A 54,907-nucleotide genomic window follows, 5' to 3' on the forward strand; every position below is an offset into this window, starting at 1 on the left:
ATCACGGAGCGGTTGATGTCATCGGCGATCGTTCCGTCGATCTCGACCCCGCGATTCATCGGGCCGGGGTGCATCACGATGGCGTCCTCTGCGGCAAGGGACAGCTTGGCCTGGTCCAACCCGTAACGGTGGTAGTACTCGCGTTCCGACGGGATGAAGCCGCCGTCCATCCGTTCCTTCTGAAGGCGCAGCATCATCACCACATCGGCCCCCTTGAGGCCTTCCTGCATGTCCTCGTAGACCTCGCAGCCCAGTTCGGCAAAGGCAGAGGGCACCAGGGTAGGGGGGCCGATCAGCTTGACCCGGTTCTCCATCTTGTGCAGCAGCAGCAGGTTCGACCGTGCCACGCGGCTATGGGCGATATCCCCGCAGATCGCGATGTTGAGCCGGTGCAGCCGCCCCTTGGCGCGGCGGATGGTCAGCGCATCCAGCAGTGCTTGCGTGGGGTGCTCGTGCCGCCCGTCGCCGGCATTCAGCACGGCGCAGTTGACCTTCTGACTCAGCAGGTCCACAGCGCCGGAATGGGGGTGCCGCACGACCAGCAGGTCAGGGTGCATGGCGTTCAGTGTCAACGCCGTGTCGATCAGCGTCTCACCTTTTTTGATGGAAGAGGCCTGCATGGCCATGTTCATCACATGCGCGCCAAGGCGCTGGCCCGCGATCTCGAAACTGGACTGCGTGCGGGTCGAGTTCTCGAAGAACATGTTGATCTGGGTCAGGCCCCTTAGAACGTCGGTGTTCTTGTTGTCTGACCGGTTGAGGGCAACGTAATCCTCCGCCAGGTCCAGGATGGCGGTGATTTCATCGGGGGCCAGGGGCTCGATGCCCAGCAGGTGGTTCTGGCGAAAGCTCATGGCCTCATCTCCGCTTGTCGGTCTGGCCCGCTTATAGGCGGGTCCGGTGCCCGTCAGCAAGCTCTGGCCATCGAGAAGAATCGGCCATCGAGCACCGGCCATCAAGCACCGCTTCCGCCCGCCCGCCGGGGGCGTTACGGTGTCGCTCATGGAGCAGGACATGGAATCGGCACTGGATTGGGACCTGGCGCGCAGCATGCTGGAATGGCAGCTGGAGATGGGCGCCTCTGAAGCGATCGGCGATGGTCCGGTCAACCGGTTCGAGCTTGCGCCCGAACCGGCCCGCAAACCCGCGGCTCAGGCGACCCCCGACGAGGTCCGTGAGCGGGTGGAGGTCAACGCGGTCGAGGAAGCGCGGATCGCAGCTGAGGGCGCCGACAGCCTTGAGGCATTGCGCGCCGCCCTTTCCGCCTATGACCATTGCGAATTGCGCAACGGGGCCCGCAACCTGGTGTTCTCTGACGGTCAACCGGGCGCGCGCCTGATGATCCTGGGCGAGGCGCCGGGCCGGGACGAGGACCGCCAGGGCAAGCCCTTCGTCGGTCGAGCCGGCCAGCTGCTGGACAAGATGCTGGCCGCAATCGGCCTGTCGCGCGGCGCGGAAAAGCCCGAAGAGGGCGTCTACATCACCAATGTACTTCCCTGGCGGCCCCCGCAAAACCGCGATCCAAAACCTGAAGAGATCGCCATGATGCTGCCTTTCGTGCAGAAGCACGTGGCGCTTGCCAAGCCTGACGTCCTTTTGCTGATGGGGAATATCTCTTGCCAGGCGGCGCTCAATAAGCGCGGTATCCTGCGGCTGCGCGGCCACTGGGCAGAGGCGTTCGGACTGCCGGCGATGCCGATGACCCACCCGGCCTACCTTCTGCGCCAGCCCCAGGCCAAGCGAGAGGCCTGGGCGGATCTACTGGCGGTGCGCGCTAAGCTGGAAGGCAAGGGCTGATGCCTGTCGAGGCGCTTGTCCTGCTGACCTTCATCCCCGCCGCGCTGGCTTTGAACCTGACCCCGGGCGCGGACATGATGTTCTGCGCCGGGCAGGGGCTGCGTGCGGGGCCTGCGGCGGCTTGGCGGGCAAGTGCCGGCGTGGCAGTCGGCGGCCTGTTGCATGCGCTGATCGCCGGGTTGGGCGTGGGCGCGCTGGTGTCCAGCCATCCCATTGCCTTCGAGGTCATCCGCTGGCTGGGGGCTGGCTACCTGTTGTGGATGGCCGTGCAGATCCTGCGCTCTGACGGGCCGGGCCGGGCTGATCTGAAGCCCGCGAAGCCTTTCCGCGACGGGTTGCTGGTCAACCTCTCGAACCCCAAGGTGATCCTTTTCATCCTGGCCTTCGTGCCGCAGTTCGTGGACCCGGCCCATGCCGTTCTGCCACAGTTCCTGGTCTTCGGGGCGGTGCTGGCTGCCGGCGGGCTGGTGATCAACGGGCTGGCCGGCGCGCTGGCGGGTCAGCTTCAGGCGCGGTTCGCGGCCCGGGGCAAGGCCGGACGCTGGCTCAACCGGATCTCTGCAGGGATCTTCGGCGCGCTCGCCCTGCGCCTCATTCTCATTGACCGGAGCTAGGCCATGACGGAAAGAGACTTCATTCCAGTACGGATCGCCATCCTGACCGTCAGCGACACGCGCGGACCAGAAGATGACCGCTCCGGCGACACGCTTGCCGCGCGGGTCGAAGGGGCGGGCCATGTCCTGGCGGATCGGAAGATCCTGCGAGATGATCGCGCCGACATCGCCGCACAGCTGCGGGCCTGGGTCGCGGATCCGGGCGTTGATGTGGTGATCTCGACCGGGGGGACCGGGCTGACGGGGCGCGACGTGACCGTGGAGGCGCATCGCGACGTCTACGAGAAGGAAATCGACGCCTTCGCCACGATGTTCACGATGGTCTCGATGCAGAAAATCGGCACCTCAGCGGTGCAAAGTCGGGCAACAGGCGGCGTGGCGGGCGGAACCTACCTGTTCGCGCTGCCCGGAAGCACGGGGGCTTGCAAGGACGGTTGGGACGAAATCCTGTCAAAACAGCTCGATTATCGGCATATGCCCTGCAATTTCGTGGAAATCATGCCGCGGCTGGATGAACACCTGCGTCGTAAGTAACCGTTCAACCATAACGAATTTGTGGCTTGGCAGACTGCGGGGCGGTACAGAGAATGGGCGGGTGAACCGCGCCGCCATCTGTCTCCTTCATTGGATAAGCCACGCATGCGATTTCTGGTTCGAAGCCTGTCTGGATTGTTCCTGCTCTCACTCACCCTGGGGTTGCTGGCCTATGCCGGCTACCTGATCAACGGGGCGGTGCAGGACCGGTTGTCGCAAGAGCCTTTCATCCCCCAAGCGCGCGAACGGACCTTTGCCGTGAATGTCGTGACGGCAGAGCCCCAGACCCTGCGCCCGGTGCTGACGGTCTTCGGGGAAATTCGCAGTCAGCGCACGCTGGATATCCGTGCCTCTGCCTCTGGCACGGTGGTTGAGCTGGCGCCGGAGTTCCGGGAGGGCGGGCAGGTCAGACAGGGGCAGGTCCTGTTGCGGATCAACCCGACCCAGGCACAGGCCGCGCTTGACCGGGCAGAGGCGGATCTGGCGGATGCGCGGTCAGAAGTCCGCGATGCAGAACGCGGCTTGGGCATTGCCCAGGATACGCTGGTGGCGGCGAGGGATCAGGAAGACCTGCGCACCCGCGCCCTGGATCGACAGAACCAGCTTGTGGAGCGCGGACTTGGCTCTCCGGTCGCGGTGGAAACGGCAGAGCTTGCCTCGGCCGCGGCGCGGCAGTCGGTTCTGTCCTCTCGCAGTGCGCTGGCCCAGGCAGAGGCGCGCATCGACAGCGCTGCCACCGCCTTGTCCCGCGCGCAGATCGCGCAGAGGGAAGCGCAACGGGATCTGGATGACACGGTTATCCGCGCGGGCTTCGATGGCACCCTGTCCGGCGTGACCCTGGTTCAGGGCCGGCTTCTGGCCGCGAACGAGGTGCTGGCGCAGCTGGTCGATCCGGAGGCGCTGGAAGTGGCCTTTCGGGTCTCCACCACGCAATACGCGCGCCTGCTGGATGAGACCGGGCGCCTGATGGGCCTGCCGGTGGAAGTCGCGCTTGAGACCCTCGGCGCGGCCTTGACCGCCGAAGGGCAGATCAGCCGCGACAGTGCGGCCGTGGGCGAAGGGCAGACCGGGCGACTTATCCTGGCGACGCTTGAAAAGGCCCGCGGGTTGAAACCAGGGGATTTTGTCACCGTCCGGATTGAGGAAGAGCCCGTCGAACAGGTCGTGCGGCTGCCGGCAACCGCCCTTGATGCGGCCGGAACGGTGCTCGTGGTCGGAGAGGATCAGCGGCTTGAGGTTCAGCCGGTCACGCTTGAGCGCAGGCAGGGCGATACGATCCTTGTTCGTGCCCCGGAGCTGCACGGGCTTGACGTAGTGGCACAACGCACCCCGCTGCTGGGGGCGGGCATCCTTGTGCGGCCCAATCGCCCCGGAACGGCGGAGGCAGAGACGACAGAGCCTGCGCTGGTGGAACTCTCCGCAGAGCAGCGCCAGCGCCTCATGGCCTTCGTGGAGGCAAACAGCGTTCTGCCCGCAGAGGTGAAGACCCGCATGCTCGGGCAGCTCGAACAGGCCAAGGTGCCGGCGGAAATGGTCCAGAGGCTTGAAAGCCGGATGGGGGGCTAGGCCATGCGCAGGGTTCCCGGCCCGGCGACGGGTGTCTTGAGCTACTTCACCCGCCACCGGACCGCCGCGAACCTGCTACTTGTGCTCATGCTGGCTGCGGGTTTGGCCGCCCTGCCGCGCATGCGGGCGCAGCAGTTCCCGGATGTGATCGTGGATGATATCCGCGTGAGCGTGGGCTGGCAGGGCGCGGGGGCCGAAGACGTCGACCGCGCCATCGTGCAGGTGCTTGAACCCGCGCTTCTTGCCGTTGAGGGCGTCGCGGAGTCAGAGGCGGATTCAACAGAGGGCCGCGCCCGCATCGACCTTGAGTTCGAGCCGGGCTGGGACATGGCGCGCGCGGCGGATGACGTGCAGGCTGCCGTGGATTCGGTCACCAACCTGCCGGAAGAGGCCGACCTGCCGGAGGTCACCCGCAGCGCCTGGCGTGACCGGGTGACGGATGTGATCGTCACGGGGCCGGTGGGAATGGACCAGCTGGCCCGCTTCGCCGATGAATTCGTGGCCCGGCTGTTTGCTGAAGGGGTCACACGGACGACGATAAGGGGCCTTGCCGCCCCGCGCACGGTGATCGAGGTTCCCTCCCTTGCCCTGATGACCCACGACCTGACACTGGCTGAGATCTCCGATGCCATTGCGGCAGAGGTGGACGGGGATCCCGCCGGCGATGTTACCGGGGCGAATGCGCGTGTCAGGACCGGGACGGAAAAGCGCTCCGCCGATCAGATTGCGGGGATCGTCCTGCGGTCCGAACCCGGCGGCAACACCCTGACCGTAGGGGACGTGGCGCGCATTCGGGTCGAGGGCGTGGACCGGCTTCGGACCTATTTCGTGGGCGATGATCCGGCGATCTCTGTCCGGGTGGACCGTTCGGACAAGGGCGATGCCATCGCGATCCAGCGCCAGGTTGAAGAGGTCGCGGCCCAGATGCAGGCGACCCTGCCAGAGGGCACGCGCCTGGATCTGATCCGAACCCGCGCGGACAGGATCGCCGGGCGGATCGAGATCCTGCTGGACAACGGCGCAACCGGGCTGCTGCTTGTGCTCTGCCTGCTGTTCCTGTTCCTGAATGCCCGCACGGCGATCTGGGTGGCCGCTGGCATTCCCGTCGCCATGCTGACAGCCATTGCCCTGATGTACGCAGGCGGCCTGACGCTGAACCTGATCTCTCTTTTCGCGCTGATTATCACGCTTGGTATCGTGGTCGACGACGCCATCGTCGTAGCCGAATATGCCGATGCCCGTGTCCGCGACCATGGCGAACCACCCGTGATGGCCGCAGAGAACGCCGCGCGGCGCATGGCCATGCCGGTCTTTTCCGCGACGGTGACCACAGTCATTGCCTTTTTCGGGCTGACCGTGATCGAAGGCCGGTTCGGAGAGATGATCGCCGATATCCCCTTTACCGTCATTACGGTCCTGCTGGCCTCCTTGGTGGAATGCTTCCTGATCTTGCCCAACCACATGAGCCACGCGCTGGCCGGGGGCGGGGAGGAGCGCTGGTATGATGTCCCCTCACGGACCTTCAACCGCGGCTTCGAATGGGCCCGCGAGCGGCTCTTCCGGCCCTTCATGGCGGGCATCATCCGGGCCCGTTACCCGGTCCTGGCCCTTGTCGTCGTGCTTCTTGCATCGCAAGTGGCGCTGTTCATCCGTGGCGATCTGCAGTGGCGCTTCTTCAACGCGCCGGAACGGGGATCGGTCACCGGGAACTTCATGATGGCCCCCGGGGCAGGGCGCGAAGACAGCCTTGCCATGATGCGCGAGATCCAGCGCGCGACCGAAGCCGTGGCACAGGATTACGAGGATCGCTATGGGGTCAGTCCCGTGGCCTATGTCCTGGCAGAGATCGGCGGGAATTCCGGGGCCTATCTCTCCGGGTCCGACAGCAAGGATCCCGATCAGCTGGGCGCCGTGACAATCGAGCTGATCGATGCCGACCTGCGCCCCTATTCTAGCTTTGCCTATGTGGCGGATCTGCAGGAGGCCGTTCAGAACCACCCCTTGGCAGAAGTGGTTTCCTTCCGGGGCTGGCGATCGGGACCGGGGGGGGATTCGCTGGACGTGCAGTTCTACGGCGGGTCGGCGGACACGCTGAAGGCCGCCTCCGAGATGCTGAAGACGGAGCTTCTGCGCTACCCCGAGGTGTCCGCGGTCGAGGACAACCTGTCCTATGACAAGCAGGAGTTCATCCTGGACCTCACGCCGCAGGGGCAGGCGCTTGGTTTCACCATAGATGACCTTGGGCGCGTGCTGCGCCACCGGCTGAACGGGATCGAGGCCGCGACCTATCCCGAGGGCCCGCGCAGCGCCGAAATCCGGGTCAGCCTGCCGGAAGACGAGCTGACGGCGGACTTCCTGGAACGGACGATGTTGCGCAGCCCCGCCGGCCAGTACGTGCCACTCGCCGATATCGTGCGGGTGACGCAACGCAGCGGGTTCTCCACGGTGCGGCGGGAAAACGGGCTGCGGGGGATCTCCGTCACAGGCGATATCTCCGAAGATGACCCGACCCGCGCGCAGGAGATCATGTCGGCGCTGGAAGAGGAGATCCTTCCCAATATCGTCGCGCAGCTCCAGATCGAATACCGCCTGTCCGGACTTGCAGAGCAGGAAAGCAGCTTCCTGTCCGATGCGCTGCAGGGCCTGATCTTCGTTCTGACTGGGATCTACCTGGTGCTGGCCTGGGTCTTCTCCAGCTGGACACGGCCGCTGGTGGTGATGGCGATCATTCCCTTCGGCCTGGTGGGCACCTTCTACGGACATGCGATCTGGGACGTGCCCCTGTCCATGTTCACGGTGGTGGGGCTGCTGGGCATGACTGGGATCATCATCAACGATTCCATCGTGTTGGTGACAACCATCGACGAATACGCGCAAGAGCGCGGGCTCTTTCCCTCCATCATCGATGGGGCGGAAGACCGGCTGCGCCCTGTCGTGCTGACCACCCTGACCACGGTTCTGGGTCTTGCGCCGCTGCTTTACGAAAGATCTAGCCAGGCGCAGTTCCTCAAGCCAACGGTCATCACGCTGGTCTACGGGCTGGGCTTCGGCATGGTGCTTGTGCTTTTCGTGGTGCCGGCGCTGGTGGCCATGCAGCACGACCTGATGCGGATGCGTCAGGCGCTGTCCCGTGCGCTGCGGTCCCGGCGGGCCTCGGGTCTCCGGGTGTTGAACTGGGCGGGCGTGGCGCTGATGGCGGTGTGGTTCGCGGCAACGCTTGGGCCCGCGCTCTGGCAGGGCCAGGTCTGGGCCCCGCTGGCCGGAGTGGTGCCGCTTCTGGCCGGGGTTGCCCCCCTGACGGCCGCTCTCTTGCTGTTCCTGGGGGGAATGCTGGGGCTTGTCGCGCTGCTGTTCCTGGTCGGCCTGGCACTGCAGATGCGACAGCGACCCGCAAGGGGCTAGGCCGCTCTCAGCCTGCCTCGCAGCCCGTGATCTCTACCGCGTGATCGCTGCCAAGGACTGTGATCCGGATCCGGGACCGGTCCAACATCATCGGTCCGCCCAGCACGGTGGTCCGCGCCACAAGCGTTTCGCCCTCGCGATGGGCAAGGGCGTCGGACAGCACCATGCCCGGCTGGCCCGTTTCGAAAACGGCGGTTTCCATGCGGCCGGCAGGGGGCATCGTCAGGCGTGCCTCGATCCCCAGGCCCTGGGCGTTGGGTTCGAAGCGGCAGGTGGCGCGGCTCACCCGGGCCTCTTTCGCGGTGAAGGGGCGCCCGGCAAGGGCCGCCACGATCGCCGGGTCACGGCGGGTGGCATCCGGCTCGAGATCCGCGGCGATCTCAAGGCTTAACGGAACGCAGACCGTTTCGCAGATCCCCAGCTCTATGCGCCCGTTCAGCATCACGTCTTCGGAGCGGTCGTCCGGGGTGACCCTCAGCGGCAGAACCACGCGGTGCTTGTACCCGATGGAGCGCAGGCCGCTCAACTCGAAGACCTCGGGGTTGGGCCAGATCACCTCCACGGCGTCGATGTTGCCGGAGCGGCTCCAGTCGAAGGTGGGGGGGATGCCGGCGCTGCCGGGTTGGCGCCAATAGGTCTTCCAGCCATCCGCAAGGGTCAGCTCGAGACCGGCCATATGCGTTCCGTCCGGCGCCCGCCAACCGGGCAGCATCCGCGCGGAAATGTAATCGGCATAGGGGTTGGCCACCGCGGGAAGAGCCGCGAAAAGGCACATTGCGGCCGCAGCCAGGGATTGCATCCGGAAAGTCATGGCATAGCAATGCCCGGGTACACCTGAAAATCCAATTCACAAAGCGGCGAGAGTTGCGGGATTTTTCCCTCTTTGCATTCGATCTGCATCTGAACGGTTGATAAAGGCGTGGGGCAGGCTCACATTCTAGGGAGCCGATGAAAATGGCGGGACGACAGGAGACACATTTTGACGACATCCTTCGACCTGACGGGAAAGATCCTCATGGCCATGCCGGGCATGCCCGATCCGCGTTTTTCCAACTCCGTGATCCTGCTCTGTGCCCATTCCGAGGAAGGGGCGATGGGGCTGATGATCAACAAGCTGGCCGAGAACGTCTCAAAGGAGGATCTCTTTGATCAGTTGGGGCTGACCGGGCAGGCTGACGCGCTGGAAAGCGCGGTCCACACGGGTGGGCCGGTGGAGATGGAGCGCGGCTTTGTCCTGCATACGGCGGATTACGAATCCGCCATCTCCAGCCTCTCCGTCGGGGACGGGCTCAAGATGACCGCGACGCTTGATATCCTGGAGGACATCGCCTCTGGCGACGGGCCGGAGCACGCGATGCTTGCGCTTGGTTACTGCGGCTGGGGGGCAGGTCAGCTGGAAGGAGAGATCGCCGACAATGGCTGGTTGGTGGGCGATGCCGAAACCAACCTGATCTTCGGTCAGGATGACGCGCAGAAATGGTCCAAGGCGCTGGCCGCGCAGGGGCTGGATCCGGTGCTGCTGTCAGACGTGGCCGGGCGCGCCTGAGCCGTCTCAGTCCCGTGGAGCGGCCGCGCGACGCAGCCGGTCATTGATGGCGCGGCCAAGGCCTGTATCCGGGATCGGAGCGACCGCAATCGCCTTGGCATTCATCCGGTCCAGTTCATGCATCGCGCGGAACAGGTTCGCTGCGGCCTCTGTCAGATCGCCGGAGGGCGACAGGTTCAGATCCCCGCCGGAGGGGCCGAAGCCCAGGAAGGTTTCACCGGGGGCAGGGGTCTTGGCCTCAAGCCGCATGGTGCCCTTGGGCGCATAATGTGACAGCATCTGACCCGGTGCCTCGATCCCCTTGTCAGTTCCGGATGACAGGGTGATCCCTGTCCGCTCACGCACATCTTCCGCGGTGATGCTGCCGGGCCGCAAAAGCCGCACGGTGCCATCGGGGTCGACCGCCAGGATCGTCGACTCAAGGCCGACGGTGCAGGGACCGCCATCCAGAATCGCCGCGATCCGCCCGCCCAGCCCGGTCATCACGTGTTCTGCCAGCGTCGGAGAGATCCGGCCGGAAGGGTTGGCTGAGGGCGCGGCCAGCGGTCCGCCTTGCCGCGCGATCAGTGCACGCGCCAGTGGGTGGGCCGGCATCCGGATCGCCAGGGTCGGCAGCCCGGCGGTGACCAGGCCAGAGACCGCAGCCCCCGCTTTCAGGGGCAGGACAAGCGTCAGGGGACCGGGCCAGAAGGCATCGGCAAGTTGGCGGGCCTGGGGCGGAAGCTCTACCAGCTGGCCGGCCATTTCCAGGTCAGCCACATGGGCGATCAGCGGATTGAAGGAGGGACGCCCCTTGGCGGCATAGATCTCTGCCACGGCGCGGTCATTGCAGGCATCGCCCGCCAGCCCGTAGACGGTTTCCGTGGGCATGGCGACAAGCGCACCGGAGCGCAGAAGCGCCGCGGCCTCGTCCAATGCGGCATCTGAACCGTCAAGCTTTCGGGTTTGCCACATGGTCGTCCTCTGGTCGCGCGGGCCGTGACGCGGCGTTTGGGTTGATGAAAAGGGTCTCCGGGGTACGGTATTACTCCGTTGGGCCAGCCATATCGCGCGGCTCGCGTCTTGCCAAGCCGGGCAGGGGCTGCCCCCGCCAGGCCAGGCTGCTGAGGAGGAAAGACCATGCCCTTTCGTGCGCCTGTCGCCGAGTTCCGCTTCCTGTTCGACCATGTCGTCGGCTTTAACCAGGTTGCCGCATCCGAGCGTTTCGCCGAGGCCTCTCCGGATACGGTAGAGGCGATCCTGACGGAGATCGCCCGCCTGACGGAAGACGTCTGGGCCCCCCTGCAGCGCAATGGCGATGTCGATCCGGCCATGCTGGAGAACGGCTCTGTCCGGACCTCGAAGGGGTTCGCCCAAGGGTTCCAGGCGCTGGCTGAAGGTGGCTGGATGGGCCTTTCCGCGCCAGAGAGTTACGGCGGGATGGACCTGCCCATGACCCTGACGAGCGCGATGAACGACATGCTCTCCTCCGCCTGCCTGTCCCTGGCGCTCAACCCGCTTCTGACCCAGGGCCAGATGGAAGCGCTGGAGCACCATGCCTCTGACGACCTGAAGGACCTCTACCTGCCAAAGCTCATCTCCGGCGAATGGACCGGTACGATGAACCTGACCGAACCACAGGCGGGGTCTGACGTTGGCGCGCTGCGCACAAAGGCAGAGCCGCTTGACGACGGGACCTATGCTGTCAGCGGGCAGAAGATCTACATCTCCTGGGGGGATCACGATTTCGGCGGCAATGTCTGCCACCTTGTGCTTGCGCGGCTGCCCGATGCCGCGCCGGGGACACGCGGCATCAGCCTGTTCATGGTGCCGAAGTACCTGCCCAACGAGGATGGCTCCCTTGGAGAGGCCAACAGCCTGCGGGTGGTCAGCCTTGAGCACAAGATGGGCCTGCATGGCTCTCCCACGGCGGTGATGGAGTACGACGGCGCGAAAGGCTGGATCGTCGGGGAGCCTCACAAGGGCATGGCCGCGATGTTCACGATGATGAACAACGCCCGTCTTGGCGTGGGCATCCAAGGGATCGGCGTGGCCGAGGGGGCCTACCAGCATGCCTTGGCCTTTGCGCAGGACCGCCAGCAGGGCCGGACCCCGCTGAGCGGCAAGCCGGGCGGCACCGGAGCGATCGTGGATCATGCCGATGTGCGCCGGATGCTGGCGACGATGCGGGCCGATGTCTTTGCCGCCCGGGCTATCGCGCTGAGCTGCGCCGTGGCGCTCGACATGGGCAAGGCCACGCAAGAGGCGGCATGGCAGGCGCGCGCGGCCTTCCTGACGCCCATCGCAAAGGCCTTCGGAACCGAAGTCGGGATGCGCGTGTCCGAAACCGGCATGCAGGTACACGGCGGCATGGGCTATATCGAGGAAACAGGCGCCAGCCAGTTCTACCGCGACGTCCGGGTCACCGCGATCTACGAAGGCACCAATGGCATCCAGGCCATGGACCTGGTGGGGCGCAAGCTGGCCGACGGGGGCGAAGCCGCCTTTGCCATCATCGAAGAGATGCAGGGCCTGGTCGAAGCCGCACGTGGCCACCATGATTCCCTGGCAGAACCGCTCTGGCAGGCGGTGGAAACCCTGCGCGAGGCCACCGAATGGATGGTGGCGCAGGAGGAGATGAACCGGCGCTTTGCAGGCTCCGTTCCCTTCCTGATGGGCTTTGCCCGTGTCTTCGGCGGCTATGCCCACCTCAAGGCCGCCATGGCAGAGGGCGGCGAGGGGCCGCGCTCGCGGCTGGCCGCCTTCTACATCGCCCGGCTCCTGCCGGAACATGTGGGCTTGCTGGCCCATGCGGTGGCGGGCGATGAGGACCTTTATGCCCTGAGTGTCGAGGATCTGACCGCGTGACACACTTGGCCCCCATCCGCTTTCCCTGGGAAGTGCCGCCGGAACATGGCAGCGCAGTTGAGGTTGCGGAGGGGGTCCTGTGGTTCCGCCTGCCGCTGCCCATGGCGCTGGATCACGTGAATATCTACGCGCTGGACGACGGCGACAGCTGGACCCTGGTGGATACGGGGCTTGATACGCCTGAAAGCCGTGAGATCCTGCAAGGGCTGCTGGCCGGTCCGCTGGCGGGCAAGCCCCTGCGCCGCGTGCTACTGACCCATCACCACCCGGATCATTGCGGGCTGGCAGGGTGGTTGCAGGAGACCCGGGACGCTGAACTGGTGACCTCTCGGACCGCCTGGCTGATGGCGCGGATGCTGCTGCTGGACGAACAGGAGCGCCCCGCCCCCGCAGCGCTGACCTTCTGGCGCAGGGCCGGGATGGACCCGGCGATCCTGGCAGAGCGTGAGGCAGAGCGCCCGTTCAACTTCATCGATGCGGTGCACCCGATCCCGGTGGGATATACCCGCCTGCAAGAGGGTGACACTTTCTGCGCCGCGGGGCGCACCTGGGACGTGCGTGTCGGCCATGGCCATGCGCCGGAACACCTGACCTTCTGGTCGCGCGAGGATCCCCTGGTGCTTGGCGGTGATCAGCTTCTGCCCTCCATCAGTCCCAACATCGGGGTCCATCCCACAGAACCCGAGGCTGACCCCCTGGGCGAATGGATGGAAAGCACGGAGCGGCTGGCGGCCTTCGCACAGGACGATCAGCTTGTGCTGTGCGGTCACAACATGCCCTTCACCGGCTTGCCCATCCGGTTGCATCAGATGGCGGAAAACCATGTCTCTGCGCTCGCGCGGCTCACCGATCACCTGGCAGAACCGAAGCGGGCGGTGGAGTGTTTCCCGGTCCTGTTCAGGCGCCGCATCAACAAGGGCACCTACGGGCTTGCCCTTGTCGAAGCCGTTGCGCACCTCAATTACCTCTACAAGCGCGGGCAGGTGACCCGTATCCTGGGAAAGGATGGCGCCTGGCTTTGGCGCGCGCAAACGGAGGAATAAGATGGACAACAAGGTGGAAACCAGCGCGGAACATGCGGAAAACGCGGTTCTGCCCTGCCGTCACGAGGTCCGCACGGATTGCGACACGCCCGAGCCGCCCAAGCCCGAGCAGGTGATAGACCGCCCGGTGTCGACCAAGAGCGCCGCGGCCTGGGCCTATGAGCGCCTGATCCTCTATATCCAGGACTTCGAGGAAAAGTTGGACCCGGAACAGGAAGCCGTCATGGGGTTCGCCGGTGGCGGCGCTGGCGTGCTTCGGATCGAGGGCATGGGATACTTTGATCCCGATATCGTCACCTTCACCGGAACGGATACCGAGGGGCGCAAGACCCAGCTGATCCAGCACGTCAGCCAGCTCTCCGTGATGCTGCGTGCCATGCCCAAGGCCTCTCCGGCGGAAGCGCCCCGGCGCATCGGATTCCGGCTGCGCACGGATCTGGAACGCAGTCAGGTGTAATCTGTCTGCAGTTGCGCGTAAGCGGGTGACAGGGCGGGGGGAATCCGGTAATTGCGGGTCAGGAAAACGGTTGTTGAAGGACTGACAGCATGGCCGAGCACAAGCATGGCGAAATGGACACCTCCACCCACGAGAAGACCTTTGAAGGTTTCATTCGTGCAGCGATGATTGTTGCCGGGCTGTCGATCTTCGTGCTGATCTTCCTCGCGCTCTTCAACAGCTGATCCGGGCGCGTCGCGGACCTGGAACGGAGCTGTCCATGAAATCCATGTTCCTTGCCCTTGCCGCACTTCTGGTGCTGGCAAGTTGTGGTGTTGGGCGGTCCGGTGCGCCGGAAACGCCGGCCGATGCCGTCACCCGTGGTCCCTGGCGCGACAATGAAGCGCCGTCCCTGACGCTGGTCACGGTGCGCAACAATCGCTCCGGATCAGGCGGGCATACGGCGCTGAAGATCGTCGCGGATGAGACGGTGATCTTCGATCCCGCGGGCTCTTTCCACCATCCGTCCATCCGGCGCACGGGGGACGTGCTGAGCGGCATCGATCCCGGCTTCTGGGACGCGTACAAGAGCATGCACGCACGCGCGACCTACAACGTGCTGACCCAGAGGGTCGAGGTTGCGCCAGAGGTGGCAGCGAAAGCGCTGGCCCTGGCCCGGGCGCGTGGGCAGGTATCCTCTGCCTATTGTGCGAATTCCACCTCCGAGATCCTGAGCCAGCTGCCCGGTTTCGAAGAGATCAACGTCACCTTCTTCCCGGTGAACCTGTCCGACCAGTTCGCGCGGATCACCGGCGTCAAGGGCGAAGTCCTTTACGAGGATTACACGCCGCCGGGGGCCGAGATGGCAGAGGCCGGCTAGGCCTCAGCCCGTAATCCAGAGAACCAGGTAGAGGGTCGCGGCGCCGCCAAGGATCGCCATGATCGTGTTGCGCAGGAAGATCCCCAGGCCCAGGGTCACGACCGCGGCCAGGAAACGCGCAAGGTCAAAAACACCATCGGTGCCGGCGGGCCAGGCGACCATGGGGGCGACCAGTGCCGGAAGCACGGCCACGGCCGTGTAGCGCAGGTGACGCAGCAGCCACTCCGGCATCGGACGGCTGCCGATGATACCCAGGAAGACGAAGCGCAGCAGGAAACTGCCCAGGCCCAGCCCGATGATCACGGCCCAGAGATCCACGCGGTCGATCATTTGCGTTTCTCCATCAGCAGTTCCAGCCGTGCTCCCACCATCATCGCCGCGATGGCCGCGATCAGCAGGCCCCCGTTGTAGGGCACCCAGGCAAAGCTGAGTGCCAGCGCGACAGAGGTCGCGGCGGCGGCCATATGCGCCACGGTCCGCATCATCGGCCCGACCATGGCGATGAAGGTGATCGGCGCGGCGAAGTCGAGGGCCAGTTCAGGCGGAATGGCAGAGCCGAGCAGCGCCCCGACGATGGTGGCGATGTACCAGGGAATGCAGATTGGCACCGCGACACCGGCGAAATAGCCCAGCTTCTGCGCCAGGGTCCACTGGGGGTGATCCTCGTAAGCGGTGACGGAGCAGGCGTAACTCTGATCGACAAGGAAATAGGCCACGAGCGCCCGTTTCCAGAGCGGCGCCTCGCCCAAGTAGGGCGTCAGGGAGGCGGAATACATCGCCATGCGCAGGTTCACCGCCAGGGCCGAAGCAAGGGCGATGAAGACCGGCGCCCCGTCCTGCAGCAGGGAAAGAGAGGCAAATTGCGCCGCCCCCGCGATGACGGCCACGGAATAGAAGAGCGCCTCGAACACGTTCAGCCCGGCTTCGGTTGCCAGGACGCCGAAAAGCAGCGCGAAGGGCACCACGACCAGAAGGAAGGGTGCAGCGTCGCGCACACCAAGCCAGAAGGTCGGTTTGTCTCTGGTGGCGGAAGGGGGCTGTGCATAGATTGCCATGAGGCGCGTCTAGCCGGGGCGGGGCGAGGACACAATCGTGTGAAACGCACAACCGTCCTTGTGACCCTGCAAGATCGCCGCAGGAATGCGCAGGAAGTGGAGTGGAACTGTGGAAATACCGGGTGTCATCCTGGCGGGCGGTCTGTCGCGCCGCATGGGCGGAGTGGACAAGGCGCTCATGACATTTGGCAGGGGCACCTTGATCGGGCAGGTGGTCGACCGCTTCGAGCCGCAGGTCAGCCGCCTTGCCATCAACGCCAATGCGGGCACGGCGGGCTACTCGGCCCTTGGTCTGCCCGTGATTGCGGACAGCCTGCCGGATCACCCCGGGCCCCTTGCAGGCGTCCTGGCAGCGATGGACTGGGCGGCAGAGCAGGGCGCGGCCCAGGTGGTCACAGCCGCAGCGGACACGCCCTTCCTGCCGGGCGACCTGGTGCCCCAGCTTCTTCTTGCTGCGGAGCTTGGCGGCAAGGACAGGGCCGTGGCGGCGAGTGTCGATGCAAGGGGAGAGCTGCGCGATCATCCCACCTTCGGGCTCTGGCCCGTCGCCCGGCGGGAAGAGCTGCGCCGGGCACTTCAGGCAGGCTTGCGGCGCATGCGCGATTGGGCGGATGCCGAGCGGACCGCGCGGGCTGTCTTTCCGTCCGAGCTGGGGGATCCCTTCTTCAACATCAACCGGCCGGAAGACCTGGCCCAGGCGCAGGCGATGCTGAAGAGCTGATCAGCGCAGCCCGGTTTCGTCCAGCAGGTTGCGGCGCTTGGCCTCGTAGTAATAGCCGCGGGCGTACCACCTGACGGCGGTATCAAGGCTGCCATCCGAGACCATCCAGGCCCCACGCAGGTATTTGACGGCGTACTTGAGGTTGGTTTCCGCATCCAGAAGATCCGGGTTCTCACCCTGGAAGCCCATGGAGCGCGCGGTCGCCGGAAGGATCTGCATCAGGCCGTAATAGGGGCCGTTGCGGGCGCGGGGGCGGTGGGTGCTTTCCCGGATCACGACCTTCTGGATCAGTTTCACGGGAACATCGTAGAGCGCGGCGTATTTCTCGATCAGCCTGCGCAGCTGCGGGGTCTCATTGGGGTAGAGCGGAGCACTGTCGACGAAAGCCATCGCTGGACGGGTGGACATGCGCGTGACCTCCTGACTGCCGGCACAGGCCGTGATCGGGAGGCAAAGAAGCAGTACCAAGAGCCGGGTCCAACGCATTGGGTATCTCCAAGGCCGTTTCGCTTCTTTCGCATTAGGCGAAAAACCTTGATCGGGAAACAACGGCGTTCCCGCATCGGCAAAAGCCGGCCGGTTTGGCGGTTCAGGCAAGCTGTGTTGGGCAGATCCACCAATTCGGCTGCGCGTCAGAGAGGCGTTTTGCCGCCATTTCAGCCGCCGGGAGATCGGGGAAGAGCGCAAAGCAGCTGGCCCCGGATCCCGACATGCGTGCAAGCAGGCAGCCCGGTTGTGCCGCCAGGGCTGAGAGGACCCCGGCAATGGCCGGCGCGGCCCGGAGCGCCGGGGCCTCAAGGTCATTGCGTTGCCGGTCAAGCCAGCCGGCCATGTCCTGAGCCGTGGAAAGACCTTCGGGCAGTTCTTCCAGCGGGGGATTGTCGCGCCGCTCAAGGCTGCGGAAGACCTCTGGCGTGGTCAGGGGCAGGCGCGGATTGACCAGGACGGCGGGCAGGGCAGGCAGGCCGGGCTGTGGCGTGATCTGCTCACCCACGCCCTGCATCCGGGCGGCCTTGCCGAACAGGCAGACAGGCAGATCCGCGCCGATGCTTTCGGGATGCGCAAGGGGCGGCTTGCCGGTCAGTTGGGCGATGCCGCGCAGCACAGCGGCTGCATCGGATGTGCCACCGCCAAGGCCCGCGGCATTGGGCAGGTGCTTTTCCAGCGTGATGCGCACCGGCACCCCGGCCGCGCGGGCCGCCTTGATGCAGAGGTTGCGATCATCCTCCGGCACGCCTTCGGCCAGGGGGCCGGTCACGCGGATGGCGTAATCCTCCGCCAGGGAAAGCTCCAGCTGGTCGCCCCGGTCGGCAAAGACCACCAGGCTGTCCAGCAGGTGGTATCCATCGGCCCGGCGCCCCGTCACATGTAACGCGAGGTTCACCTTGGCAGGGGCGAGAAGCCGCAATTCCTGCATCTGTCTTTCCTTGGGCCTTCTGGCTTTTGTCGTCTGGCCCCGGATCATCAGGGCCGGTGTCGGTCAGGGATTGCCAGAGGCAACCTGGCCGATCTCCGTCTCTTCTTCTGCAAGCACGGCGTCAAGCCCGACCTTGAGCTTGCGGCGGATCCGTTCGGCCTCTTCCTCTTCGGGGTCGAAGGACAGGGCACGGTGCCACTGGAACTGCGCCTCCAGTTTGCGCCCGACGCTCCAGTAGACATCGCCCAGGTGGTCATTGACCACGGCATCCACCGGCATCAGCTCTGCGGCGCGTTCCAACTGGGGCACGGCTTCCTCCGTCCGGCCCAGCTGGTAGAGGACCCAGCCGAGGCTGTCGACGATGTAGCCGGCGTTGGGGTTGATCTCTACCGCGCGTTCGATCATCTCCAGCGCCTCGTCCAGGTCCTTGTCCATTTCGACCAGCGAATAGCCGAAGTAGTTCAGGACGTTGGGCTGGTCGGGATTGAGCTCAAGCGCGGCGCGGAAATCGGCCTCTGCCTGGGGCCAGTCGTTCAGCCGCTCACGGGACATGCCACGGGTATAGAGCAGGATCCAGTTGCTGGGGTCATCGTCCCGGCGCAGCTCAAGGGCGCGGGTGTAGGCCTCCACCGCCTTGCGGTGATTGCCGACCTGGCGCTGCATGTCACCCAAGACGCGCTGCACTTCGGGAAGATCCGGGTAGGTCGCGGCGAGGGAGTTCATCACTTCCAGCGCGGCTTCATTCCGGTCGGATTGGAACAGCGTGTCGGCGCGCCCCAGCTCTGCCATGTAGAAATTGGGATCCTCACGCGAGACGGAGCGATAGGCGGCGGTTGCCAACTCCGGCTGGCCCAGGCTCTCAAGCAGTTCGCCCGACAGAAGCTGGGCATCCACGTGGTCTGGGCGCAGCGCAGCGGCCAGGCGGGCGAAAAGCAGCGTGTACTGGTAGCTGGCCTCGCTTTGCAGGGCGGCCGCGATGGAAAAGAAGACCTCTGCCGCGCCGTCCTGGATGGAGGTCACATGGGTATTTTCCAGCGTCTCCCCGGCTTCCAGCCGCGCCTTGATCTGTCGCAGCTCCGGGTTCAGGTTCTCACCGAACAGCGTGCCCAGAAGGGTCAGTGCCTCTTCGTTGCGGTCAAGCTGGGACAAGGCCTCGATCCGGGCGAGGGCGCCGCGGCGGGTCATTTCAAGCTGGCCGTCACCGGGGGCGGCATAGATGGCCTCTGCTGCGGCAAAGTCACCGACGTAGGAAAGGGCCAGCGCCTTGTGATAGCGGGCGAAATAGGACAGCCCATCTTCTGCCGCGACCTTGTCGAAGGCGGCAAGGGCGGCGTCCATGTTGCCCTTGCCCAGGTGGATCCAGGCGGCCAGAAGCCCATCGGCAAGCGGGCCGGCGCCTTCGCGGGCCTCGATCCGGGTCAGCAGGTCGTCGTAGCGCGCGTTCTTCAGGTCATCCACCACGATCGCCATCCGCGCGATCTGGCTTTCGGATCCAAAGCCTTCCAGCCGGCGCGCGGCGGGCACGGCATCCTGCACTTGCCCGGCAGAGATCTCTGTCTGGATCAGCCCTTCCAGCACGCGGGGATCATCCGGCAGTTCCTTGACCGCGCGGCGGTAATAATAGGCGGCGTTGTCGTAATCGTCCGTAATCCAGGCCTGGCGCGCGGCCAGGTAATCCCCGGCGGCAGTTTGCGCCAGCGCGGGAAGCGGCAGGGCGGCGGCCAGGGCAAGGACGGAGATCTTCAGAAGGTTCATGCCGGTATCCAGACTGCTTTTCCCGAAAGCCTACGGAACCGACCTTTCGAAAGCAATGAAGCCGGCGACCGCGTGCCCGAAGGCACTCGGAATATCACCGAGAAGTGTTTACATATTGGGATAGTTCGGGCCATCGCCCCCCTGCGGGGTCGTCCAGGTGATGTTCTGGGCCGGATCCTTGATGTCGCAGGTCTTGCAGTGCACGCAGTTCTGGAAGTTGATCTGGAACTTCGTATCCACACCTTCCCCTACGAACTCGTAAACGCCGGCCGGGCAGTAACGGGCCGAGGGCCCGGCGTATTCGCGCAGGTCCACCTCTACCGGCACGTCCGGGTCTTTCAGCTTGAGGTGGCAGGGCTGGCTTTCCTCGTGATTGGTCATCGCGAAGGAGACGTTCGTCAGCCGGTCGAAGCTGAGCTTGCCATCGGGCTTGGGGTAGTCGATGGGCGTGTGCTTGTGTGCGGGCTCCGTGGCCTCGGCATCATTCTTGCCGTGCTTGAGCGTCCCCAGCAGCGAGAAGCCGAAGGTGTTGGTCCACATGTCCATCCCGCCAAGCGCCAGGGAGGCCGTGAGCCCGTACTTGGACCAGAGCGGCTTGACGTTGCGGACCTTCTTGAGGTCCTTGCCGATGGCGCCTCCGCGCACCTCTTCTTCATAGGCATGCAGCTCATCGCCCGACCGGCCCGCCTGCAGCGCGTCATAGGCCGCTTCCGCCGCCGCCTTGCCTGAGAGCATGGCGTTGTGGTTGCCCTTGATGCGCGGCACGTTGACCATGCCGACCGAGCAGCCCAGCAGCGCCACGCCCGGTGCCACCATCTGGGGCATGGATTGGTAGCCGCCCTCCGAAATGGCGCGCGCACCATAGGCCACGCGCTTGCCGCCTTCCAGAAGCTCCGCGACCATCGGGTGATGCTTGAAGCGCTGGAATTCCATGTAGGGGAAAAGGTGCGGGTTCTTGTAGTTCAGGTGCACCACGAAGCCCACGTAGACCTGGTTGTTGTCTAGGTGGTAGATGAAGCTGCCTCCGCCGGCGTTCCCGCCAAGAGGCCAGCCCATGGTGTGGGTCACGGTACCTTCGCGGTGCTTGGCCGGGTCGATTTCCCAGATTTCCTTCATGCCCAGGCCGTATTTTTGCGGCTGCTTGCCGTCAGACAGGCCGTAGCGCTCGATCACCTCCTTGGAGAGGCTTCCGCGCACGCCTTCGCCCAGGAAGACATACTTGCCGTGCAGCTCCATGCCGGGTTCGTAGCCGGGGCCGGGGGTGCCATCGGGGTTCTTGCCGAATTCGCCCGCGACCACGCCCTTGATCGCGCCCTTCTCGCCATAGACCAGCTCAGAGCAGGCCATGCCGGGGAAAACCTCGACGCCCAGTTCCTCGGCCTGTTCGGCCATCCAGCGGCAGACATTGCCCATGGAGACGATGTAGTTGCCGTGGTTGTTCATCAGCGGCGGCATCGGGAAGTTGGGAATCCGCACTTCGCCGGCTTCGCCGAGGATATAGAAGTTGTCATGCTTGACCGGCACGTTGAGCGGCGCGCCCTTTTCCTTCCAGTCGGGGATCAGCGCATCCAGGCCGGACGGGTCCAGAACCGCGCCCGACAGGATATGCGCGCCCACTTCGGAGCCCTTCTCCAGCACGACCACTTCGAGGTCGGGATCAAGCTGCTTGAGGCGGATCGCCGCAGAAAGACCGGCCGGCCCGGCCCCTACGATGACCACATCGTATTCCATGGTTTCGCGTTGGATGTCGGACATTCTGGCTTCTCCGCTGGGGGTGACGGGTAATATTCTTGCGTTCGGATACCGTTCTACTGGTCCTTGGGTCAATTGCAACGGAACGTCAGCGCCCTTTTGTGCTGCTGGCGCGACCGGATGTCTCAGGGGCAGTCAGATCGGCAGATGAATTGCCCAGCAAGTAGCGCGGTCCGGGCCCAAGTCCCGCCGCGCGGTCCTGCGGATTGTACAAGGCGCAGCGCTCAAGAGACAGGCATCCGCAGCCGATGCAGCCGTCCAGGTCATCGCGCAGTTTCTCCAGCTGGGCGATCCGGCGGTTGAGATCCGTGCGGTAGTTCTCTGCCATCTGGCGCCAGTCGGCGGCACTGGGGGTGCGGCTGCGGGGCAGGGCGGCCAGCTGGGCGCGGATCTCGGCGATGGAGGCGCCGAGCTGCTGGGCGATCATCACGAAGGACAGCCGCCGGATATCGGCCCGTTCAAAGCGCCGCTGGCCGGCATCGTTGCGCGTTGGCGCAACCAGCCCCTCTTCCTCGTAGTAGCGGATGGCAGAGACGGCCAGGCCCGTGCGCTCTGCCACCTGTCCGATCGTCAGGCCCCGGGCCATGTGACTGTTTCCCATGTGACTGCATTTCCCGAAAATTCCCGCTTGCCCTCAAGTTTACTTGAGGCGGTAGCCTTGGTCCATCACAGGAAAGGAATCACCAGATGATCAAGTTGGAACATGCCAATGTCACCGTCAGCGACCCCCATGCCACCGCCGGTTGGCTGGCCCGGGTCTTTGGCTGGAAAACCCGCTGGGAGGGGCCTGCCAAGATGGGCGGCTATTCGGTTCACGTCGGCACGGAGGAGCAATACATCGCGCTGTTCAACCCCGGTGATGCGGAACCGGCAGAAAGCGATCGCTACCGCCGGGTCGGCTGGCTCAACCACCTGGCGGTCTTCACGGACGAGGATATCGATGCCGTGGAAAGCCGCGTGAAGGACGCCGGTTTCAGCCCCATCAATCACGGCGATTACGCGCCGGGGCGGCGTTTCTACTTCTTGGATGGCGACGGTATCGAATGGGAAGTCGCGTCGCATCAAGGCGTTGCGGCCTGATCCGCAAATCGCTTGCAATCGGGTCCCGGTTTGGGTCAGGTAGCTGGAACCGAAGAAGGATCGAGAGGGGCCAAGTGGCCCCTTTCTGCATGTCTGCATGCCGAGGAGGGCTGTGCGATGGAAAAGATACCGATGACCCGCACCGGCGCCACGAAACTGGAAGCCGAGCTGAAACAGCTCAAGTCCGTCGAGCGTCCGGCAATCATCAAGGCAATTGCCGAGGCCCGCGAACATGGGGACCTGTCGGAAAACGCCGAATATCACTCCGCCCGTGAGAAGCAGAGCTTCATCGAGGGCCGGATCAAGGAGCTGGAAGGTGTTCTGGGCCTTGCCGATGTGATCGACCCGAAGAACCTTTCCGGCCCGATCAAGTTCGGCGCCACGGTGACCCTTGTCGACGAGGACACCGAGGAAGAGAAAACCTGGCAGATCGTCGGTGAGCACGAGGCCCGGATCGAGGCCGGCCTGCTCAACATCAAGTCCCCGATTGCCCGTGCCCTGATCGGCAAGGAAGAGGGGGACTCGGTGGAAGTCCGCACACCGGGTGGCGAACGCTCTTACGAAGTCGTCAAAATCGTCTACCAATAGGGGGCGGCTACCGGCGCCTTCCTGCCTGCGCCGCTTGCGGTTGCGGGCCGGAGGCGTATTGCCTGCCGTCCACGACCAAGACGATTCGAGACGAAAGGACGGCCGACCGTGATGGAGATGATCGTTCCCGCCATTGCCGGAGTGCTGGTGATCCTGCTTGTGGTCCTGGCCTTTCTGGCCAGCCGCATCGTGGGCGACCTGCGCCAGGATATCGCCCAGCTGCGGCTGACCATCGACACGATGCGCAAGGCGCAGGTGACGCCGGCCCAGGGCAGCAGTGATTCCCTGTCAGGCGCCGTCCTGCGCAAGCTGGACGAGCTGGCAGAGACCCAGCGGCGCAGCGAAGTGGCGCTGATGACGCTGACGGCGATCCGTGAACGCAGCGTGATGCGCGACGAGCCGGAGGCCGAAGGCGAAGCGCCCGAGCCCCGCGCAGAGGCCCCGCAGATGGATCTGCCACTGGTCGATTCGAACGCGCCGCCCACCCGGGGCGATTTCGTACGCGCGCTGAACTTCCCGGAGACGGCAGAGGATCGCGAAGGCTTTGCTGCCCTGCGCAAGATGCTGAAGGAGCCCGATATCGCCCTGCTGATCCAGGCCGCGCAGGATATCCTGACGCTGCTCAGCCAGGACGGCATCTACACCGATGACCTGCCGCCCAGCCCGACGCCGACCGCGGCCTGGCAGTCCTATGCACAAGGGGTGCGGGGGGCTTCGGTGGGTGCGCTTGCGGGCATTGCCTCGGACGAGGCAGAGAGCAAGATCGCCGAGCGCCTGAAGGCCGATCCGGTCTTCCGCGATACCGCGCATCACTTCCAGCGCCGTTTCGACAAGATGTTGCCCGAGTTTGCCGAGGGCGCGACCGACAGCGATTTTGCCGCGCTGGCACAGACCCGCACGGCGCGGGCCTTCATGATGATCGGCAAGGTGATCGGCAGCTTTGGCACATCGCCCGGCGACAGGCGCCAGGCGTAGGGCTGACCCTTAGTTCAGCCGCGACACCACGTAGCTGGCCAGGTCGGCCAGCACGTTGCGCAGATCGCTTTCCGGAAGCACCTCGAGAGAGGCGCGCGCCTTGTCCGCCCAGGCGTAGGCGCTGTCGCGGGTGCTTTCCAGCGCGGCGTGCTTTGCCAGGAGGGAGAGCGCGGTTTCCAGATCGCCGTCCTCCTGCTTGCCGCGCCCGATGGTGCGGTGCCAGAAGGCGCGTTCGTCCTCATCGGCGCCGGCAATCGCGCGGATCACCGGCAGGGTAAGCTTGCGCTCGCGGAAGTCATCTCCCACGTTCTTGCCGGTCTGGCCGCTGTCGCCCTGGTAATCGAGCAGGTCGTCCGCCATCTGGAAGGCGATGCCAAGCGCGTCGCCGTAATCCCGGAGCGCTTTCACCTGGTCTTCCGGCGCATCCGACAGCACCGCCCCGGCTTCGGTCGCGGCCGAGAAGAGCGCGGCGGTCTTGCCGCGGATCACCTTCAGGTAGGTCTCTTCGCTGGTGGCGATGTTGCGCGCGACGGAAAGCTGCAGCACCTCGCCTTCCGCGATGGTGGCAGAGGCGCTGGCAAGGATCTTGAGGACCCGCAGGTTACCCGGCTCCACCATCAGTTCAAACGCGCGCGCGAACAGGTAGTCGCCCACCAGGACCGAAGATTGATTGTCCCACAGCAGGTTGGCGGTGGGGCGGCCCCGGCGCTGTTCGCTTTCGTCGACCACGTCATCATGCAGCAGGGTCGCGGTGTGGATGAATTCCACGGTCGCGGCCAGGTGCACATGGTAGCCGCCCGTGTACCCACAGAGCCTGGCCGCGGCGAGGGTCAGCATCGGGCGCAGGCGCTTGCCGCCGGCCTCGATCAGGTGGGCCGTGACCTCTGGTATGCGGGGGGCGTGTTCGGAGACCATCTTCTCCCGGATGAGGCTGTTGACCTCCTCCAGTTCGCCCCGAAGGGCTCCGGCTAGCGCGTCATGGGGTTTGGTGGCGAATTGATCCAAACCGGGTCTCCCGTATACGGCCTCGACAAATCGGGCGGGCTGCACATATTTGAGTGATGATGAGACAGCTGCTGCGCACCAATGATCCCACCCGCCTCGCCTTTGCTCAGGCTTTGCTTCAGGGCGAGGATATAGACTGCTTTGAAATGGACGTAAATATGAGCGTGCTCGAAGGGTCCATAGGCATTCTGCCGCGCCGCCTGATGGTGCTGGAAGCGGATTACGACCGCGCGCGCGTGGTGCTTGCAGACAACGGCTTTGAAGAGCCGGGGGATCTGTGAGCTGGAGCGACGAGGCACTGAGCCTGGACAGTTTCCTGGGCGGCCAGCTGCGACTTTATCAACCCAGAAAGGGCTATCGCGCGGGTGTCGACCCGGTGCTGCTGGCCGCGGCGGTGGTTGCGCGGGCCGGGCAGAGCCTGCTGGACCTTGGTTGCGGCGCGGGCACGGCGGCGCTTTGCGCGGGGCGGCGGGTGCCGGGGCTGCGGCTGGCCGGGCTGGAGCGTCAGGGGCCCTATGCGGCGCTGGCGCGGCGCAACGCGGCTGAAAACGGGCTGGAGATGGCGGTGCACGAGGGCGACCTGAACCATGTGCCCGCCGAATTGCGCCAACAGCGTTTTGACCATGTCATCGCCAACCCGCCCTACTTTCGCCGCGACGCCTCTACCCGGGCTGCCGCGCAGGACCGGGAAGGCGCGATGGGCGAGCAGACTCCGCTGGACCAATGGGTCGATACCGCCGCGCGGCGCTGCCTGCCGGGGGGCTATGTGACCTTCATCCACCGGGCAGAGCGCCTGCCGGAGCTGATGGGCGCCTTCTCTGCGCGGCTGGGCTCGCTTGAGCTGAAGCCGCTGTTGCCACGGCGCGGGCGCGAGGCGCAGCTGGTGCTGCTAAGGGGGCGCAAGGAGGGGCGGGCGGCCTTCCGGATGCATGCCGGCCTGGTGCTGCATGACGCGCCTCGTCACAGCACCGACAGGGAGGACTATACGCCCAAGGCGAGTCGCATCCTGAGGCACGGAGATCCGCTGGTTTTCACCGATTGAGACGGCGGGATTTCGCGCGCCGTTAACCTTACGGAAGGACTTCCAGCCTTTTTTTCACTTTTCGTTAACAGCTTAGAGAGAGGCTCCATCTGCATCGTGACAGGATTGTAAAAATGTGCTGCACTGAAGGCACCCTAACTGTTGAGAGGAGACGATCATGAGCTTGAGTTCCCACCTGGAAGAACTGAAGAAAAAGCACGCATCTCTCTCGGCCGCCGTGGATCGGGCACAGCGGTCGCCAGGCATGTCTGACCTGGAAATCACAGCCATGAAGAAACGCAAGCTAATGCTCAAGGAAGAGATCAACCGTCTGGCCGAAGTGCACTGACGGAGAGTTTGCCCGCAGAATGCCAATCGTCCGTTAACCAGCCGTCACGCGCTTTTGGGAACAGGGCGCAGGTGAGGTTCAGGACGACACATCACCACGAAAAGAGGCGCGCGCGGCAAGCCCCGCGCCGCCTGTAATCAGAAGCGCCGCAAGGGCGATTTTCCAGGTCGGCTCTGCAATGCCGGCCAGGACCAGCGCCAGTGTGGACAGAAGCGGGGCGGCGTAGGATCCCACGCCTAGCAGCTGGATGTCGCCCCGTTTGACCCCCACATCCCAGGTGTAGAAGGCCAGGCCCACGGGCCCCAGGCCAAGCGCCAGGATGGACAGCCAGCCGAGCGGTTCCGCCGGCCAGGCCGTGGTTTCCAGCCCCAGGTGGAGCAGGAAAGAGATCAGGGACGTCGCCAGGCAGAAGACAGTGACCGCCGCCGTGGGCACGGAGGCGAAGCGGCGCGACAGGACCGAGTAGCCGGACCAGAACAGCGCACAGGTCAGCGCCAGCAGGTAGCCGTCCAAATAGGCCGGGTCATAGCCGCTGCGCCCGCCCAGGATGATCAGCGCCGCGCCGGCAAAGCCCAGCACCGCGCCCATCAGATGGGCCGGCCGCAGGCGTTCCCCCGGTAGCAGGCCGGAAAAGATCACGATCAGCAACGGCCAGAGATAGGCGATCAGCCCGGCTTCTGCGGCGGGGGCGCGGCGCAGCGCTGCGAAGTAGAGCGCGTGATAGCCGCAAAGTCCCACGACACCCAGCACCCAAGCGGGCAGGGGGATGCCCCGCAGCGCGCGGAACTGGCCGGTTGCGCCGGTCCAGATCAGCCCGATCGTACCGCCGATGGCAAAGCAGAGCGCATTGAGCTGAAGCGGTGGCACCGGAGAGGTGCCGACCGTGAAGAGCGCCAGCAGCGCCCAAAGAAGGATCGCGGTGAAGCCGATGGTCGTGGATTGGGCGCGTGTCATGGTGGTCTGATGCGTCAGGCGTGCCTTGGGGTCAACGCGAAAGGGCCGCGGGGGGTACCGCGGCCCTTGTCCGGGGCGCAGGTGGCGCGTGAAACACGCTCTGCCGCCCCTTGTCGTATCGAAGGATGGCTCAGACGAAGAACTGGCCGCCGTTCGCCGTGATGGTGGAGCCGTTGATGAAACCCGCGTCATCAGAGGCCAGGAAGGCCACGCAGCGCGCGATCTCTTCCGGTTCGCCAAGGCGCCCGGTCGGGATCTGGCCGATGATGGCTTCGCGCACCTTCTCGGGTACGGCCATGACCATTTCAGTCGCGATATAGCCCGGGCAGATCGCATTGGCGGTGATGCCGTAGCGCGCGCCCTCCTGGGCCAGCGACTTCACGATTCCCAGGTCGCCCGCCTTGGTGGCGGCATAATTGACCTGGCCGAACTGGCCCTTCTGCCCGTTGATCGAAGAGATCACGATGCAGCGCCCGAACTTGCGCTCGCGCATGCCCGGCCAGACCGGGTGGAAGGTGTTGAAGACACCGGTCAGGTTGGTGTCGATCACCTCTGACCATTGTTCCGGGGACATCTTGTGGAAGGGCGCGTCACGGGTGATGCCCGCATTGGCCACGACCACGTCGAGCGGGCCGATATCGCCTTCGACCTTCTCGATGCCGGCCTTGGACTCCGCGTAATCCGCGACGTTCCACTTGTAGGTCTTGATCCCGGTTTCCTCGGTGAATTTCGCCGCGGCGTCGTCGTTGCCGGCATAGGTGGCCGCGACCGTGTAGCCTTCGGCTTTAAGGGCTTTGGAAATAGCCGCGCCGATCCCGCGAGACCCCCCGGTCACGAGAGCTGTACGTGCCATGTTTACCTCCTGCTTGGTATTTTATCTTCAAGAAATAGTGTTACCCATGGCGGTGGCTTTGCGCAACATTGTTTCTTAACGAAGTTTACGCCCCGCCCGGCAATTAAAAAAGGCGCCCCGGAGGGCGCCTTTCAGATCACGGCCGTTCGAGGCACATGGCAACTCCCATGCCGCCGCCGATGCAAAGGGTCGCCAGACCCTTCTTGGCGTCCCTGCGCTTCATCTCGAAGAGCAGGGTGTTGAGAATTCTGGCTCCCGAAGCGCCGATCGGGTGACCGATGGCGATGGCGCCGCCGTTCACGTTCACGATCTCAGGATCCCAGCCCATGTCCTTGTTCACGGCGCAGGCCTGTGCGGCGAAGGCTTCGTTGGCCTCGACCAGGTCAAGGTCGCCGGCCTTCCAGCCGGCCTTGTCCAGGGCCTTGGTGCTGGCGAAGATCGGGCCCGCGCCCATGATCGACGGGTCCAGCCCGGCGGTGGCGTAGGAGGCGATGCGCGCCAGCGGTTCCAGCCCGCGCTTCTCTGCCTCATCGGCGCTCATCAGCAGCACGCCGGCCGCGCCGTCATTGATGCCGGAGGCATTGCCCGCGGTGACGGAGCCATCCTTGGTGAACGCAGGGCGCAGTTTCTGCATCGCTTCGATGGTGGCGCCTTGACGGATGTATTCGTCGTGCTCGACCACGGTCTCACCCTTGCGTGTCTTAACCGTAAACGGAACGATCTCATCCGCGAACTTGCCGGCCTTCTGCGCGGCCTCTGCCTTGTTCTGGGAGGCGACGGCGAATTCATCCTGCTGCTCGCGGGAGATCTGCCACTTGTCGGCCACGTTCTCTGCGGTCTGGCCCATGTGGTAGCCGTTGAAGGCATCCCAGAGGCCGTCCTTGATCATCGTGTCGATGTATTTCAGGTCGCCCATCTTGTGGCCCTGGCGCAGGTTGGCGGCATGGGGGGACATGGACATGTTTTCCTGGCCGCCGGCGGCAATGATGGTCGCATCGCCCAGCATGATGTGCTGTGCGCCAAGCGCCACGGTGCGCAGGCCGGAGCCGCAGACCTGGTTGATGCTCCATGCGGCGGATTCCTGGGGGAAGCCGGCGTTGATATGGGCCTGTCGCGCAGGGTTCTGGCCCTGGGCGGCCGTCAGGACCTGACCAAGGATCGTTTCCGAGACATCCTTTGGGTCGACGCCGGCGCGTTTCACCAGTTCCGCCAGGACAGCGGCGCCAAGGTCATGCGCGGGAACGGATGCGAAAGAGCCAAGGAAGGATCCGACGGGGGTACGCGCCGCGGAAACGATAACGACATTGGTCATGGGGGTCCTCCAACCACTTCGGGCGCGCATCAATCGCGCCCCTCACCCAAGTGACTATAGGATTCCCTGCCTCGTCTCAACAATGGCCGGGGTTGAGGCCCCCCTGCGCCGCTTCGCCGCGCCCGTGGCGCCCCCTGTTGGCCTAACCTGCGGGCAACCAGCGCGGGTAAAGCGTTGGCGGGGCGATCAAATTGCCCTGCATGTAGTCGATCCCGGCTTCCAGCAGCCAGGCGCGGTCCTCGGAATTTTCGACCTGCGTTGCCACGGTCAGCATGTCGAAACGATGTGCAATCAACGCCAGGGCCTGGGCCAGGATGCGATTGTCCGGCTTGAGGTGGACATCCTGGATATAGGCGCCATGGATTTTCACGATATCGAAGAAGGAGTCCCGGAAGCTGCCCAGGTTGGCGTTGCCGGAGCCGAATTCATCCAGCGCGAAACAGACCCCTTGCTGCTGGCGGTCGCGCATGAAAGCCTGGATGAGCTCAGGCACATGCACGGCCGAGCTTTCGCTGACCTCCAGCACCAGGCGTTCGCCGATGTTGGGCACCCGCTTGAACCAGCTCATCAGGCAATCAATCCAGGGCCGGTAGCCGACGGAGCGGGCAGACATGCGGACGGCCAGGCGGATATCGCGTTGCTCTGCCAGGGTCTGCATCCCCAATTCCAGCGCGGCGCAGTCGATCCGGCGGGCGGTTTCCGTGCCCGCCGTCCAGGTCTTGTAGCGCGTCACGGGCAGGGCGATGCCGCGCGCGTCGTAAAGCCGAAGCTGGGACTGCCAGTAGGCGATCCGCTTCTGGTCGCGGCATTGCGCGACGGGCTGAAAGGCCAGGGCCGTGTTGCCTGCTTCAAGTGCGGTTTCGAAGAGGGCAGGCATGTCCTCTTCCCGCAATGTCATCGCCGAGCTGAGCGGATCTTCGTATCCGGGTTCGATATCCGCCCATTTGGCCTTGCTACCCACCATGGCATCGTGCCTCCTGAACGGAGTCGTCTTTAGGACAGCCATCTTAACAAGGGGATAAACCTTGCATTCGACCGAGCCGAGCCGCTGTCCCTGGGTGGGGCAGGAACCGATCTACCAGGCCTATCACGACCAGGAATGGGGCGTGCCGGAACGCGATGGCCGGGCCTTGTGGGAGAAGCTGGTGCTGGACGGCTTCCAGGCCGGGTTGAGCTGGATCACCATATTGAAAAAGCGGGAGAATTTCCGCGCGGCCTTCCAGGGGTTCGACCCCGAGGTGATCGCGCGCTGGGGAGAGGACGACGTGCAGCGCCTGCTGGGGGACGCGGGGATCATCCGCCATCGCGGTAAGATCGAGGCGACGATCGGCAATGCCCGTGCTTACCTTGAGATCGAGGCGGGCGAGGGGTTCGATCAATTCCTCTGGAAATACGTGGATGGCGTCGCCCTGCAGCCCCGCTTTGCCCGGCAGGAAGACGTGCCCCCCGCGACGGCGTTGTCGGAACGGGTCTCAAAGGACCTGCGCAAGGCGGGCTTCCGCTTTGTCGGCCCCACGATCGTCTATGCCTTCATGGAGGCCTGCGGTCTTGTGAACGATCACCTGACCGGCTGCCACTGCCATGAGCGCATCGCGGCGATGAAGGGCTGAGGGGCTCTTTCGACGCCTTAAGCGGATCTGACCGGGCCGTGCGCTGCCCTGAGTGCCGGGGACGCCCCGAATCAGGGGCAAATCCCTGGTTAACGGGGGAAAAAGAGGGCTTGGGCGACGTCTGTATTACGTCGGTATCGCGTCGGTATTACGTCGGTGTCCGTGTCGGTATCTGGCCGGGTTAACGGGGCGAACGCTCAAAGCCGGGCACCGCCGGGGGGGATCCCCCCGGCCACGGTCGCGGGGGGCTCGATGCCCCCGGCGGCCGTTTCCCCCGGTCTATCTGCGACAGGGATGCCGGATCAGTTGGTTGCGGCGAAGGCGTCCAGCACGGCGTGGGCTTCCGGGGCATCCCAGTCCGCGCCGCCAATCAGCCGGGCCACTTCGCGCCCCTCGGGGTCCAGGATCAGCGTCACGGGCATGGCCAGGACGGCCGCGCCGCGCCCCTGCGCGGCTTTCGGATCGCGCCACTGGGGCAGGCCATCCGCGCCGGTGCTTTCCAGGAACTGGGCCACGGCCTCTGGCGGGTTGGGACCGGATGCCAGGGTAACCACCGCGAAATCATCGCCCCCGCGCCGCTCCTGCAGCGCGGCCAGCGTGGGCATCTCTTCCTTGCAGGGGGCGCACCATGTCGCCCAGAAGTTCAGCACCAGCCATTTGCCCGCGTAATCGCCCAGGCTTCCGGTGCCCTCCGGCCCCTGCCAGGGCAGGTCCGTGGCCAGTTGCTTGGCCGGGCTGGTCAGGGTCAGCTTGCGCATTTCCCCGGTGATCAGGGCCGGGTCCAGCTCCTGCGCCACCGCCGGGAGCGGGGCAAAGATTGCACAGAGGCCGAGGCCCGTATAAACGAGCGCGGACCGTAGGCGCTTTTGCAGACTTACGAACATGATCCCCTCTTGATCCCGTGACAGGTGGCCCGATGACCGACAAAGACGCAAACCAGATGTGGGGCGGCCGTTTCGCCGAAGGCCCCGATGCGATCATGGAGGCGATCAATGCCTCGATCGGGTTCGACAAGCGCATGGCAGCCCAGGATATTGCCGGTTCGCGCGCCCATGCCGCCATGCTGGCAGCCCAGGGCATCATTTCCGATACAGATGCCCAGACCATCAGGGAAGGGCTTCTCACGATCTTGTCAGAGATCGAGGGCGGGCAGTTCGCCTTTTCCACCGCGCTTGAGGACATCCACATGAACGTGGAGGCCCGCCTGAAGGAGATCGTGGGAGAGCCCGCGGGCCGTCTGCACACCGGCCGGTCGCGCAATGACCAGGTGGCCACCGATTTCCGGCTCTGGGTGCGTGACCAGGCGGATGCGGCCATCGGCGGATTGGAAGCCCTGATGAAGGCGCTGCTGCTGCAGGCAGAGGCAGGGGCGGACTGGGTCATGCCCGGCTTCACCCATCTTCAGACCGCCCAGCCCGTCACCTGGGGCCATCACATGATGGCCTATGTCGAGATGTTCAGCCGCGACCTGTCCCGCTTCCGCGATGCCCGCGTGCGCATGAACGAAAGCCCGCTGGGCGCGGCCGCGCTGGCCGGCACCAGCTTCCCGTTGGATCGCCAGATGACGGCAGAGGCGCTTGGCTTTGACCGGCCCTGCGCCAACTCTCTGGATGCGGTCTCGGACCGCGATTTCGCGCTGGAGTTCCTGGCCGCCGCCAGCATCTGCGCCATGCACCTCAGCCGCTTTGCAGAGGAGCTGGTGATCTGGTCCTCTGCCCAGTTCCGCTTCGTGGTGCTGAGCGATCGCTTCTCCACCGGCTCTTCCATCATGCCGCAGAAGAAGAACCCCGATGCCGCAGAGCTGATCCGCGCCAAGATCGGCCGGATCTTCGGTGCCAATGTCGCGCTGATGACGGTGATGAAGGGGCTGCCGCTGGCCTATTCCAAGGACATGCAGGAAGACAAGGAACAGGTCTTCGATGCGGCCGACAACCTGATGCTGGCCCTGGCCGCCATGACCGGCATGGTGGGCGACATGTCCGCCAACAAGCCGGCACTGGAAGCTGCCGCCGGTGCGGGCTTCTCTACCGCGACGGACCTGGCCGACTGGCTGGTGCGCGTGCTGGGCATGCCCTTCCGCGACGCCCACCATGTCACCGGCTCGCTTGTTGCCAAGGCAGAGGCCAAGGGCTGCGACCTGCCAGAGCTGAGCCTGTCGGAGATGCAGGAGGTGGAGCCGCAGATCACCGAGGCGGTCTATGACGTCCTTGGGGTGCATAACTCCGTTGCCTCGCGTATGTCTTACGGGGGCACGGCACCGGAACGCGTGCGGGAGCAGGTGGCAGCATGGACGCAAAAACTCGGCTGATGCTGGCGGGGGCGCTGGTTGCGCTGCTGTCGGCCTGCGGGATCGACGGCGCGCCCGCCGCGCCGGAGCCGAACGAATGGCCCCAGCCGGGGGCGGGGCTGGATGTCAGCCCGGTGACCGGCGTCGGCATCGGCTCGTCCGACAATGACCTTTACGGGCTGTCGATCTGATGCGGCCCGGCGGGATTTCGGCCCTGCGGTGGGCCTACCTGGCGCTGGCGGCCTGGGGGCTGGTGCAGCCCCTGGGCTTTTTCCTGACCTGGATGGCGCAGAACAGCTTTTCGCTGGTCGCGCTGCTGGGAGCCTGGCGCGCGAACCTGGCCGTGGCCGGCATGTTCTGGGAGCTCATGGCCGCATCGGTGGCGCTGACCCTCTGGGCGCTGGCGGAAACCCGGGTGCGCGGCAACTGGTCCGCGCTCTGGGCCGTGGCGGCGACCTGGGCCCTTGGGCTGGGCGTCGGCCTGCCGCTTTATCTTTTCCTTCGCACCCGCCCCGTGTAGGCGGGGGCGCCCAGTGACCGGAGACCATCGTGGACCATTTCCTTTATCGTGACGGTGCCCTTTATGCCGAAGACGTGCCCGTGGCAGAGATTGCCGCGGCCGTCGGCACGCCTTTCTACGTCTATTCCACCGCCACGCTGACCCGGCATTACCAGCTGTTTGAAGAGGCGCTGTCGGGCGTGGATCACGTGATCTGCTACGCGATGAAGGCGGCCAGCAACCAGGCGATCCTGAAGGTCATGGCCGGCCTTGGCGCGGGGATGGACGTGGTCTCGGGCGGGGAATACGCCCGCGCCATCGCCGCCGGCGTGCCCGGTGACAAGATCGTCTTTTCCGGCGTCGGCAAGACCCGCGAAGAGATGCGCGCGGCCCTGTCGGGCGGGGTGCGCCAGTTCAACCTGGAATCCGAGCCGGAGATGGAGCGCCTGAACGCCGTCGCGCTGGAGATGGGCGTCGTGGCGCCGGTCACCGTGCGGGTGAACCCGGACGTCGACGCCAAGACCCATGCCAAGATCGCCACCGGCAAGTCCGAGAACAAGTTCGGCATCCCGATCACCCGCGCGCGGGAGGTCTATGCCCGTATCGCGCAGATGCCCGGCCTGAAGGCGGTGGGGATCGACGTGCACATCGGCTCTCAGCTGACGGATCTGGAGCCCTACCGGCAGGCCTTTACCCTGGTCGGCGAACTGGTGGATGCCCTGCGCGCGGACGGTCACGAGATCACCCGCCTGGACCTGGGCGGCGGCCTTGGCATTCCTTACGCACGGGACAACCAGGCTCCGCCGCTGCCGCTGGAATACGGCGCCGTGGTGCAGGAGGTGCTTGGCGACAAGGGCTGCGAGATCGAGATCGAGCCGGGCCGCCTGATCGCCGGCAACGCCGGGCTGATGGTCAGCGAAGTGGTCTACGTCAAACAGGGCGAGGGGCGCGATTTCCTGATCCTGGATGGTGCGATGAACGACCTGATCCGCCCGGCCATGTACGAGGCCTGGCACGATATCGTGCCCGTGGTCGAACCCGAAGCGGGGGTGGATCAACAGCCCTATGACATCGTCGGCCCGGTCTGCGAAAGCGGTGATACATTCGCCAAGAACCGCATGATGCCGCCGCTGGTGGAAGGGGACCTGGTCGCCTTCCGCTCTGCCGGGGCTTACGGCGCGGCGATGTCGAGCGAATACAACACCCGCCCGCTGATCCCCGAAGTGCTGGTCAACGGCGATCAATTTGCCGTCATCCGGAAAAGACCCTCCTATGAGGAGATCATTAACCGCGATACGATACCCCAGTGGCTTTAGCGCGCAGAATGCGCCAGGCCCATGGGAAAGAGCATGGCTGAGCAGACGAGATACGACGCCCTCTTGCGCCGCCTCAGGTGGCCTCTTTTCCTGACCCGCACCGGAATGCTTGCCGAACGCATGGCGCGGGCCTTCTGGCCACTCTGGACCCTGTGCATCACCATTCTGGCCCTGCTGATGCTGGGCCTGCAGGATTCGACCTCGATCGAGCTGGTGTGGTCGGTGGCCGCGCTGACGCTGATCGGCGTGCTGGTCTTCCTGGTGATGGGCGCGATGCGCTTTCGCTTTCCACGCCGGGAAGAGGCCGTGGCGCGGCTGGATGCCTCTCTGAAAGGCAATCCTATTCAGGCACTTAGGGATGGGCAGGCCATCGGGCAGGGGGATCAGGGATCCTCTGACCTCTGGGCCGCGCACCAATCCCGCATGGCCACCCGCGCCAGTTCCGCGCGGGCGGTTCCGGCAGATCTGCGGCTGTCGTCGCGCGATCCCTTCGGGCTGCGCTACGTGGCGCTTCTGGGGCTGATGGTGGCGCTGCTCTTCGGCTCTTTCTGGCGCGTGGGATCGGTGGGCAGCATGGCCCCCGGCGGCTCTGCCAATGCCGCGGCCGGGCCCAGCTGGGAAGGCTGGGTCTCGCCCCCCGCCTATACCGGATTGCCCACGATCTACCTGCCCGACATCACGGGCGAACGGCTGACCGCCCCCGAAGGGGCGCTGGTCACGCTGCGCCTTTAGGGGCCCGAAGGGCGGCTGAACGTCACGGAATCGGTCTCTGGCCGGATCGGGGACCTGCCGCCGGGCACCGAAGCTGCACAGGAATTCAGCATCGCCCGCGCTGGCGACATCTCCATCGACGGCCCCGGCGGACGCAGCTGGCAGATCGCCATGATCCCGGATGCCGCCCCCACCGCAAGCGTCGATGCGCCCGGCGAGGCCAGCGTGGATGGCGATATCTCCATCCCGTTTTCGGCCACGGATGACTACGGCGTGGAAAACGGGCGCGCCCTCATCTCCCTTGATCTGGAGGCGCTGGACCGCCGCTATGGCCTGGCGCTGGAGCCTGAGCCGCGCGAGGCCATCGAGGTGCCGCTGCCGATGCCGATTTCAGGCAGCCGCAGCGAGTTTTCGGAGGTGATGATCGAGAACTTCTCTCAGCACCCCTGGGCGAACATGCCGGTGGAAATCTCTCTGAGCGTCACGGATTCCCTGGGCCAGGAGGGGCAGAGCGCACCTTACAAGATGCTTCTGGATGCGCGGCGCTTCTTCGATCCGCTGGCCTCTGCCCTGATCGAGATGCGGCGCGACCTGCTGTGGAACCGCGAAAACGCCGCCCGCGTGGCCGACGTGATGAAGGCCATCACCTGGCAGGGAGAGGATCTTTTCGACGAAGAGACGACCTACCTGCGTCTGCGCCGCCTGATCCGCAAGATCGAGACGATTTCCGATTTCACCACCCTGAGCGATGAGCAGGTGTCAGAGGTGACCCAGGCGCTCTGGGACATGGCGATCGAGATCGAGGAAGGCGACCTGGAAGATGCCAAGGCGCGGATGGAACGCGCCCAGGAACGGCTGTCCGAAGCCATGCGCAACGGGGCCTCGGAGGATGAGATCGCCCGCCTGATGCAGGAGCTGCGCGACGCGACGCAGGATTACATGCGCCAGCTCAGCCAGCAGGCCGCGCGGGAGTCCGAAGCCAACCCGGACATGCCGAACATGAACATGGAAAACGCGATGCAGATGAACCAGAACGATCTGCAGCGCATGATGGACCGCATCCAGGAGCTGATGGAAGAGGGCCGCATGGCCGAGGCCCAGCAAGCCCTGGAGGAGCTCCAGCGCCTGATGGAGAACATGCAGGTGCAGCAGGGGCAGGGCGGCCAGGGTCAGCAAAGCCCCGGTCAGCAGGCCATGGAAGGGCTGGCGGAAACGCTGCGCGACCAGCAGGGCCTGTCGGACGAGGCCTTCCGCGAATTGCAGGAGCAGTTCAACGGCCAGCAGCAAGGCCAGCAGCAGCAGGGCCAGCAAGGTCAGCAGGGGCAACAGGGCCAGCAAGGGCAGCAGTTCGGCCAACAGGGCCAACAGGGACAGCAGCCCGTCCAGCCTGGACAGCAGGGCCAACAGCCCGGCAATCAACAGGGCCAGCAGCAAGGTCAGCAGGGCCAACCCGGCGGCGGTCAAGGGGCCGATGCGGGCACGCTTGCCCAGCGGCAGCAACAGCTGCGCCAAGAGCTGGAGCGCCAGCGTGGCAACCTGCCCGGCGGCAACAGCGCCGAGGGCCGCGCGGCCCGCGAGGCGCTGGAAAACGCGGATCGCGCGATGCGCGGGGCTGAAGAGGCGCTGCGCGACGGCGACCTGGCCGAGGCCATCGACCAGCAGAGCCAGGCCATGGATGCGCTGCGCGAAGGCATGCGCCAGATGGGCGACGCCATGGCCCAGCAAGATAACCAGATGGCCGGCCAGCAGGGCCAGTCCCAAGGTGAGAACGAAGGCCGGCAGAACGATCCGCTGGGGCGCAGCACCGGCACCAATGGCGACCTGGGCAACAGCCGGGAAATGCTGAAGGGCGATGATGTCTATCGCCGGGCAGAGAACCTGCTGGATGAGATCCGCCGCCGCTCCGGTGAAAACGACCGCTCCGAAGAAGAGCGCGATTACCTGAAACGGCTGCTCGACCGTTTCTGAGCTGCCGTCCCTCGGCGCGCGATCGCGGCACCCATCCACGACAGACCAAACGAAAAGGGCCCGGGCGCATTGAGCGACCCGGGCCCTTTCATGTGATGGCGGGACTGGCGGCCGCGCTCAGCTTTCGCGGGCGGTCAGCCAGCTGACGAAACGGCTGCCTTCGCTGGTCACCCTGTCGCGCAGCGTGTCGACGCCGGTCACGAACTGGCCCATGGTCTCTTCGCTGGCGGGGATGGAGATCACGATGCGATCCGCCTGTCCGTAGACGAAGAGGAAGGCCAGCGCGATCACCACCGGCACGGCAAAGCCAAAGCGTTTCGGCGTGCGGCTGGGAGCGGGGCGTTCCTTGAAGGCAACGGGCAGGCTGTCGGCCTCTACAGGCTCTGGCTCCGGGCGGCGGACCAGGGCGTTGCCGGTCATCGGCGCAGGTGCCTTGGCCGAGGCGCCGGTGGCCGTGGTGGCCGGGCGGGGGGCTGCCTTGGCGGGCTCTGCCGTTTCGGGTGTCGCGGGTGCCGGGGTCGCGGCCTCTTGCGGGCGTTTGGGCAGGGCGGCGGCGCGTGCGGCGGCCTCTCGCAGGCGGCGCGCACTTTCCTCCGAAACCGCGGGTTTCACGGGCGGAATGGGCTTTGCAGGCGGCTGGGGCGCGATGGGCTCTGCCGGGGCCTGTTCCACCTCGGGCTCTGCCGGGGTTTGCGGGGCGGGCTCGGGCGCAGGCGCGGGCTCCGCGATCGGCGCGGGGGCCTCCTGCGGCTCCACCGGGGCGCGTTCGTCGGAGCTGGTCGCGGGCGTTGCGCTGGCGGGCGTCTGGGGCTGTACCTGCATCGCGGGCGGCTCGGCCGGGGCGGCGGGCTGTTCTGCCGCCGGGCCACTGAAGGCGCGGCTGGCCTGTTCCTCTGCCCGTGCCTCGGCCTCTCTGGAGGCCTCTTCGCGCAGGATGTCACGCACGGCCGGGTCAAGCTCCCGTTTCGGCGCCGGGACGGAGACCGCCGCCGCTGCCGCTGCAAAGCCCGGCGTCATCATGCCGGGGCCGGTCTGGTACCAGACTTCTTCGCAATTGGAACATTGAACGTCCCGCCCAGCCGAGGGGATCGCATCCCCTGGCACGTCATATTCTGCGCCGCAATTCGGGCAAGTCAGCCGCATTCCGCCCCCATGATTTCCTCCGGAGTGTCCCGCTCCGGTTTTCCGTCCCGCGACCCCTTGCGGGCCATGCGGGAAGCGGGCCTCATCGGATGCATACCCCAAGGCCCAACGCGGGCAAACATAGAGGTCCCGGTTCCGGCGGAAAAGCGCTATTTCGGCTGTCGGGGCCGATTGCAACGCAGCGTGCCCCCGTGCCAAAAGGGCGCCAAATCGCGAGGCTCCGAGTGATCGACCTGGACAAAATTGCCTATTCCTACGGGGGCGGAGACTTGCTGAGCGATGTCTCCCTGTCGCTCGCGCCGGGAAGTTTCCATTTCCTGACAGGACCTTCGGGGGCTGGCAAGACGACCTTCCTCAAGCTCTGCTACGGAGAGCTGATCCCGACAGAGGGGCGCGCCACGCTTTATGGCCGCGACCTGGCGCAGATGAGCCGGGACGACATTGCCATGCTGCGCCGCCGTATCGGCGTGGTGCACCAGGACTGCCGCTTCCTGGATCACCTGAGCCTCGCGGAAAACATCGCCCTGCCGCTGACGGTTTCCGGGCGCAGCCCCCATGCAGAGGCGCAGAACATCGGCGACCTGATGGCCTGGTGCGGGCTGAGCCACCGGGCCGATGCCCGCCCGCCGGAACTTTCGGGCGGGGAACGTCAGCGCGCGGCGCTGGCGCGGGCGCTGATCCTGTCGCCGGACGTGATCCTGGCCGATGAACCTACCGGCAACGTGGACTGGGAGATGTCCCAACGCCTGCTGGCCCTGCTGACGGAGCTGAACCGCATGGGCAAGGCGGTGGTCGTGGCGACCCACGACCTGGCCCTGATCCGCCTGGCCAAGCAGCGCGTGCAGGCCCGTGTCCTGCGCATCACGGACCGGCGGTTGCAACTGGCGGGGGCGGACCTGTGAGCCTGCTGGACCAGTTCAGGGACCTGCTGCGCGGCGATGTGCGCGCAGACCGGGTCGTGCCGCCCTCGGGCATGGCTGCGCGGCTGACGCTGGCTGTGGCCGGGGCCATGGCCTTCCTTGCGGTCTTCGCCCTGGCCCTGTCGCTCGCGACCGGGCGCATCGCCAGCCAGTGGAGCCATGAGCTGACCCGCACCGCCACCGTGCGCATCACCGCCGCGCCCGCAGAGATGCCGGCCCTGACAGAGGCCGCCCTGCGCGTGCTGCGATCCACCGAGGGCGTGGAAAGCGCGCGCGCCCTGACACCTGAGGAACAGAAGGCCCTGCTGGAGCCCTGGTTCGGCTCCGATCTGCCGATCGAGGCGCTGCCGGTGCCCCAGCTGATCGAGCTCAGGGAAACCCGCGCCGGCTACGATGCTGAAGGCCTGCGCCTGCGGCTGGGCGCCGAGGTGCCGGGCGCGGTGCTGGATGATCACGGGCGCTGGCGTCGGCCGGTGGTCCAGGCCTCTCAGCGGATCCGGGCGCTTGGGCTGCTGTCGCTGCTGCTGATCGCCGGGGTGATGGCGGGCATGGTGACCCTGGCCGCCCATGCGGCGCTTTCGGCCAATGCCCAGGTCATCGCGGTGCTGCGGCTGGTGGGCGCGCGGGATGCCTTCATCGCGCGGGCCTTCGTGCGCCGCTTCACCCTGCGCGCGCTCTGGGGGTCCATGACGGGCACTTTCCTTGGGGCGATGGCAATCCTTCTCTTGCCCGGAATGCCGACAGAGGGGACCTTGCTGACGGGGATCGGCTTTCACGGCGCCGCCTGGCTGTGGTGCCTGACGATCCCGCTTGTCGCGGCGATGGCCGCCTTCTTCGCCACCCGCGCGGCCGCGCGGCGCAACCTCAGGGGTCTGGCATGATCGCCTTGCAATACCTGCTTTCGCTGATCTTCGTGATCCAGATGTACCTGGCGATGGCGCTGTTCGGCGTGGTCTTCCTGCCCTGGGCCCTGGTGCAACGGGACGGGGCGACCATTGGCGCGCGGCTTTACTGCCGGTACATCCGCTGGAGCCTGCGCGTGATCTGCGGGCTGAAGACGGAACTGCGCGGCACCCTCCCGCGCGAAGAGGTACTGGTGGCGTCCAAACACCAGAGCTTTCTTGATATCATCATCATGGTAAGCGAGCTTCCCAACCCGAAGTTCATCATGAAGGCCAGTCTGCGCCACGCACCGGTGCTGGGCTGGTACGCCCTGCGCATCGGCTGCGTTCCGGTCGATCGCGGCCGCGGGGCAGAGGCGATCCGCCAGATGATGAAGGACGTGAAATCCGGAGAGGCCCCTCCGGGCCAGCTGATCATCTACCCCCAGGGCACGCGCACCGCGCCCGGGGCCCAGGTGCCCTACAAGGTGGGCGCTGCCGTGATCTATGAAGAGACCGGCCAGACCTGCTACCCGGTGGCGGTCAACGTCGGCCTGTTCTGGCCCCGCAGGGGCCTGTTGCGCCGGCGCGGCACTGCCGTGGTAGAATTCCTTGAACCGATCCCGGCGGGCTTGCCACGCCAGGAGTTCCGCAAGACGCTGGAAACGGTGGTGGAGGCGCGCTCGAACGCGCTGCTGCTCGAGGGAGGCTACGCGCCCGATGAACTACCTGAACTCGATCGAGGCGCTTGAGGCGCTTTACGGCACGCCCGGGGCCGCGGCCCTGCGCAAGGTGGCCACGCAGATCACGCCGGAATACCGGCGCTGGATCATGGCCAGCCGCTTCTGCGTGGTCTCGACGGTGGGGCCCGAAGGGGCGGACGGATCGCCGCGCGGCGATGACGGCCCGGTGGTGATGGAGCTGGACCCCGGCACCCTGGCGCTGCCGGACTGGCGTGGCAACAACCGGCTGGACACGCTGCGCAACATCATCCGCGATCCGCGCGTGGCGCTGATGTTCATGATCCCGGGCTCCAACAATGCGGTGCGCGTGAACGGCGCGGCGCGGTTGACCGATGACGCGGATCTGCGTGCCCGCTTCGAAAAGGACGGCAAGCAGCCCACCACCGTGATCGTCATCAAGATCCACGAGATCTACAGCCAATGCGCCCGCGCCATGATGCGCGCCCGGCTCTGGTCCGGAGAGGACCAAAGCGCCGGCCTGCCCACGGTCGGAGAGATCCTGGCCGCCATGACAGACGGCGCGGAAGGCGGGGCCGACTATGACAACAGTTGGGCCGCCCGCGCCGCCCGCACCATGTGGTGATCAGAGCGCCGTCTGCCGGCTGATCTGCGGGGTGGCCTGCCCACCGGTCTGCCGCGACAGCCGGGCGGCGACGAACTCGTAAAAACCCTGGCCCGTGGCGGCCTGCTGCGCGAAAGCGGCATTGAGCGCAGCCTTGTCGCGGAACACCTGGGCAACGCGGGGGCGCAGCCCTGCCGGGATATCGCCCTTGCCCGCTAGCACTTCACTGACATGCGCCTCGTAGGCGCGGGCCACGCGGGCGGCGAAATGCGCCCCTGCGGTGGTGCTGGTCCGGTTCAGGCGCAGCTCGTAAAAGGCCTCTCCCAGGGGGGCGGCGCCACCGACGCGCGCCAGCAGCTCTGCGGCATGGCGGACATCCTGGCTGAGGTGATCGGTAAAGATGCGGGACTGGCGGCGATCCAGCACCGGGTGGAAGCTGGCGCCGGTATGGCCCAGGTCCTCAAGCCTGAGGGGGCCGTCATGGGCGGGCAGGGTGCAGAGGCAGCGCGCGCCGTCGAAGACCCGCGTGCGGGCGAAGGCCGCGCCATGGCGGCGGGCCAGAGGCACCAGCTCTGCCAGATAGCCGGGCGCCCAGCTGTCGTCGGCATCGAGAAAGGCGATGATCTCGCCGCGCGCATGGGCCAGCGCCCGGTTGCGCGCCGCCCCCGCGCCGCTTTGCACGGGGCCAGCGGGTGTCAGGCGCAGGAAGGGCAGATCAGGTAGCAGCGGCGCGTAATCGCGCCCGTCGTCAGAGGCCACGATGGCCTCGACCCGGTGCTCCGGCAGCCCCGCCTCCTGGATCGAGGCAAGCGCCTGTGGCAGCGTCGCCTCGGCGCGAAAGGCAGGCAGGATGACGGAGACCAGCGGTTGTACCATGTCGAAATCTAGCCTCATGAAAAAGGCCCCGCAACAGAGCGGGGCCCGAGCGTCTGGCGACCGGGGAGGGGGCTTTGCCCCCGAGGGCCTGACGCCCCTCTCCCCCAGAGTACTCGTGGCAAGAAGAATTGGATCACTTATCCCTTTCTTCTTGCCGGAAAACTCCCGCCGGAGGCGGACCCCCGGCGGCCGCGCCGCCGGGAGCGTCGATCACATGTGGATCGGGCCGTCGCCGCAGGCGAGCGCGGCTTCGCGCACGGCTTCGGAGAAGGTCGGGTGCGCGTGGCAGGTGAGCGCCAGGTCCTCGGCGGAGCCGCCGTATTCCATGGTCACGCAGACCTCATGGATCAGGTCGCCGCCGGACGGGCCGATGATCGAGCAGCCCAGGATCCGGTCGGTTTCCTTGTCCGCCAGGATCTTCACGAAACCCTCGGTGGCCAGCACGGCCTTGGCGCGGGCATTGCCCATCCAGGAGAACTTGCCGACCTTGTAGGCGCGGCCTTCTTCCTTCAGCTGCTCCTCGGTCTTGCCGACGGAGGCGACCTCGGGCCAAGTGTAGATCACGCTGGGGATCACGTCGTAGTTCACATGGCCCGCTTTGCCCGCGATGACCTCGGCGCAGGCCATGCCTTCGTCCTCGGCCTTGTGGGCCAGCATCGGGCCCGGGATCGCGTCACCGATGGCGTAGATGCCCTTGACGTTGGTCTGCCAGTGGCCGTCGGTTTTGATCACGCCGCGGTCGGTCATCTCGACGCCGAGCTCCTTCAGGCCGAGGCCATCGGTATAGGCGCGCCGGCCGGTGGCGACCAGGACGACGTCTGCGTCCAGCTGGTGTTCGCTGTCGTCCTTGCGTGCCTTGTAGGTCAGCTTGGCCTTGGTCTTGGAGGTCTCCACGCCCTGCACGGCGGCGCCCATGATGAAGGTCATGCCCTGCTTGGCCAGGATCTTCTGCAGGTTCTTCTGCACTTCGCCGTCCATGCCGGGGGTGATCTTGTCGAGGTATTCGACCACGGTCACTTCGGTCCCCAGGCGGGCGTAGACAGAGCCCATTTCCAGGCCGATCACGCCGGCGCCGACCACGATCATCTTCTTGGGGATCTTGGGCAGGTCAAGCGCGCCGGTGCTGTCGACCACCACGCCCGCGTCATTGTCGATCTCGACGCCGGGCAGGGAGGAGGGCACGGAACCCGTTGCAACCAGGATGTTTTTCGCTTCGTAGGTCGTGTCGCCCACGACCACCTTGCCCGCTTCGGGGATGGAGCCGTAGCCCTTGATCCAGTCGATCTTGTTCTTCTTGAACAGGAACTCGATGCCCTTGGTGTTGCTGTCCACGACGTCCTGCTTGTAGGACTTCATCTGGGTCCAGTCGACGGAGGGCGACTTGCCCTTCAGGCCCATGGTGGCGAAGTTGTGCTCTGCCTCGTGCAGCTGGTGAGAGGCGTGCAGCAGTGCCTTGGAGGGGATGCAGCCCACGTTCAGGCAGGTGCCGCCGAGGGTCTCGCGGCCCTCCACGCAGGCGGTTTTCAGGCCGAGCTGGGCGCAGCGGATGGCGGCCACGTAGCCGCCGGGGCCTGCGCCGATGACGATCACATCGTATTGGGACATTGGGGTCTCCTTGGTCTTTTTTCGGCGTCGGTGGGACGTCTGTATCGTGTCGGTATCACGTCGGTATTGCGTCGGTGCGCTCCGAGCGGTGGGTTAAGCTTTCAGTGAGGGCCCGGGGGCCGCAGGCCCCCACGCCCGACGGGGGTTCGATGCCCCCGTCGGGCGTCCCCCGGGATATCGTTTTTGCCCCGGGCCGTTCACAGCAGCGCCGCCAGGATCATCACCGTGGTGGCCAGAAGGCCGATGAACCACAAGAGCGACCGCCAGGGCACCCAGCCGAAGGCATAGGCGGGCACGTAAAGGATGCGTGCGCCCAGGTAGATCCAGGCGCAGCTGGCCGTCAGCGCCGAGGAGGCGCCGCCAAGGCTGACCACCACCACCGCGAGGGTGAAGAGGATCAGCCCTTCGAAGTGGTTGTTCATGGCCCGGTAGAGCCGGCCGGTGACGGGGCTGACCTGTTCCACGAGCGGCTTGCCCAGCCGGCCGGGATCGCGCGGCGAGAGGGTCTTGGCGGTGCCCACTTCCAGGTTGGCGCGCACCGCCATGAGGGCGATCTGCACGACCTGCAGGAGACCGGCCAGGGCCAGAACCCGAAGCTCGGGCGTGAGGGTCAGGAGGGGGGCGGTCTCATCCATCAGAAAAACGCTGCCACGTAGAGGGCCAGGGTGGCCAGGAAGCCCACCATGAAGATCCAGGAGCGCCAGGGCACCCAGCCATGCAGGTAGGCGGGAATGTAAATCGCCCGGGCCGCCACGTAGAGCAGGGCGCAGGCGGCGGTGAACCAGGAGTTCGCACCGGTGAGCGAGACGATGGCGATGCCGCCGATGAAGAGGGGGAAGTTCTCAACATGGTTGTCCAGCGCCCGGCGCAGGCGCTTGGTATCGCGGCTGAGCTCGGGCAGGTCGTCGCGGGGGCTTTCGTTGCCCTCCTTGCCCACGTCGCGGGTCAGCAGCGCCTGGGACCAGGCGACCAGCACCAGGTGTTCAAGGGCCACCAGGGCCAGGGCGAGAAGTTCGATGGTCATAGCGTCTCCAGGAAATGATGGTCCGTGGGGGCCTGGCCAAGCGCTTCGGCCTTGTCCACCCAGTCCTGTGCCTTGGCGCGGTTGGCAACAGAGAAGAGCGCCCAGTGGGTGCCGCTGCCCTCTTTCCAGAGCTGAAGCTGGCTGAGCCCGGCATTGGCGCGGCCTTCCGTCCCCGTCTCATGGGCGTCGCGGTCGAAGCTGTCGTAGCGCAAGAGCAGTTGAAGGGGCATGGTCCAAGCCTTTCTGGGTTCAACGATGCAGACGCCAGTCATTTTCGCAAGGGGCTGTCCCCCGCTCGAAAATCAATTGCCCGTGCTCCGTAACGGAAGGAAACACGACTGTGTCGGCCTCTGGGCTATACAATTCCAGATGGATCTTTGGCACGGGTCCGACAGCAAGTCGAAGTTCTTCGCGCCATTGTTTCGCTGACGAGATCCATTCGGATAGAACTTCTCCGTCTTTTGGTTCCAGCTTTATCGCAAGGTCTAGATCACTTTCGGGCTTAGCCTTTCCTTTGGAACGTGATCCAAACACCCACGCTTTGGACACGACCGAAGTTCTTTCGCACCACGAGGTGATCGCACTCAGAACTTCGGTCGCGACTTGCAATTTTACAGGTCCATCAGCAGGCGACGGGGATCTTCCAGCGCTTCCTTGACGCGCACGAGGAAGGTCACGGCGCCCTTGCCGTCGACGATGCGGTGATCGTAGGACAGCGCCAGGTACATCATCGGGCGGATTTCCACCTTGCCGTTGATGGCCATCGGACGGTCCTGGATCTTGTGCATGCCCAAGATACCGGACTGCGGGGGGTTCAGGATCGGCGAGGACATCAGCGAGCCGTAGACACCGCCGTTGGAGATGGTGAAGGTGCCGCCCTGCATTTCCGCCATGGACAGCTTGCCGTCACGAGCGCGTGCGCCCTTCTCTGCGATGGCCTTCTCGATCTCGGCAAAGGACATCTGGTCGGCGTCGCGGATCACCGGAACCACCAGGCCCGTGGGCGTGCCGGCGGCGATGCCCATGTGGACGTAGTTCTTGTAGACCACGTCGGTGCCGTCGATCTCTGCGTTGACGTCCGGGACCTCTTTCAGCGCGTGAACACAGGCCTTGGTGAAGAAGGACATGAAGCCAAGCTTCACGCCGTGTTTCTTCAGGAACAGGTCCTTGTATTCGTTGCGCAGGGCCATGACCTCGGTCATGTCGACCTCGTTGTAGGTCGTCAGCATGGCCGCGGTGTTCTGGCTTTCCTTCAGGCGGCGCGCGATGGTCTGGCGCAGGCGGGTCATCTTCACCCGTTCCTCACGCGAGGCATCGTCGGCCGAGACCGGCGCGCGGGGCGCGGCGGCGGCAGGGGCCGGGGCGGATTTCGCCGCCGACAGGGCCTTGGCCACGTCTTCCTTCATGATGCGGCCGTCCTTGCCGGAGCCGGTGACCTCATCCGCCGAAAGGCCGGCTTCGGCCATGGCCTTCTTGGCTGAGGGCGCATCCTCGACGTCCTTGCCGGAGGAGGCCGGCGCGGTCTCCTTGGCGGGGGCGTCATCGGACTTGGCTTCTGCCTTGGAGGCACCGCCTTCGCCGGTGGTCATTTCCGCCAGCTGGCCGCCCGCTTCCACGGTGGAGCCTTCGGCCGCCAGGATCTTGGTCATGGTACCGGCGGCAGGCGCGGGCACTTCGACCGACACCTTGTCGGTTTCCAGCTCGCAGAGCATCTCGTCTGCCGCGAAGCTTTCGCCTTCCTTCTTGAACCAGGTGGCGACGGTCGCCTCGGTCACGGATTCGCCCAGGGTGGGGACCATGATGGGCATGGTTTCCCCGCCGCCGGAGGAGGTTTCCGGTTCAGAGGTGGTTTCCGCAGAGGCGCTGGCCTTGGGTTTCACTTCTTCGGGGCCGGCGTTGCCGGCTTCCGCGATGTTGCCAAGCAGGGCGTCGACACCAACGGTATCGCCTTCCTTGGCCACGATATCGGCCAGCGTGCCGGCGGCCGGCGCGGGGACCTCGACGGTCACCTTGTCGGTTTCCAGCTCGCACAGCATTTCGTCGACGGCCACGGTATCACCGGGTTTCTTGAACCAGGTGGCGACGGTGGCTTCGGTGACGCTTTCGCCCAGGGTGGGGACTCGGATTTCGGTGCTCATGGGTCCTTAGTTTCCTTCGATGGTCAGCGCCTCGTCAACGAGGGCGGCTTGCTGAGCTTTGTGTTGGGAGGCCAGGCCGGTGGCCGGCGAGGCAGAGGCGGCGCGACCCACGTAGCGGGGGCGGGGATGCTTGGCGCCGATGCGGCCCAGCACCCATTCGAGGTTGGGTTCGACGAAGGTCCAGGCGCCCTGGTTCTTCGGCTCTTCCTGGCACCAGATGACTTCGGCGCCCTTGAAGCGCTCCAGCTCCTTGACCAGCGTGATCGCCGGGAAGGGATAGAACTGTTCCAGCCGCATCAGGTAGATGTCGTCGATCCCGCGGGAGTCACGCTCTTCCAGCAGGTCGTAGTAGACCTTGCCCGAGGAGATGACGACGCGCTTGATCTTCTCGTCCGCCACCAGGGTGGTGTCAGAGTTGCCCTGCTGGGCATCGTCCCAGAGAACGCGGTGGAAGCTGGAGCCGGTGGTGAATTCCTCGGCCTTGCTGACGGCCAGCTTGTGGCGCAGCAGGGATTTCGGGGTCATCAGCACCAGCGGCTTGCGGAAGGTCCGGTGCATCTGGCGACGCAGGATGTGGAAGTAGTTCGCCGGGGTCGTGCAGTTGGCGACGATCCAGTTGTCCTGGCCACATTGCTGCAGGAAGCGTTCCAGACGCGCCGAGGAGTGCTCTGGCCCCTGGCCTTCGTAGCCGTGGGGCAGCAGCATCACCAGGCCCGACATGCGCAGCCATTTCGATTCACCCGAGGAGATGAACTGGTCGAACATGATCTGCGCGCCGTTGGCGAAGTCGCCGAACTGGGCTTCCCACATCACCAGCGCGTTGGGTTCGGCCAGCGAGTAGCCGTATTCGAAGCCCAGCACCGCGTATTCCGACAGCATGGAGTCGATGACTTCGTAGCGCGGCTGGCCCGGCTTCACGTGGTTGAGCGGGTAGTAGCGCTCTTCCGTCTCCTGGTTGATGAAGGCCGAGTGCCGCTGGGAGAAGGTCCCGCGGGTGGAATCCTGGCCCGCCAGGCGCACCGGGTAGCCTTCGGCCAGAAGGGAGCCGAAGGCGAGCGCCTCGCCCGTGGCCCAGTCGAAGCCTTCGCCGGTTTCGAACATCTGCTTCTTGGAATCCAGCAGACGGCCCACGGTGCGGTGCAGCGGGAAGCCATCGGGCGCGGTGACCAGCGCCTTGCCGACCTCCTGCATCATCTCTTCGGAGATGGCGGTTTCGCCGCGCTGGTAATCCTCTTTCTCACGCTCGAAGCCGGACCACTTGCCATCCAGCCAGTCGGCCTTGTTGGGCTTGTATTCCTTGCCTGCCTCGAACTCTTCGTTGAGGTGGGACTGGAAGGCGGCCTTCATGTCCTCGATCTCTCCCTCGGGGATGAGACCGTCCTTGACCAGCCGTTCGGTGTACAGAGACAGGGTCGTCTTGTGACCCTTGATCTTCTTGTACATGATCGGGTTGGTGAACATCGGCTCATCGCCTTCGTTATGCCCGAAGCGGCGATAGCAGAAGATGTCGATGACCACGTCCTTGTGGAACTTCTGGCGGAACTCGGTGGCCACCTTGGCCGCATGCACCACGGCTTCCGGGTCATCCCCGTTGACGTGGAAGATCGGCGCCTCGACCATCAGGGCAAGGTCGGTGGGGTAGGGCGAGCTGCGCGAGAAATGCGGCGCGGTGGTGAAGCCGATCTGGTTGTTCACGACGATATGGATCGTGCCGCCGGTGCGGTGACCGACCAGCCCGGACAGGCCGAAGCATTCCGCCACGACGCCCTGGCCAGCAAAGGCCGCATCGCCGTGCAGCAGGATCGGGATCACGCTGGTGCGGTCCGCGTCATTGTTCTGGAACTGCTTGGCGCGCGCCTTGCCCAGCACGACCGGGTTCACCGCCTCAAGGTGAGAGGGGTTCGCGGTCAGCGACAGGTGCACGGTGTTGCCGTCGAATTCACGGTCCGAGGAGGCGCCGAGGTGGTATTTCACATCGCCCGAGCCATCCACGTCCTCGGGCTTGAAGGAGCCGCCCTGGAATTCGTTGAAGATCGCGCGGTAGGGCTTGGCCATCACGTTGGCCAGCACCGAAAGGCGGCCACGGTGGGGCATGCCCACGACGATTTCCTTGGCGCCCAAGTTGCCGCCGCGCTTGATGATCTGTTCCATCGCGGGGATCAGCGCTTCGCCACCGTCCAGGCCGAAGCGCTTGGTGCCCATGTACTTGACGTGCAGGAACTTCTCGAAGCCCTCGGCCTCGACCAGCTTGTTCAGGATGGCGCGGCGCCCTTCACGGGTGAAGGTGATTTCCTTGCCGAAGCCCTCGATCCGCTCCTTGAGCCAGGCGGATTGTTCGGGATCGGAGATATGCATGTATTGCAGCGCGAAGGTGCCGCAGTAGGTGCGCTTCACGATGTCCACGATCTGGCGCATCGAGGCGACCTGGAGGCCCAGGACGTTGTCGATGAAGATCGGGCGATCCATGTCCGCGGCGGTAAAGCCGTAGGTGGCCGGATCGAGTTCCGGATGCGGGGTCTGGTCGCGGCTGTCGAGCGGATCGATATCCGCGATCAGGTGGCCGCGGATCCGGTAGGCGCGGATCAGCATGAGCGCGCGGACGGAATCGAGCACCGCCCGTTTCACCGCCTCGTCAGAGACCTTCACGCCGGCGTCCGCCGCCTTTTCCTTGATCTTCTTGCCCTTGTCGGCGGCCTCTTTCGGGGCCGGCCACATGCCGTCCAGCGCCGCGGTCAGATCGTCCTCTGGTGCGGGCGGCCAGTCAGCGCGCGCCCAGGAAGGGCCGGCGGCCTCTTGCCGGGCATCGCTTTCCGAGGTGCCCAGCTGGCGGAAGAACTCCGCCCAGCCATCGTCCACGGAGGACGGATCCGCGGCCCAGCGGGCCTGGAGCTGTTCGAGGTACTCGGCGTTATGCCCCTGCATGAAGCTGGAGGCATGGAAAATGTCGTTTGGGCTTTGGTCTGTCATGAGAGCACCTCAGGGGTGGTACGGGCGAGTGAAAGTTTGGCGGGTACGGGGCGTCGAGAGGGCCGAGCGGGGCGTTGGGGTCTGCGATGTCGGTCATCGCACAGAAAGTCGGGTGGCGGATGTCTGCGGTCGTGTTTCAGGTCGGAATGGGTCATGTGGGCCGGGATCATGTGGGGACAACCCCCCATGCATTGGGATGCGGCTGGGTGGGCCGGGTCAGCCACCACAGGACCAGCAGCGGCGACAGCAGGAAGACGAAGAGGCCGATCATCAGGCCCAGGCCGCTCAGGCCGGACAGCAGGCCGCCAAAGCCGGTCATCAGCATGCCGGGGTCCTGGGTGAAGATCGCGTCGAAGCCGACCAGCAGGATCACAGCCAGGGGCAGGACCAGCGAGAGCAGCATCGGGAACAGAAGAAGGTAACCGGGGCGACCGCTGTCATGCATGCGCCGCCAGCCGACGGCCAGGGTGGGCAGCAGGATCACAAGGTTGAAGATGCTGGAAAGCGGGCCATCCCCGTAGGAGACCCCGCCGGCAAACCCACCCGCGCCGGAGATCGACCGGGCCTCAAGCCCGCCGCGTCCGAAAAGCATGGAATCTGCAATGCCCAGCACGATCGAGGCCAGGAAGAGGAAAAGCATGAAATACCAGTACTCAGGCCGACGCGCGCGGCCAGAGAAGGTCACGTATTTCCGGAAACAGGTCTTGATCGCGTCACCAAAACTCATGTCTCGCAACTCCTGGGGCCGGGTCTCCGCTGCGAGGGGAGGGGCCATCAATCTGGGTTATGAGGCCTGCGGCAGAGGTGCCGGAAAGGCGCTCGGGCGGGCGACCGGCCGTAGCCGGCCGGTCATGAGAGCGCAGGATCAACCCGCGATGGCTTTCAGCACGGCTTCGCCAAGGCCCGCGGGGCTGTCGGCGACAACGATGCCAGCGGATTTCATCGCTTCGATCTTGTCTTCGGCACCGCCCTTGCCACCGGCGACGATTGCGCCTGCGTGGCCCATGCGGCGGCCCGGAGGGGCCGTGCGCCCGGCGATGAAACCGGCGGTGGGCTTCCAGCGGCCCTTCTTCTTCTCGTCGGCCAGGAACTGCGCGGCTTCTTCTTCCGCGGAGCCACCGATCTCACCAATCATGATGATGGATTCGGTTTCCGGATCCTTAAGGAACATCTCGAGCACTTCCAGGTGCTCGGTGCCCTTGATGGGGTCGCCGCCGATGCCGACTGCGGAGGACTGGCCAAGGCCGGCATCCGTGGTCTGCTTCACCGCTTCGTAGGTCAGCGTGCCCGAACGGGACACGACACCGACGGAGCCGCGCTTGTGGATGTGACCGGGCATGATGCCGATCTTGCAGGCGCCGGGGGTGATGACACCCGGGCAGTTCGGGCCGATCAGGCGCGACTTGGAGTTCTTCAGCGCCGCTTTCACCTTCATCATGTCGAGGACGGGGATGCCCTCGGTGATGCAGACGATCAGCTCGAGCTCGGCGTCGATGGCTTCCAGGATCGAGTCGGCCGCGAAGGGCGGCGGCACGTAGATCACGGAGGCATTGGCGCCGGTGCGGTCGATCGCTTCGGCGACACCGTCAAAGACGGGCAGGCCGAGGTGCTCGGTGCCGCCCTTGCCGGGGGTCACGCCGCCGACCATCTTGGTGCCATAGGCGATGGCCTGTTCAGAGTGGAAGGTACCTTGCGAGCCGGTGAAGCCCTGGCAGATCACCTTGGTGTTTTCATCTACGAGTACGGCCATTGGCGGCGTTCTCCTTGCTGATATCGCGGGCAGGTCCCGCGTGAACGATGAGCCGCGCGCACCGCGGCTCGCGTGATTTACTGGCGGCCTTGTCTCAAGGCGGCATTGGCATAGGCGTGGACTTCGTCCGCGAAGTCCTTGAGCGGCGCTGGAACCAGCTTGCCGGAATAGGAGATGCCCTGGCCGGGCCGCGCCGAGAGAAGTTTCCCGATCACGGTGACCCGTGCCGCGGCCTGGGCCTGGGGCGGGATTTCCAGCCAGACGGCCTTGTTCCTGCCGTCGACGGCCTTGCCCGAACGGACGGCCGTGAGGGCCGTCCAGGGGATCTCGTTCCGGAAGAGCTGACGATCAAGGAAGCCGGAGGGCGTCAGGTGAAGCCCCTTCGGCTTGATCGACATGAGGCGCAGGCCCCAGAGGATGGGAAGCAGGCCGATGGCCATGAAGACCAGCCCGACGATCAGCGCGGCTTCGTCGCCGCCGCGCCCGCGCAGCCCGATCACGCCAAAGGCGAACAGGCCCGCGAAGACACAGACGACCAGCCCGAAGATGACGGGCTGCTTGCCGATGCTTCTGGTCGGGATGACCTTGCTTTCCAAACCGCTCACTCGCTTAGCCCTTGACCGCCTTGACGATCTTCTCGGCGCCGTCGCTGAGGTCATCGGCGGCAATGACGTTCAGGCCGGAGGTCGCGATGATCTCCTTGCCCTTCTCGACATTGGTGCCTTCCAGGCGGACGACGAGCGGAACCTGCAGGCCAACTTCCTTCACCGCGGCGATCACGCCTTCGGCAATCACGTCACAGCGCATGATGCCACCGAAGATGTTCACCAGGATGCCCTTCACGTTGGGGTCCGAGGTGATGATCTTGAAGGCTTCGGTCACTTTCTCCTTGGTGGCGCCGCCACCAACGTCGAGGAAGTTCGCCGGCTCTGCACCGTAGAGCTTGATGATGTCCATCGTTGCCATGGCCAGGCCTGCGCCGTTCACCATGCAGCCGATTTCACCGTCGAGCGCGATGTAGTTCAGGTCGTACTTGGAGGCTTCCAGTTCCTTGGAATCCTCTTCCGTTTCGTCGCGCAGGGCGGCGACGTCGGAATGACGGTACATCGCGTTGCCGTCGAAGCTGAGCTTCGCATCCAGCACCTTGAGGTTGCCGTCGGGCATGACGATCAGCGGGTTGATCTCAAGCATCTCCATGTCCTTCTCGGTGAAGGCACGGTAGAGATCGCCGATCAGCTTGACGCATTGCTTCACCGCCGGGCCTTCGAGGCCGAGCGCGAAGGCGACCTTGCGGCCGTGGAAGGGCGCGTAGCCGGTGGCCGGGTCGATGGAGAAGGTGATGATCTTCTCGGGGGTCGATGCCGCGACTTCCTCGATGTCCATGCCGCCCTCGGTGGAGCAGACGACGGAAACCGAAGAGGTCTGACGATCCACGAGCAGGGCCAGGTAAAGCTCTGTCGAGATGTCGGAACCGGCTTCGATGTAGATGCGGTTGACCTGCTTGCCGGCGGGGCCGGTCTGGTGGGTCACGAGGGTCTTGCCAAGCATCTTCTTGGCTTCCTCGGCGGCTTCTTCAACCGACTTGGCAAGGCGGACACCGCCCTTTTCGCCTGCGGAGGCTTCCTTGAAGGTGCCCTTGCCGCGTCCACCTGCGTGGATCTGTGCCTTCACGACCCAGAGCGGGCCATCCAGCTCACCGGCGGCGGTCTTGGCTTCGTCGGCCTTGGTGACCGGACGACCGTCAGAGACCGGGGCGCCGTACTCGCGAAGAATTGCCTTCGCCTGATACTCATGGATATTCATGAATCCATCCCTCGTTGCTACGATTGCCTTCGGGTTTGGCACAGGTTTCTTAAGCAATGAACAGCTTTCTGCGGCGATGGGACAAATTTTGCCGATTTTCCCATGTTTGTGATCACACGCGGATTTCGTGTGATCACATGCTGCACGCGCACAGCGACTCCTGACCTCTGACAAGGCAGTTGGTGGCGGGTGAGGGAAATTCGCCAAATGTCAGGCTGGCATGTCTTCGCGCAGGGGGATGGGGCGGAAACGCCTGTATTCGCTGGCTGGCCGGCCTCGGGGCGCGCGCCTGGGCGATGCGAGGCGCCGCGACTCAGGGGACGGGGTGCCTTGGCGGGGCGGAAACGAAAAAGGCCGGAGCGATGCTCCGGCCCTTTCCATGTTCTGTGTCCCGGTCGGGGATCAGGCGAGGGAGGCGTCGATGCCCTTGCAGGCTTCCACGAGGCCCTTCACCGCGTCGACCGACTTGTCGAACATCACTTGCTCTTCCTTGTTGAGCTTGATGTTCACGATTTTCTCGATGCCGCCGGCGCCGATCACGGTGGGGACGCCCACGTACATGTCCTTGAGGCCGAATTCGCCGTTGCAGGCTGCGGCACAGG

Annotated in this window: 57 protein-coding genes and 1 pseudogene (2 of these 58 cut by a window edge); 28 read left to right on the forward strand and 30 right to left on the reverse strand. The window is 65.4% G+C overall.

What is annotated here, in order from left to right:
* On the reverse strand, nt 1-854 hold the 5' portion of the coding sequence (locus HCZ97_RS02515; protein ID WP_167687088.1) for an aspartate carbamoyltransferase catalytic subunit. It extends 94 nt beyond the left edge of the window; the window shows 854 of its 948 coding nt (coding positions 1-854); the start codon lies at nt 852-854; its stop codon lies beyond the left edge, outside the window.
* Nucleotides 855-1,014: 160 nt separating this feature from the next.
* On the opposite strand from HCZ97_RS02515, the gene HCZ97_RS02520 reads away from it, so the two are divergent.
* The 5 genes from HCZ97_RS02520 to HCZ97_RS02540 all read left to right on the forward strand — a co-directional run bounded on the left by HCZ97_RS02520 (nt 1,015) and on the right by HCZ97_RS02540 (nt 7,913).
* Nucleotides 1,015-1,797 (forward strand): uracil-DNA glycosylase family protein, encoded by a 783-nt coding sequence (locus HCZ97_RS02520; RefSeq protein WP_167687089.1) that lies wholly within the window; start codon nt 1,015-1,017, stop codon nt 1,795-1,797.
* Nucleotides 1,797-2,411: a LysE family translocator gene (locus tag HCZ97_RS02525; protein ID WP_167687090.1), complete on the forward strand. Its 615-nt coding sequence runs from the start codon at nt 1,797-1,799 to the stop codon at nt 2,409-2,411. The genes HCZ97_RS02520 and HCZ97_RS02525 overlap by 1 nt, the downstream gene beginning before the upstream one ends.
* Nucleotides 2,412-2,414: 3 nt before the next feature.
* Nucleotides 2,415-2,945 (forward strand): molybdenum cofactor biosynthesis protein B, encoded by a 531-nt coding sequence (gene moaB, locus HCZ97_RS02530; RefSeq protein WP_167687091.1) that lies wholly within the window; start codon nt 2,415-2,417, stop codon nt 2,943-2,945.
* Between the two features lie 105 nt (nt 2,946-3,050).
* On the forward strand, nt 3,051-4,511 hold the full coding sequence (locus tag HCZ97_RS02535; protein ID WP_167687092.1) for an efflux RND transporter periplasmic adaptor subunit: 1,461 nt from the start codon (nt 3,051-3,053) through the stop codon (nt 4,509-4,511).
* Nucleotides 4,512-4,514: 3 nt separating this feature from the next.
* Nucleotides 4,515-7,913 (forward strand): efflux RND transporter permease subunit, encoded by a 3,399-nt coding sequence (locus tag HCZ97_RS02540; protein ID WP_167687093.1) that lies wholly within the window; start codon nt 4,515-4,517, stop codon nt 7,911-7,913.
* 7 nt (nt 7,914-7,920) lie between these two features.
* On the opposite strand, the gene HCZ97_RS02545 is transcribed toward HCZ97_RS02540, so the two are convergent.
* Nucleotides 7,921-8,724: a protein-disulfide reductase DsbD domain-containing protein gene (locus HCZ97_RS02545; protein ID WP_167687094.1), complete on the reverse strand. Its 804-nt coding sequence runs from the start codon at nt 8,722-8,724 to the stop codon at nt 7,921-7,923.
* Between the two features lie 168 nt (nt 8,725-8,892).
* Here HCZ97_RS02545 and HCZ97_RS02550 point away from each other — a divergent pair, with 168 nt between their 5' ends.
* Complete coding sequence (locus tag HCZ97_RS02550) at nt 8,893-9,459, forward strand: YqgE/AlgH family protein (RefSeq protein ID WP_167687095.1); 567 nt, start codon at nt 8,893-8,895, stop codon at nt 9,457-9,459.
* A 6-nt stretch (nt 9,460-9,465) separates the two neighbouring features.
* Here the strand turns inward: HCZ97_RS02550 and HCZ97_RS02555 are convergent, their stop codons facing one another.
* Nucleotides 9,466-10,413, reverse strand: a complete 948-nt coding sequence (locus tag HCZ97_RS02555; RefSeq protein WP_167687096.1) for an L-threonylcarbamoyladenylate synthase — start codon at nt 10,411-10,413, stop codon at nt 9,466-9,468.
* A 165-nt stretch (nt 10,414-10,578) separates the two neighbouring features.
* On the opposite strand from HCZ97_RS02555, the gene HCZ97_RS02560 reads away from it, so the two are divergent.
* From HCZ97_RS02560 to HCZ97_RS02580, 5 genes are all read left to right on the forward strand, one after another.
* Nucleotides 10,579-12,306, forward strand: coding sequence for an acyl-CoA dehydrogenase (locus HCZ97_RS02560; RefSeq protein ID WP_167687097.1), 1,728 nt, complete (start codon nt 10,579-10,581; stop codon nt 12,304-12,306).
* Nucleotides 12,303-13,349, forward strand: coding sequence for an MBL fold metallo-hydrolase (locus HCZ97_RS02565; protein ID WP_167687098.1), 1,047 nt, complete (start codon nt 12,303-12,305; stop codon nt 13,347-13,349). Before HCZ97_RS02560 ends, HCZ97_RS02565 begins: the two co-directional genes overlap by 4 nt.
* Before the next feature lies 1 nt (nt 13,350).
* Nucleotides 13,351-13,806, forward strand: coding sequence for a DUF6173 family protein (locus HCZ97_RS02570; RefSeq protein ID WP_167687099.1), 456 nt, complete (start codon nt 13,351-13,353; stop codon nt 13,804-13,806).
* 89 nt (nt 13,807-13,895) lie between these two features.
* A complete protein-coding gene (locus tag HCZ97_RS02575) occupies nt 13,896-14,030 on the forward strand; it encodes an aa3-type cytochrome c oxidase subunit IV (RefSeq protein ID WP_167687100.1) in 135 nt (44 codons plus the stop codon).
* A 35-nt stretch (nt 14,031-14,065) separates the two neighbouring features.
* Nucleotides 14,066-14,665, forward strand: a complete 600-nt coding sequence (locus HCZ97_RS02580) for a hypothetical protein (RefSeq protein WP_167687101.1) — start codon at nt 14,066-14,068, stop codon at nt 14,663-14,665.
* Nucleotides 14,666-14,668: 3 nt separating this feature from the next.
* Here the strand turns inward: HCZ97_RS02580 and HCZ97_RS02585 are convergent, their stop codons facing one another.
* Together HCZ97_RS02585 and HCZ97_RS02590 are read right to left on the reverse strand one after the other, a co-directional pair.
* Entirely contained in the window at nt 14,669-14,995 is a 327-nt protein-coding gene (locus HCZ97_RS02585; protein WP_167687102.1) for an AzlD domain-containing protein, read from the reverse strand.
* Nucleotides 14,992-15,720, reverse strand: coding sequence for an AzlC family ABC transporter permease (locus tag HCZ97_RS02590; protein WP_167687103.1), 729 nt, complete (start codon nt 15,718-15,720; stop codon nt 14,992-14,994). The genes HCZ97_RS02585 and HCZ97_RS02590 overlap by 4 nt, the downstream gene beginning before the upstream one ends.
* A 109-nt stretch (nt 15,721-15,829) precedes the next feature.
* Between HCZ97_RS02590 and mobA the strand changes: the two genes are divergently transcribed.
* Entirely contained in the window at nt 15,830-16,441 is a 612-nt protein-coding gene (mobA, locus tag HCZ97_RS02595) for a molybdenum cofactor guanylyltransferase MobA (RefSeq protein WP_167687104.1), read from the forward strand.
* Here mobA and HCZ97_RS02600 read toward each other — a convergent pair whose 3' ends face one another.
* From HCZ97_RS02600 to soxR, 5 genes are all read right to left on the reverse strand, one after another.
* Complete coding sequence (locus tag HCZ97_RS02600; RefSeq protein WP_254871298.1) at nt 16,442-16,849, reverse strand: transglycosylase SLT domain-containing protein; 408 nt, start codon at nt 16,847-16,849, stop codon at nt 16,442-16,444.
* 181 nt (nt 16,850-17,030) lie between these two features.
* Nucleotides 17,031-17,858 carry a 4-(cytidine 5'-diphospho)-2-C-methyl-D-erythritol kinase gene (locus HCZ97_RS02605; protein WP_167687106.1) on the reverse strand — a complete coding sequence of 276 codons (828 nt, stop codon included), beginning with the start codon at nt 17,856-17,858 and terminating at the stop codon, nt 17,031-17,033.
* 63 nt (nt 17,859-17,921) lie between these two features.
* Nucleotides 17,922-19,613 (reverse strand): tetratricopeptide repeat protein, encoded by a 1,692-nt coding sequence (locus HCZ97_RS02610; RefSeq protein WP_167687107.1) that lies wholly within the window; start codon nt 19,611-19,613, stop codon nt 17,922-17,924.
* A 108-nt stretch (nt 19,614-19,721) separates the two neighbouring features.
* The gene (locus HCZ97_RS02615) at nt 19,722-21,368 is read right to left on the reverse strand and encodes an electron transfer flavoprotein-ubiquinone oxidoreductase (protein WP_167687108.1); all 1,647 of its coding nucleotides are present in this window, start codon (nt 21,366-21,368) and stop codon (nt 19,722-19,724) included.
* A gap of 85 nt (nt 21,369-21,453) precedes the next feature.
* Nucleotides 21,454-21,951 (reverse strand): redox-sensitive transcriptional activator SoxR, encoded by a 498-nt coding sequence (soxR, locus tag HCZ97_RS02620; RefSeq protein ID WP_167687109.1) that lies wholly within the window; start codon nt 21,949-21,951, stop codon nt 21,454-21,456.
* 101 nt (nt 21,952-22,052) lie between these two features.
* Between soxR and HCZ97_RS02625 the strand changes: the two genes are divergently transcribed.
* From HCZ97_RS02625 to HCZ97_RS02635, 3 genes are all read left to right on the forward strand, one after another.
* The gene (locus tag HCZ97_RS02625; RefSeq protein WP_167687110.1) at nt 22,053-22,445 is read left to right on the forward strand and encodes a VOC family protein; all 393 of its coding nucleotides are present in this window, start codon (nt 22,053-22,055) and stop codon (nt 22,443-22,445) included.
* A gap of 117 nt (nt 22,446-22,562) precedes the next feature.
* Entirely contained in the window at nt 22,563-23,033 is a 471-nt protein-coding gene (gene greA, locus HCZ97_RS02630) for a transcription elongation factor GreA (RefSeq protein WP_167687111.1), read from the forward strand.
* A gap of 111 nt (nt 23,034-23,144) precedes the next feature.
* On the forward strand, nt 23,145-24,008 hold the full coding sequence (locus HCZ97_RS02635) for a hypothetical protein (protein ID WP_167687112.1): 864 nt from the start codon (nt 23,145-23,147) through the stop codon (nt 24,006-24,008).
* Between the two features lie 9 nt (nt 24,009-24,017).
* On the opposite strand, the gene HCZ97_RS02640 is transcribed toward HCZ97_RS02635, so the two are convergent.
* Nucleotides 24,018-25,013: a polyprenyl synthetase family protein gene (locus tag HCZ97_RS02640; RefSeq protein WP_254871299.1), complete on the reverse strand. Its 996-nt coding sequence runs from the start codon at nt 25,011-25,013 to the stop codon at nt 24,018-24,020.
* A 59-nt stretch (nt 25,014-25,072) separates the two neighbouring features.
* Between HCZ97_RS02640 and HCZ97_RS02645 the strand changes: the two genes are divergently transcribed.
* The 3 genes from HCZ97_RS02645 (at nt 25,073) to HCZ97_RS02655 (ending at nt 26,383) form a co-directional block, all read left to right on the forward strand.
* The gene (locus HCZ97_RS02645) at nt 25,073-25,294 is read left to right on the forward strand and encodes a DUF2007 domain-containing protein (RefSeq protein WP_167687113.1); all 222 of its coding nucleotides are present in this window, start codon (nt 25,073-25,075) and stop codon (nt 25,292-25,294) included.
* Nucleotides 25,291-26,055 (forward strand): methyltransferase, encoded by a 765-nt coding sequence (locus HCZ97_RS02650; RefSeq protein ID WP_167687114.1) that lies wholly within the window; start codon nt 25,291-25,293, stop codon nt 26,053-26,055. The genes HCZ97_RS02645 and HCZ97_RS02650 overlap by 4 nt, the downstream gene beginning before the upstream one ends.
* Before the next feature lie 157 nt (nt 26,056-26,212).
* Nucleotides 26,213-26,383 carry a YdcH family protein gene (locus HCZ97_RS02655; RefSeq protein ID WP_167687115.1) on the forward strand — a complete coding sequence of 57 codons (171 nt, stop codon included), beginning with the start codon at nt 26,213-26,215 and terminating at the stop codon, nt 26,381-26,383.
* Nucleotides 26,384-26,461: 78 nt separating this feature from the next.
* Here the strand turns inward: HCZ97_RS02655 and HCZ97_RS02660 are convergent, their stop codons facing one another.
* The 4 genes from HCZ97_RS02660 to HCZ97_RS02675 form a co-directional block, all read right to left on the reverse strand.
* The gene (locus tag HCZ97_RS02660; protein ID WP_167687116.1) at nt 26,462-27,337 is read right to left on the reverse strand and encodes a DMT family transporter; all 876 of its coding nucleotides are present in this window, start codon (nt 27,335-27,337) and stop codon (nt 26,462-26,464) included.
* 130 nt (nt 27,338-27,467) lie between these two features.
* On the reverse strand, nt 27,468-28,190 hold the full coding sequence (gene phbB, locus HCZ97_RS02665; protein ID WP_167687117.1) for an acetoacetyl-CoA reductase: 723 nt from the start codon (nt 28,188-28,190) through the stop codon (nt 27,468-27,470).
* A 136-nt stretch (nt 28,191-28,326) separates the two neighbouring features.
* Nucleotides 28,327-29,502: an acetyl-CoA C-acetyltransferase gene (locus HCZ97_RS02670; protein WP_167687118.1), complete on the reverse strand. Its 1,176-nt coding sequence runs from the start codon at nt 29,500-29,502 to the stop codon at nt 28,327-28,329.
* A 142-nt stretch (nt 29,503-29,644) separates the two neighbouring features.
* On the reverse strand, nt 29,645-30,466 hold the full coding sequence (locus HCZ97_RS02675) for an EAL domain-containing protein (protein ID WP_167687119.1): 822 nt from the start codon (nt 30,464-30,466) through the stop codon (nt 29,645-29,647).
* A gap of 61 nt (nt 30,467-30,527) precedes the next feature.
* Between HCZ97_RS02675 and HCZ97_RS02680 the strand changes: the two genes are divergently transcribed.
* A complete protein-coding gene (locus HCZ97_RS02680; RefSeq protein WP_167687120.1) occupies nt 30,528-31,112 on the forward strand; it encodes a DNA-3-methyladenine glycosylase I in 585 nt (194 codons plus the stop codon).
* 302 nt (nt 31,113-31,414) lie between these two features.
* On the opposite strand, the gene HCZ97_RS02685 is transcribed toward HCZ97_RS02680, so the two are convergent.
* Complete coding sequence (locus HCZ97_RS02685) at nt 31,415-31,996, reverse strand: TlpA disulfide reductase family protein (protein ID WP_167687121.1); 582 nt, start codon at nt 31,994-31,996, stop codon at nt 31,415-31,417.
* Between the two features lie 32 nt (nt 31,997-32,028).
* Between HCZ97_RS02685 and argH the strand changes: the two genes are divergently transcribed.
* The 5 genes and pseudogenes from argH to HCZ97_RS02710 all read left to right on the forward strand — a co-directional run bounded on the left by argH (nt 32,029) and on the right by HCZ97_RS02710 (nt 37,893).
* A complete protein-coding gene (gene argH, locus HCZ97_RS02690) occupies nt 32,029-33,420 on the forward strand; it encodes an argininosuccinate lyase (RefSeq protein WP_167687122.1) in 1,392 nt (463 codons plus the stop codon).
* Nucleotides 33,399-33,590, forward strand: a complete 192-nt coding sequence (locus tag HCZ97_RS02695) for an argininosuccinate lyase (protein ID WP_167687123.1) — start codon at nt 33,399-33,401, stop codon at nt 33,588-33,590. The genes argH and HCZ97_RS02695 overlap by 22 nt, the downstream gene beginning before the upstream one ends.
* A complete protein-coding gene (locus HCZ97_RS02700) occupies nt 33,590-33,919 on the forward strand; it encodes a DUF2834 domain-containing protein (RefSeq protein ID WP_175581614.1) in 330 nt (109 codons plus the stop codon). Before HCZ97_RS02695 ends, HCZ97_RS02700 begins: the two co-directional genes overlap by 1 nt.
* A 29-nt stretch (nt 33,920-33,948) precedes the next feature.
* A complete protein-coding gene (gene lysA / locus HCZ97_RS02705; RefSeq protein WP_167687124.1) occupies nt 33,949-35,214 on the forward strand; it encodes a diaminopimelate decarboxylase in 1,266 nt (421 codons plus the stop codon).
* 33 nt (nt 35,215-35,247) lie between these two features.
* Nucleotides 35,248-37,893: pseudogene (locus tag HCZ97_RS02710) on the forward strand (DUF4175 domain-containing protein).
* 117 nt (nt 37,894-38,010) lie between these two features.
* On the opposite strand, the gene HCZ97_RS02715 reads toward HCZ97_RS02710, so the two are convergent.
* On the reverse strand, nt 38,011-39,036 hold the full coding sequence (locus tag HCZ97_RS02715) for a zinc-ribbon domain-containing protein (protein WP_167687125.1): 1,026 nt from the start codon (nt 39,034-39,036) through the stop codon (nt 38,011-38,013).
* A gap of 224 nt (nt 39,037-39,260) precedes the next feature.
* Here HCZ97_RS02715 and HCZ97_RS02720 point away from each other — a divergent pair, with 224 nt between their 5' ends.
* From HCZ97_RS02720 to HCZ97_RS02735, 4 genes are read left to right on the forward strand one after another with little or no spacing between them, the layout of a single operon-like run.
* Nucleotides 39,261-39,938: an ATP-binding cassette domain-containing protein gene (locus tag HCZ97_RS02720; RefSeq protein ID WP_167687126.1), complete on the forward strand. Its 678-nt coding sequence runs from the start codon at nt 39,261-39,263 to the stop codon at nt 39,936-39,938.
* A gap of 5 nt (nt 39,939-39,943) precedes the next feature.
* A complete protein-coding gene (locus HCZ97_RS02725) occupies nt 39,944-40,837 on the forward strand; it encodes an ABC transporter permease (protein ID WP_175581627.1) in 894 nt (297 codons plus the stop codon).
* Nucleotides 40,834-41,589, forward strand: a complete 756-nt coding sequence (locus HCZ97_RS02730) for a 1-acyl-sn-glycerol-3-phosphate acyltransferase (RefSeq protein WP_167687128.1) — start codon at nt 40,834-40,836, stop codon at nt 41,587-41,589. The genes HCZ97_RS02725 and HCZ97_RS02730 overlap by 4 nt, the downstream gene beginning before the upstream one ends.
* On the forward strand, nt 41,558-42,163 hold the full coding sequence (locus HCZ97_RS02735) for a pyridoxamine 5'-phosphate oxidase family protein (protein ID WP_167687129.1): 606 nt from the start codon (nt 41,558-41,560) through the stop codon (nt 42,161-42,163). The genes HCZ97_RS02730 and HCZ97_RS02735 overlap by 32 nt, the downstream gene beginning before the upstream one ends.
* Here HCZ97_RS02735 and HCZ97_RS02740 read toward each other — a convergent pair whose 3' ends face one another.
* The 13 genes from HCZ97_RS02740 to mdh form a co-directional block, all read right to left on the reverse strand.
* Nucleotides 42,164-43,036: a glycosyltransferase family 2 protein gene (locus HCZ97_RS02740; RefSeq protein WP_167687130.1), complete on the reverse strand. Its 873-nt coding sequence runs from the start codon at nt 43,034-43,036 to the stop codon at nt 42,164-42,166.
* Between the two features lie 192 nt (nt 43,037-43,228).
* Nucleotides 43,229-44,623, reverse strand: coding sequence for a dihydrolipoyl dehydrogenase (gene lpdA, locus HCZ97_RS02745; RefSeq protein WP_167687131.1), 1,395 nt, complete (start codon nt 44,621-44,623; stop codon nt 43,229-43,231).
* Nucleotides 44,624-44,820: 197 nt separating this feature from the next.
* A complete protein-coding gene (locus HCZ97_RS02750) occupies nt 44,821-45,258 on the reverse strand; it encodes an MAPEG family protein (RefSeq protein WP_167687132.1) in 438 nt (145 codons plus the stop codon).
* Nucleotides 45,258-45,647: an MAPEG family protein gene (locus HCZ97_RS02755; protein ID WP_167687133.1), complete on the reverse strand. Its 390-nt coding sequence runs from the start codon at nt 45,645-45,647 to the stop codon at nt 45,258-45,260. Before HCZ97_RS02755 ends, HCZ97_RS02750 begins: the two co-directional genes overlap by 1 nt.
* On the reverse strand, nt 45,644-45,877 hold the full coding sequence (locus tag HCZ97_RS02760; protein WP_167687134.1) for a hypothetical protein: 234 nt from the start codon (nt 45,875-45,877) through the stop codon (nt 45,644-45,646). The genes HCZ97_RS02755 and HCZ97_RS02760 overlap by 4 nt, the downstream gene beginning before the upstream one ends.
* Nucleotides 45,878-45,896: 19 nt before the next feature.
* A complete protein-coding gene (locus tag HCZ97_RS20795; protein WP_368484309.1) occupies nt 45,897-46,256 on the reverse strand; it encodes a nucleotidyltransferase domain-containing protein in 360 nt (119 codons plus the stop codon).
* 2 nt (nt 46,257-46,258) lie between these two features.
* Nucleotides 46,259-47,785 (reverse strand): 2-oxoglutarate dehydrogenase complex dihydrolipoyllysine-residue succinyltransferase, encoded by a 1,527-nt coding sequence (gene odhB, locus HCZ97_RS02770; protein ID WP_167687136.1) that lies wholly within the window; start codon nt 47,783-47,785, stop codon nt 46,259-46,261.
* Between the two features lie 6 nt (nt 47,786-47,791).
* The gene (locus HCZ97_RS02775; protein ID WP_167687137.1) at nt 47,792-50,752 is read right to left on the reverse strand and encodes a 2-oxoglutarate dehydrogenase E1 component; all 2,961 of its coding nucleotides are present in this window, start codon (nt 50,750-50,752) and stop codon (nt 47,792-47,794) included.
* A gap of 166 nt (nt 50,753-50,918) precedes the next feature.
* Nucleotides 50,919-51,479, reverse strand: a complete 561-nt coding sequence (locus tag HCZ97_RS02780) for a DUF805 domain-containing protein (RefSeq protein WP_167687138.1) — start codon at nt 51,477-51,479, stop codon at nt 50,919-50,921.
* 138 nt (nt 51,480-51,617) lie between these two features.
* On the reverse strand, nt 51,618-52,502 hold the full coding sequence (gene sucD, locus HCZ97_RS02785) for a succinate--CoA ligase subunit alpha (protein ID WP_167687139.1): 885 nt from the start codon (nt 52,500-52,502) through the stop codon (nt 51,618-51,620).
* A 77-nt stretch (nt 52,503-52,579) separates the two neighbouring features.
* The gene (locus tag HCZ97_RS02790) at nt 52,580-53,107 is read right to left on the reverse strand and encodes a hypothetical protein (protein WP_167687140.1); all 528 of its coding nucleotides are present in this window, start codon (nt 53,105-53,107) and stop codon (nt 52,580-52,582) included.
* A 4-nt stretch (nt 53,108-53,111) separates the two neighbouring features.
* Nucleotides 53,112-54,305, reverse strand: a complete 1,194-nt coding sequence (gene sucC, locus HCZ97_RS02795; RefSeq protein WP_167687141.1) for an ADP-forming succinate--CoA ligase subunit beta — start codon at nt 54,303-54,305, stop codon at nt 53,112-53,114.
* Between the two features lie 402 nt (nt 54,306-54,707).
* Nucleotides 54,708-54,907: the final stretch of a malate dehydrogenase gene (gene mdh, locus HCZ97_RS02800; protein ID WP_167687142.1), read on the reverse strand. It continues 763 nt past the right edge of the window; 200 of the gene's 963 nt are visible here — the last part of the coding sequence; its start codon lies off the right edge, out of view; its stop codon occupies nt 54,708-54,710.

Source organism: Pseudooceanicola sp. HF7, assembly GCF_011806405.1.
Taxonomy (GTDB): domain Bacteria; phylum Pseudomonadota; class Alphaproteobacteria; order Rhodobacterales; family Rhodobacteraceae; genus Pseudooceanicola.

Bases quoted from the DNA above. Each gene is read 5' to 3' on its own strand.
- HCZ97_RS02520 (WP_167687089.1), top strand. From the start codon at position 1,015: ATGGAATCGGCACTGGATTGGGACCTGGCGCGCAGCATGCTGGAATGG.
- HCZ97_RS02525 (WP_167687090.1), top strand. From the start codon at position 1,797: ATGCCTGTCGAGGCGCTTGTCCTGCTGACCTTCATCCCCGCCGCGCTG.
- moaB (WP_167687091.1), top strand. From the start codon at position 2,415: ATGACGGAAAGAGACTTCATTCCAGTACGGATCGCCATCCTGACCGTC.
- HCZ97_RS02535 (WP_167687092.1), top strand. From the start codon at position 3,051: ATGCGATTTCTGGTTCGAAGCCTGTCTGGATTGTTCCTGCTCTCACTC.
- HCZ97_RS02540 (WP_167687093.1), top strand. From the start codon at position 4,515: ATGCGCAGGGTTCCCGGCCCGGCGACGGGTGTCTTGAGCTACTTCACC.
- HCZ97_RS02545 (WP_167687094.1), bottom strand. From the start codon at position 8,724: ATGACTTTCCGGATGCAATCCCTGGCTGCGGCCGCAATGTGCCTTTTC.
- HCZ97_RS02555 (WP_167687096.1), bottom strand. From the start codon at position 10,413: ATGTGGCAAACCCGAAAGCTTGACGGTTCAGATGCCGCATTGGACGAG.
- HCZ97_RS02560 (WP_167687097.1), top strand. From the start codon at position 10,579: ATGCCCTTTCGTGCGCCTGTCGCCGAGTTCCGCTTCCTGTTCGACCAT.
- HCZ97_RS02570 (WP_167687099.1), top strand. From the start codon at position 13,351: ATGGACAACAAGGTGGAAACCAGCGCGGAACATGCGGAAAACGCGGTT.
- HCZ97_RS02575 (WP_167687100.1), top strand. From the start codon at position 13,896: ATGGCCGAGCACAAGCATGGCGAAATGGACACCTCCACCCACGAGAAG.
- HCZ97_RS02580 (WP_167687101.1), top strand. From the start codon at position 14,066: ATGAAATCCATGTTCCTTGCCCTTGCCGCACTTCTGGTGCTGGCAAGT.
- HCZ97_RS02585 (WP_167687102.1), bottom strand. From the start codon at position 14,995: ATGATCGACCGCGTGGATCTCTGGGCCGTGATCATCGGGCTGGGCCTG.
- HCZ97_RS02590 (WP_167687103.1), bottom strand. From the start codon at position 15,720: ATGGCAATCTATGCACAGCCCCCTTCCGCCACCAGAGACAAACCGACC.
- HCZ97_RS02600 (WP_254871298.1), bottom strand. From the start codon at position 16,849: ATGTCCACCCGTCCAGCGATGGCTTTCGTCGACAGTGCTCCGCTCTAC.
- HCZ97_RS02605 (WP_167687106.1), bottom strand. From the start codon at position 17,858: ATGCAGGAATTGCGGCTTCTCGCCCCTGCCAAGGTGAACCTCGCGTTA.
- HCZ97_RS02610 (WP_167687107.1), bottom strand. From the start codon at position 19,613: ATGAACCTTCTGAAGATCTCCGTCCTTGCCCTGGCCGCCGCCCTGCCG.
- HCZ97_RS02615 (WP_167687108.1), bottom strand. From the start codon at position 21,368: ATGTCCGACATCCAACGCGAAACCATGGAATACGATGTGGTCATCGTA.
- soxR (WP_167687109.1), bottom strand. From the start codon at position 21,951: ATGGCCCGGGGCCTGACGATCGGACAGGTGGCAGAGCGCACGGGCCTG.
- HCZ97_RS02625 (WP_167687110.1), top strand. From the start codon at position 22,053: ATGATCAAGTTGGAACATGCCAATGTCACCGTCAGCGACCCCCATGCC.
- greA (WP_167687111.1), top strand. From the start codon at position 22,563: ATGGAAAAGATACCGATGACCCGCACCGGCGCCACGAAACTGGAAGCC.
- HCZ97_RS02635 (WP_167687112.1), top strand. From the start codon at position 23,145: ATGGAGATGATCGTTCCCGCCATTGCCGGAGTGCTGGTGATCCTGCTT.
- HCZ97_RS02645 (WP_167687113.1), top strand. From the start codon at position 25,073: ATGAGACAGCTGCTGCGCACCAATGATCCCACCCGCCTCGCCTTTGCT.
- HCZ97_RS02655 (WP_167687115.1), top strand. From the start codon at position 26,213: ATGAGCTTGAGTTCCCACCTGGAAGAACTGAAGAAAAAGCACGCATCT.
- HCZ97_RS02660 (WP_167687116.1), bottom strand. From the start codon at position 27,337: ATGACACGCGCCCAATCCACGACCATCGGCTTCACCGCGATCCTTCTT.
- phbB (WP_167687117.1), bottom strand. From the start codon at position 28,190: ATGGCACGTACAGCTCTCGTGACCGGGGGGTCTCGCGGGATCGGCGCG.
- HCZ97_RS02670 (WP_167687118.1), bottom strand. From the start codon at position 29,502: ATGACCAATGTCGTTATCGTTTCCGCGGCGCGTACCCCCGTCGGATCC.
- HCZ97_RS02675 (WP_167687119.1), bottom strand. From the start codon at position 30,466: ATGGTGGGTAGCAAGGCCAAATGGGCGGATATCGAACCCGGATACGAA.
- HCZ97_RS02685 (WP_167687121.1), bottom strand. From the start codon at position 31,996: ATGTTCGTAAGTCTGCAAAAGCGCCTACGGTCCGCGCTCGTTTATACG.
- argH (WP_167687122.1), top strand. From the start codon at position 32,029: ATGACCGACAAAGACGCAAACCAGATGTGGGGCGGCCGTTTCGCCGAA.
- HCZ97_RS02695 (WP_167687123.1), top strand. From the start codon at position 33,399: ATGGACGCAAAAACTCGGCTGATGCTGGCGGGGGCGCTGGTTGCGCTG.
- HCZ97_RS02700 (WP_175581614.1), top strand. From the start codon at position 33,590: ATGCGGCCCGGCGGGATTTCGGCCCTGCGGTGGGCCTACCTGGCGCTG.
- HCZ97_RS02715 (WP_167687125.1), bottom strand. From the start codon at position 39,036: ATGCGGCTGACTTGCCCGAATTGCGGCGCAGAATATGACGTGCCAGGG.
- HCZ97_RS02730 (WP_167687128.1), top strand. From the start codon at position 40,834: ATGATCGCCTTGCAATACCTGCTTTCGCTGATCTTCGTGATCCAGATG.
- HCZ97_RS02735 (WP_167687129.1), top strand. From the start codon at position 41,558: ATGAACTACCTGAACTCGATCGAGGCGCTTGAGGCGCTTTACGGCACG.
- HCZ97_RS02740 (WP_167687130.1), bottom strand. From the start codon at position 43,036: ATGAGGCTAGATTTCGACATGGTACAACCGCTGGTCTCCGTCATCCTG.
- lpdA (WP_167687131.1), bottom strand. From the start codon at position 44,623: ATGTCCCAATACGATGTGATCGTCATCGGCGCAGGCCCCGGCGGCTAC.
- HCZ97_RS02750 (WP_167687132.1), bottom strand. From the start codon at position 45,258: ATGGATGAGACCGCCCCCCTCCTGACCCTCACGCCCGAGCTTCGGGTT.
- HCZ97_RS02755 (WP_167687133.1), bottom strand. From the start codon at position 45,647: ATGACCATCGAACTTCTCGCCCTGGCCCTGGTGGCCCTTGAACACCTG.
- HCZ97_RS02760 (WP_167687134.1), bottom strand. From the start codon at position 45,877: ATGCCCCTTCAACTGCTCTTGCGCTACGACAGCTTCGACCGCGACGCC.
- odhB (WP_167687136.1), bottom strand. From the start codon at position 47,785: ATGAGCACCGAAATCCGAGTCCCCACCCTGGGCGAAAGCGTCACCGAA.
- HCZ97_RS02775 (WP_167687137.1), bottom strand. From the start codon at position 50,752: ATGACAGACCAAAGCCCAAACGACATTTTCCATGCCTCCAGCTTCATG.
- HCZ97_RS02780 (WP_167687138.1), bottom strand. From the start codon at position 51,479: ATGAGTTTTGGTGACGCGATCAAGACCTGTTTCCGGAAATACGTGACC.
- sucD (WP_167687139.1), bottom strand. From the start codon at position 52,502: ATGGCCGTACTCGTAGATGAAAACACCAAGGTGATCTGCCAGGGCTTC.
- sucC (WP_167687141.1), bottom strand. From the start codon at position 54,305: ATGAATATCCATGAGTATCAGGCGAAGGCAATTCTTCGCGAGTACGGC.